Origin of the sequence: Rhizobium sp. PP-F2F-G48 (assembly GCF_004342335.1) — a bacterium.
Taxonomy (GTDB): domain Bacteria; phylum Pseudomonadota; class Alphaproteobacteria; order Rhizobiales; family Rhizobiaceae; genus Ferranicluibacter.
Genome location: NZ_SLVH01000006.1, coordinates 171,246 through 227,410, shown reverse-complemented (window position 1 = coordinate 227,410; position 56,165 = coordinate 171,246). Strand labels below are relative to the sequence as shown.

The following is a 56,165-nucleotide window of genomic DNA, read 5'->3' as shown; positions in this document are numbered from 1 at the left end:
GCCGTCCGGGCGATCGGCGACGCCCATGTAATTTTCGTGCCGACGAAGGGTGAGGACAAGGCCGAGCTTGCCGACGTTCGCCGCAGCATGATCGCGCAGCATGGCGCGCCCGATGCGCGGCTCGTGGACTTCGCCGTGCCGCGGCGGCAGACGGATGGCGTCGGCTATCGTCAGGGCGTCGATCGCTGGCATGCCGCCATCGCAGACATCCATGAGCAGCTTTTTCTCGATCATCTGGCCGACGGGGAAACGGGCGCTTTCCTCGTCTGGGGCGATCCCATGCTCTACGACAGCACATTGCGCATTCTGGATCGGGTGCGCGATGGCGGGCGCGTGGCATTCGAGGTTTCCGTGCTGCCGGGGATCACCAGCATCCAGCTGCTTGCCGCCCGCCATCGCATCCCGATCAACGATATCGGCCAGCCGGTCACCATCACGCCCGCCCGGCGTCTGTCCGACATCTTCCCTGAGACGGCCCAGGCTGCCGTGGTGATGCTGGATGGCGAAGAGGCTTTCCTGGCGGTGGAAGACGAGGAGACCGAGATCTTCTGGGGCGCCTATCTCGGTCTGCCGCAGGAGATCACGATCGCCGGACGGCTCGGCGCGGTGCGCGCGACGATCGTCGCCGCGCGTGCGGAGGCGCGGGCACGGCACGGCTGGATCATGGATATCTATCTGCTGCGCGCGCCTGCACGGGAATTGACGGCACAGCGTTGAGACAGGCTGCAGCGAGAGCCGCGGCGGCCCGGATTTGCACGGCCCTTGCCGCATGCTGTATGACGGCTGATCGAAGGGCGCTGACATGACGATGGCCGGAACAGCAATGCGCAGCAAGGGTGAGACGACAGTGGCGCAAGGCGCGCCGCCGGCGCTGCGGCGGGGTGCCTGCCCGACGCTCGCGAGCCCCATGCAGACCGGCGACGGACTGCTCGCACGGCTGCGTCCTGCGTCCGGCGTCTTCACGGCGGAGGCGTTCCTGGCGCTTCTGGATGCGGCCGACGCGTTCGGCACCGGCAGGCTCGATATCACCGCGCGGGGCAATTTGCAGATCCGCGGGCTCCGGGGGGAAACGGTTGCGCCCCTGTCCGCGGCCATCGCGCGCGCAGGCATCGTGTCCTGCGAAGGCATCGCTGTGGAAACGCCGCCGCTCGCGGGGCTCGACCCGACGGAAATCGCCGATGCGCGCCCGGTCGCCGGCACGCTTTCCGCACGCGTTCGCGACAGCGGTTTTGATCTTGCACCGAAGCTGGCGATCGTCGTGGATGGCGGCGGGCGGCTGCATCTCGATGGTGTCGCGGCCGACATCCGGCTCAAGGCCACCGCCATTGAAGGCGGGGCTTCATGGCATCTGCTCGTTGCCGGACGACAGACGGGTCTCTCGGGGTCGGCAGACGCGATGATCGAGGCGGCGATGGCGGTCGTTGCGGAGATCGCCGCGTGCGGGCCCGCCGCTCGGGCGCGCGACCTTCCGGCATATGGTGCATCGGCGCCGGTTTCATCGCTTGCAGGGCGTAAAGCTTCGCCGTCGCCGGTGGCTATGTTCGATCTTGGCGCGCATGTCGTGCGGGGCGTGGCGCCAGCGTTCGGGCAGGCGGAGGCACAGGTCCTTCGCCGTCTGGTGGTTGCCGCCCTGTCCTATGGTTTCTCGCAGGTGCGACTGGCGCCCGGTCGGGCGCTGCTGCTGGTCGGTCCTGCCGGAAGTGACAGTGCGGCCCTCGTGCCGATCGCCCGGTCGCTCGGTTTTGCCGTCGATGCCGGCGATCCTGTCCTGCGGATCGATGCCTGCGCCGGGGCGGCTGGCTGTGCCTCGGGGCGCATCGACACCCACGCCACCGCGACGCGCCTGATCGCACAGGCGCCGGTGCTGATGGATGGGTCGCTCGACCTGCATGTATCCGGCTGCGCCAAGGGCTGCGCCAGGCCTCGTGCCGCGGATGTCACGCTGGTGGCCGCCGTCTCGGACGGTCAGCCGGGGCTCGGCATCGTCCTTGGCGGACGCGCCGGAGACCTTCTCCTGGCGACAAACCGGCTGGAAGACGTCCCTTGCGCCATCACAGCGCTTGGCCAATGGGTTGCGGAGACGCTAGAGAAGGGCGAATCGGCTGCCGCCTGCCTTCAACGGCTGGGGCCGGCGCGGATCGCTGCCGCCTTCTCCGGGGCTCGCTTCAACGGGATTGACCATGCCGTCTTATGACTACATCCGCGATGGCGATGCCATCTACGAGCGTTCCTTCGCCATCATCCGGGCGGAAACCGACCTTTCGCGGTTCTCGCCCGAGGAGGCGGACGTCGCCGTGCGCATGGTGCACGCCTGCGGACTGGTGGAGGCGGCTCGGGATTTCGTCTTTTCGCCCGATTTCGTCACCGCGGCACGCACGGCACTTGGCCGTGGCGCACCCATTCTTTGCGATGCGTTCATGGTGGTGAACGGGGTGACGCGCGCGCGGCTGACGGCCGGAAACGAGGTGATCTGCACACTGCGCGAACCGGAGACGCCGGCGCTCGCCCGCGAGATCGGCAATACGCGGTCGGCGGCGGCATTACGGTTGTGGGGGGAGCGGATGGGCGGTGCCGTCGTCGCCGTCGGCAATGCGCCGACGGCGCTGTTCTATCTTCTCGAAATGCTGCGCGACGGCGCGCCGAAGCCGGCGGCGATCCTCGGCATGCCGGTCGGCTTCGTCGGCGCGGCGGAGTCCAAGGATGCGCTCGCCGAGCACGCCTACGGCGTGCCTTTCGCCATCGTTCGCGGCCGCCTCGGCGGCAGCGCCATCACGGCGGCCGCCATCAATGCGCTTGCGAGGCCGGGTCTGTGAGAGCGTCGGGCACGGGAGAGATCGACACGGCCGAGATCAGCGTCGGCGGGGTGGCGCTTGCTGGCGTCAAGGCCGGGCGGCTGATCGGCGTCGGCACGGGGCCGGGCGATCCCGAACTCCTGACGCTGAAGGCCGTGCGGGCGCTCGCCGAGGCCGATGTTCTCACCTATTTCGCAAAGGCGGGGCGGCGCGGCAATGGACGGACCATTCTCGACGGACTCGGCAAGGCCGACGGCATTGCCAGCCTGTTTGCGCCGGGGCAGATGGAGGGCATCCTGAAGCCCGGCCGTATCGAGCTGCCGCTCTATTATCCCGTGACCGTCGAAATCGACAAGGAGCACGACGACTACAAGGGCCAGATCACCGGCTTCTACGATGCCTCGGCCGCAAGGGTCGCTGCACATCTGGATGCGGGACGGACGGTCGCCATTCTCAGCGAAGGCGATCCGATGTTCTACGGCTCCTACATGCATCTGCACGTGCGGCTGGCGGGGCGCTACGCGGCCGAGGTCGTGCCCGGGGTCACGGCGATGTCGGGCTGCTGGTCGCTCGCCGGCCTGCCTATCGTACAGGGCGACGATGTGCTGTCCGTCCTGCCCGGCACCATGGACGAGGCGGAGCTTTGCCGCAGGCTCGGCGATACGCAGGCGGCCGTGATCATGAAGGTCGGGCGCAATCTGCCAAAAATCCGCCGTGCGCTTGCCGCGTCCGGCAAGCTTGACGATGCCGTCTATGTCGAGCGGGGGACGATGGCGAATGCGGCGATGACGCCGCTGGCCGACAAACCGACCGATGACGCGCCGTATTTTTCGCTGGTGCTCGTGCCCGGCTGGAGCGGCCGCATGAAGGACCCCGCCGCATGAGCGGCCGTCTGACCATCGTCGGGACCGGGCCGGGCGATCCGCGGCAGACGACACCGGAAGCCCTCGAGGCCATCGCCGCCGCCAGCCATTTCTTCGGCTACGGACCCTATCTCGACCGTCTGTCGCTGCGCCCCGACCAGAAGCGGGTCGCCTCCGACAATCGCGAGGAGCTGGATCGTGCCAAGGCGGCGCTCGATCATGCCGCACAGGGCGCCGACGTCTGCGTGGTCTCGGGCGGCGATCCCGGCGTGTTCGCGATGGCGGCGGCCGTCTGCGAAGCGATCGACCATGGGCCGGCCCTCTGGCGCGACATCGATTTCCGCGTGACGCCCGGCGTGACGGCCATGCTGGCGGTCGCGGCCCGGATCGGCGCGCCGCTCGGGCACGACTTCTGCGCCATCTCGCTGTCGGACAATCTGAAACCCTGGGAGATCATCACGCGGCGGCTCGCCCTGGTGGCGCAAGCCGGGCTCGTGATTGCGCTCTACAATCCCATCAGCAAGGCGCGGCCCTGGCAGCTCGGTGCCGCCTTCGAGGTGTTGCGGCCGATCCTGCCGGCGCAAACGCCCGTCATTTTCGGCCGCGCCGCCGGGCGGGCCGACGAGCGGATGCGCGTCATGCCGCTCTGTGAAGCCGATGCGAGCGTGGCCGACATGGCGACCTGCGTCATCATCGGCTCGCCGGAAACGCGGATCATCGCCCGGCCCGGTCGCGACGATCTCGTCTACACGCCGCGCTTCCTGCCCGGAGCGGCCACGTGATCGATCCGGACAAGCGCCTCTTCTACCGTCGTGACCGTGGGCAGGCCGGCCTCGGCCGCGCGTTCGATCAGGATCACCGGGATCTGCAGCGCTCTGGCTGCGGCGATCTTGCCATAGGTGGCGCTGCCGCCGCTGTTTTTGGCGACGATGCAATCGATCCGGTGTTCGACGAGCAGGGCATGTTCCTCGGCCGCATCGAACGGTCCGGTCGCAAGGATGTAGCCGACATCGGGCAGGGCAAGGGGCGGCTCGACAGGATCGACGCTCCGAACGAGATAGGCGTGCTGCGGTGCGGCTTCGAACACCGCCGCTTCCTGCCGGCCGATCGCAAGCAGGACGCGTCGTGGCGACGCGCCCAGTGCTGCGACGGCGGCATGCACATGATCGATGCAGGTCCAGAGGTCGCCCGGCTGGCGCTGCCAGCTCGGACGACGAAAGGCGAAGGCGGGGATGCCGGTTTCAAGAGAGGCTTTCGCGGCATTGTCGGAAATACGCGTGGCGAAGGGATGCGTCGCGTCGATCAGGAGATCGAAGCCTTCGGTTCGCAGGGTGCGCGCCAGGCCGTCGGCGCCGCCGAAACCGCCGATGCGGGTCGGGACGGGCTGTGCCATCGGCGCGCGCGTGCGGCCGGCCAGCGACAGCACCACATCGTGCCGCGTGCCCGCAAGCGCGCCGGCCAGCGCGCGGGCTTCCGTGGTGCCACCGAGAATAAGGATATGAAGGCCCATGCGTGACGGCGAAAACGCTTCCCTGACGGCAAAACCCTGGCTGACGATCGTCGGCCTGGGAGAAGACGGTCTAGCGGGTCTCGGCGATGAGGCCAAGCAGGCGATCGCATCCGCGCGGCTCGTCTTCGGCGGCGCGCGGCATCTCGCGCTCGCAGCATCGCTGATCACGGGCGAAAGCTGCCCCTGGTCGAGCCCGTTCGAAACGGCCATCGATGTCGTGGTGGCGATGGCCGGCATGCCGGTCGTCGTGCTCGCCTCGGGCGATCCCTTCTTCCATGGTGTCGGCGTTACCCTGTCGCGGCGCATCGATCCGGCGCAGATGCGCGTCCTGCCCGCACCTTCGGCCTTCAGCCTTGCCGCGGCTCGGCTCGGCTGGGCGTTGCAGGATGTCGTCTGCCTCTCGCTGCACGGCCGGCCGCTCGATCTCCTCCGCCCGCATCTGCATGCGGGAACGCGCATTCTGGCGCTGACGTCCGACGGGGATGGGCCGGGAGCGGTCGCTTCCCTCTTGCGCGACAGCGGTTTTGGCGCCTCCGGCTTCATCGTGCTCGAAGCCATGGGCGGGCCGCAGGAGCGGGTGACGCGGCAGACGGCGGCCCGGTTCGATCTTGCCGACTGCCATTCGCTCAACGTCTGCGCCATCGAGGTGATCGCGGGTGCCGAGGCGCGCATTCTGGCTCTTTCGCCGGGGCTCGCCGACGATCTTTTCGAGCATGATGGGCAGATCACCAAGCGGGAGGTTCGGGCGCTGACGCTCTCGGCGCTGTCTCCCCGGCGCGGCGAATGGCTTTGGGATATCGGTGCGGGTGCCGGGTCGATCGCGATCGAGTGGATGCTGGCCGATCCCTCGCTTGAGGCCATTGCCATCGAGGCGCATCCGGAGCGGGCGACGCGGATTGGGCGCAATGCGCGCGCCTTAGGCGTACCAAGCCTGCGCGTCGTCGAGGGCAAGGCGCCGGAGGTGCTGGCGAGCCTTGCGGGCCAACGCAGGCCGGATGCGATCTTTGTCGGCGGCGGCGGGAGCGCGCCGGGCGTGATGGCAGCGGCGCTGGCAGCGTTGCGGCCGGGCGGGCGGCTGGTTGCCAATGCCGTGACGACGGAGATGGAGGCGGTTCTGCTCGCCTGCCATGCCGAGAGCGGGGGAAGCCTGACGCGGATCGACATTGCGCGTGCGGCGCCTGTGGGCACGATGACCGGCTGGCGGCCCGCCATGCCGGTGATGCAATGGGCTTTCACGAAACCGCTGGCGGATGCGCCGGATCGTGACGGCGAAGATCTTGGGAACATGCAAGGAGTGCCGGCGTGACGGTTCATTTCATCGGTGCCGGTCCGGGTGCTGCCGACCTCATCACCGTGCGCGGGCGCGATCTGATCGCAGCCTCCCCGGTCTGCCTGTTTGCCGGCTCCATCGTCTCGCGCGACCTGCTCGCCTATTGCCCACCCGGCGCCCGCATCGTGGACACGGCTCCCCTGTCGCTCGATGAGATCGAGGCGGAATACGTGCGGGCGGATGCCGAAGGCGAAGACGTTGCGCGGCTGCATTCCGGCGACCTCTCCGTCTGGAGCGCCGTCGCCGAGCAGGTGCGGCGGCTGGAGGCGCGCGGCATCGCCTATACGATGACACCGGGCGTGCCGGCCTTCGCGGCGGCGGCGGCGGCGCTCGGGCGCGAGCTGACCCTGCCGGCGCTGGCACAGAGTCTCGTGCTGACCCGCGTTTCCGGCCGGGCCTCGCCCATGCCGAATGCGGAGACGCTCGCCAATTTCGGCGCGACCGGGGCGACGCTGGCCATTCACCTCGCCATCCACGCTCTGCCGCAGATCGTTGCGGAGCTGACGCCGCTCTACGGCGCCGATTGCCCGGTCGCCATCGTCGTCAAGGCGTCCTGGCCGGACGAGCGTGTGGTGCGCGGCACGTTGCGCGATATCGAGGCGCGGGTGGCCGAAAGCCCGATCGAGCGGACGGCGCTGATCTTCGTCGGGCGGACGCTGACGGCGGACGGGTTCCGCGAGAGCGCACTCTACGATGCGGGCTATCAGCGCCGGTTCCGTGGCCGCGACGGACTTTAGATGTCGTTGCCGGAAATATCGATGCCCGGATCGGCCTTCGCGGTTTCCGTCTTGCGCGGGACGTCCGCGCTCTTTTCGGCGCGATCGCGGTAGAGCGCGGACTGGCCGAGCAGCATCAGCGTGACCGGCGTCGTGACGGTCATGAAGACCACGATCAGCACCTCGTGGACGATCCAGCGGTTCTGGAGCACGCCGAAGGCGATCATCGAGGACAGGGCGATCAGAAGCACGCCGCCGCTGGTGCAGAGCGTCGGCGCGTGCAGGCGCTCGTAGAAGCTCTGGAAACGGACGAGGCCGATGGCGCCGGCCAGCGTGAGCGCCGAGCCCGAGAGCAGGAGCAGGCAGACAGGAATGGCCGCCCAGACGGGCAGATCGACCAGGAACGTCATTCGATCACCTCGCCGCGCATCAGGAACTTGGCGAAAGCGATGGTCGAGACGAAGCCGAGCAAGGCGATCGTCAGTGCCGCTTCGAAATAGAGCACGTTGGCCGTGCGGATGCCGAAGGTCAGAAGCAGCAGCATGGCGGTGATGTAGACCGTATCGAGGCCGAGAATGCGATCCTGCGCCCGGGGGCCCTTGGCGACGCGGTAAAGCGCGCAAACCATGGCCAGAGCGATCATGATCTGCGAGACCAGCACGGACCAGATGATGAGAAGTTCGGTCATTCGAAGATCTCCTTGAGAAGCCGCTCGTAACGATGGGTCACGATGGACTGCCAGTCCTTGCCGTCGGCCGTATCGAGCACGTGAATGAGGAGCATGCGGGTCTGGCGATCATATTCGAGCCAGGCGGTGCCGGGCGTGGTCGTCAGGATGCAGGCGAGCAGCGCGATGGCATTGTCGTCCTGCAGCTGCAGTTCCACCATGACGAAGGCGGACTGCACGGGCGGCTTCCGGCGCGACAGAACGGCGCCGAGAACGGCGAGGTTGGATTGTGCGATGTCCTTGATGACGGATCCGGCGAGGCGAAAGGCAGCACCCGGCCGGCGCAGGCGCGGTTTGCTCGGTTCCAGATTGACCATCGCCCAGGAGAGCGAAACGGACAGGATCGTGCCGAGGAGGATCTGTCCCGGCGACACTGACTGGTTGACGAGCAGCCAGAATCCCAAAAGCAGGAGCGAGAGAACCGGGTAGGGAAACCAGTAGCGCATCACGATCCTCCGTGCGACACGACCGGCACCGCATCGCGCACGCTGCCGATATAGATCTGCGGCTGCGACAGGGCGGTTGCCGTATCCTGGAGATAGCGGAGCGCCGGGCCGGACTGGAGCGTCAGGAAACCGCAGGCGGCGAGAAGCGCGAGCACCGGCGTGATCTCGATCAGCCGGACGCGGGGAACGGTGCCTTCGATCGAATTCCAGAAGGTGCGGATGCCGACCCGGTTGAGCGCGATCAGCGCCGCAAGGCCGGACACGATCAGCAGCGCCACGAAGGTCCACTGCGCGCCGGTGACGGCTGAATTTTCGGCAAGGCCGGAAAAGAGCCCGTGAAGGATCGCGAACTTGGCGACGAAGCCCGACAAGGGCGGCAGGCCGGCCATCAGCATGGTGCAGGCGACGAAGCATGCGCCGAGCACGGCCATGGTGCCGGGTACGGCCGCGCCGACCTCTTTGGCGACCTCCTCGTCATCGCCGTCGCCATAGGCTTCCATGGTGACCGCGAGAACGTCGGCGCCCGCGTCCCGGGCGCGCTCCACGAGTTCGATGAGCAGGAAGAAGGCACAGATGCCGAGCGTGGACGAGATCAGGTAGAACAGCGTGCCGGGGATGACGCCCGTGATGCCGAGACCGATGGCGGCCATCAGCGATCCCGACGAGATCAGCACATAATAGCTCGCAAGCCGGCCCATCGCCTGCGATGCCATGACGCCGATGGTGCCGAAGAGGACGGTGAGGAGGCCGCCATAGAGCAGAATGCCCTGTCCGAAGCCCGTCGATGGTCCGGCACCGCTGCCGAACAGCAGAAGGGAGAGCCGGAGCAGGATATAGACGCCGACCTTGGTCAGGATGGCAAACATCGCCGCCACGGGCGGCGTCGCTGCGGAATAGGCCTGGGGCAGCCAGAAGCCGAGCGGCCACATGCCCGCCTTGACGAGGAAGGCGATGCCGAGCACGGCCGCGCCGGCCTCCAGCAGCATGCGGTTTTCGGCACTCAGATCCGGGATGCGCAGCGCGAGATCGGCCATGTTGAGCGTCCCGGTCGAACCGTAGATCAGGCTGACGCCGATCAGAAACAGCGATGACGCGGCAAGGTTGATGGCGATGTAATGCAGACCCGCCTTGACCCGCACTGGCCCCGAACCGTGCAGCATGAGGCCATAGGATGCGGCCAGCATGATCTCGAAGAAAACGAACAGGTTGAACAGGTCGCCGGTCAGAAAGGCGCCGTTGATTCCGACCAGCATGAACTGGAACAGCGTGTGGAAATGCGGGCCGGCCTTGTGCCACCGCGCCATGGAGAACATCTGGGCACAAAGCGCCATCAGCGTCGAGAGCGTGATCATCATCGCCGACAGGCGATCGACCACCAGGACGATGCCGTAGGGGGCAGCCCAGTTGCCGAGCTGGTAGACGAGCGAGGCGTTATCCTGCGCATTCGCGGAGGCGATCATCAGGGCGCCGCCCGTCAGGAGCATAAGGAGCGTCGCACCGAAGCTCAGGGCGCCCTTGAGCGATCTGCGCCGCTCGTCGAGCGGGATCAGCGCCGCCGCCGTCACGAAGGGCAGGAGGATCGGCAGGATGATCAGGTGACCGACCCAGTTCATCGTCCCTCTCTCCCGTCCACATGGTCGTTGCCGGTAAAGCCGCGCGAGGCGAGCAGCACCACGAGAAACAGCGCCGTCATGGCGAAGCCGATGACGATGGCGGTGAGGACGAGGGCTTGCGGCAGCGGATCGGTATGGGTGAGGAAGCCGCCGGCGACGCCTTTTTCCAGCACCGGCGGCGCATTGAGGCGCAGGCGGCCCATGCCGAAGATGAACAGGTTGACCGCATAGGACAACAGCGCCAGCCCGACGACGACCTGATAGGTGCGCGGCCGGAAAAGGAGCCAGATGCCCGACCCTGCGAACACGCCGATGCCGACGGACAGAACGAGTTCCATCAGCTCTTCTCCTTTGTCGACAGGCGGACGCTGCGCATATGGGCGCGCGGCGAGCGGACGGACTGGTGGGCGAGCGCAATGAGGATCAGCACCGTGGCGCCGGTCACCAGCGAGAAGACGCCGAGATCGAAGAGGATGGCGCTTGCGAGCGGTATCTCGCCGATCAGCGGCAGATCGGCATAGCGCGAATGGGTGGTGAGGAAGGGATAACCGAAGATCCAGGAGCCCAATCCGGTGGCGGTGGCGACGAGGATGCCGATGCTCATCCAGCGTAGCGGATGGATGCGCAGGCGCTCCTCGACCCATCGCGTGCCGCTGCTCATATATTGCAGGATGAAGGCGATGGAGAGCGCGATGCCCGCTGCAAAGCCGCCGCCCGGCAGGTCATGGCCGCGGAAGAACAGGAAGGCTGCGAACATGCCGATGACGGGGAAAAGCCAGCGCATGATCACCGAGGGGATGTGGAGATATTCCGCCACGCTCTCGCCGGACTCGCGCTCCGGATGGCGCGCGTCGAACGCGTTCTGGACGCGCTGCTGCTCGGGTCGCTCCAGGCTCTCGGCCGCCGGACGGAAGCGCAGGAGCAGGGAGAACACGGTGAGCGCGACGATGGCGAGAACGGCGATTTCGCCGAACGTATCGAAGCCGCGGAAATCGACGAGGATCACGTTGACGACATTGGTGCCGCCGCCTTCGGAATAGGCGCGCTCCAGGAAATAGCTGGAGATCGTCTCCGGCATCGGCCGGGTCATCACCGTGTAGGAGATCAGCATCAGGCCGACGCCGGCGGTGACCGCAATGACGAGGTCGCGGAGACGGCGGATACGCACGCCGATGGACATGGCTTCGGCATCGGGCTTCTCGAAGCGCTTGGGAAGCCAGCGCAGCCCGAGCAGAATGAGAACCGTGGTGACGATCTCGACGAGAAGCTGGGTCAAGGCAAGATCTGGTGCCGACAGCCAGACGAAGGTAATGCAGGTGACGAGGCCGGCACCGCCGAGAAGGACGAGCGCGGCAAGACGGTGGAACTTCGCCTGATAGGCGGCGCCGATCGCGCAGGCCATGCCGATCAGCCACAGGATGGCAAAGACCGGATCGATGCCGCGGAAGACGATGTCGGCCGGCTGGAAGCGACCCCAGAGAAGCGGCGTCGCCGCAGCGGCGATGGCCGCAAAGACGAGCAGGCGCATCTGGGGCTGAAGCCGCCGCGTGCCGGCCTTCATCTCCACCATGCGGGCCCATTTCCAGGAAAGGGTGACGAGAATGCGCTCGAAGATGCGCTGGCCCTGCAGCCGGCGGAAATAAGGCGGCCCCTCGACGCTGGTGGCGAGGTAGGGGCGCATGACGACGTAGAGCAGAATGCCAGCCACGAGCGCGAAAAGGCTCATGAAGAAGGGCAGGTTCCACCCATGCCAGACGGCAAGGCTGTAGACCGGCGTCGCATCGCGCAGAACGGAGACCACGGCCGTGTGCAGCAACGGCCCGATGGTGAGGCTCGGCACGATGCCGATCACCAGACAGGCCAGCACGAGGAAACCGATCGGCGCGATCATCCAGTGCGGCGGCTCGTGCGGTTCGCTCGGCAGATCGTGCGGCTTTGGGCCGAAGAAGACGGCGTAGATGAAGCGCAAGGAATAGGTGACCGCAAAGAGGCTCGCCAGCGTGGCGACATAGGGCGTCAGCGTGTCGAGCAGGTTGATGCGATGGGTTTCGATGGCCTCCGCAAAGAACATTTCTTTGGAGAGAAAGCCGTTGAGCAAGGGCACGCCCGCCATGGACGCGCTCGCGACCATGGCAAGCGTGGCGGTTATCGGCATGTATTTGAACAGCCCGCTCAAACGCCGCATGTCGCGGGTCCCGGTCTCGTGGTCGATGATGCCGGCGGCCATGAAGAGCGACGCCTTGAAGATCGCGTGGTTCATGGTGTGGAAGATCGCAGCCACGGCGGCCAGCGGACTGCCGAGGCTCAAAAGAACCGTGATAAGGCCGAGATGGCTGATCGTGGAATAGGCCAGCAGACCTTTGAGATCCTGCTGGAAGATGGCGAAATAGGCGCTGAGGAGCAAGGTCGAGAGGCCCGCGAGGCCGACCAGCCAGAACCAGGCATCGGTGCCTGCCATGACCGGCCAGAAGCGGGTGAGGAGGAAGACGCCGGCCTTGACCAGCGTTGCCGAATGCAGAAAGGCCGAAACGGGCGTCGGGGCCGCCATGGCATGCGGCAACCAGAAGTGGAAGGGGAACTGTGCGCTCTTGGTCAGCGCCCCCATCAGCACCAGCACGAGGATCGGCAGGTAGAGGGGGTGGTTGCGGATCGTGTCGCCGGAGGCGAGCACCACATCGAGATCGTAACTGCCGACGACATGGCCGACCAGCAGCAGGCCGACGAACAGGCTGAGACCGCCCGTACCGGTCACGGTCAGGGCCATGCGGGCGCCGTCGCGTGCATTGGCGTTGTGATACCAGTAGCCGATCAGCAGGAAGGAGATGATGCTCGTCAATTCCCAGAAGATCGAGAGCAGGATGAGATTGCCCGAGAGCACGAGGCCGAGCATCGCGCCCATGAAGGCCAGGAACAGGGAGAAGAAGCGCGGGACCGGATCTTCTGCCGACATGTAGTAGCGCGCATAGACCACGACCATGAGCGCGATCGCGCTGATCAGGGCCGAGAAAAGCCAGGAGAAACCGTCCATGCGCAGCGTGAAGTTCAGCCCGTATTGCGGGATCCAGGCGACATCGTAGCGCAGCACCCGGCCTTCGATCACGAAGACGTAGAGCGATGTGGTGATCGCCAGGCAGAGGAAGGCGACGGAGCCCGAGAGCCAAGCCGCCAGCGAGCTTCGATCGCTCGGCAGGCTGATTGCGATAAGGCTTCCCACGAACGGTGTGAGCACGAGCAAGAGCAGCAGGTTTTGCGCGATCTCTATGGTCATTTCCCCAGTCTGATCGTTACGACGTCAGCTTTCCGCGACAGCCCCTTGCGAGGGCCTCACGACGTCTTCAGGGGCCGAGCGGCTTGAAGGGTCTGCGCGGACGAACACTGCGCGACATGCCGAAATTTATGCCGGTATTCCGCCGTGAAGCCAACCCGCGAAAGTGGCAAATAGACACCGCCTGTCGTTTTTCCAGTTTGTCTTATGAACATCATCGGTGTTTTCGGCGGATGGTCCGACTGCCCTAACGCCTCATGGACGGGAAGACCAAGAAAACATCCTGTTACCCGCTCGTGATCTCGGCGCATCTGGGCCGTGTCGATGGCGTGGATGACGATTCAGCCGGCGGCGATCTCGTTTCGCTTCCCCAAAACGCAAGACGCACCGGAGAGGGCTCTCCGGTGCGTCTCACCTTGTTCGTCTCGTGGTTGCTTACTTCGTTGCGACTTCGATGCCGGAGCCGCCGCCGAGGGCGACGTTGAGGGCAACGTAGTTGGAAGCAAGGCTGCGGATGGCGGCTGCCAGCTGGATGCGGCTGTCGGACAGCGTGCGTTCGGCGTCGAGCACGTCGAGCAGCGAGGTCGCACCACCGCGATAGCTTTCACGGGCGAGGCCGAGAGCCTGTTCCGAGGAGGCGACGACCCTGCGAAGTGCCGACACCGTCTCATAGTTCTTGCGCAGCGCGATCATCGCGTTCTCGACTTCTTCGATGCCGTTGAGAACGGTCTGCTTCCAGGCGAGATACTGTTCCTGCGCGGCGGAGCGCTGCGCCTCGACATTGGCGCGCAGGCGGCCGCCGTTGAAGATCGGAACATCGAGCGTCGGGCCGAAGGACCAGCTCGTCAGGTTGCCGGTCACGGCATTGCCGAACGTGCGGCCGGCATTGATCGAGCCGCTGAGCGACAGGCTCGGATAGAGCTGCGCCTCGGCAACGCCGATATCGGCGGTCGCGGCGGCCAGCTGCCGCTCGGCGACGCGGATGTCGGGACGATTGCGCACGAGATCGGCGGGAACGCCGACCTTGGTGTTGAACTTCGGCCAGGGCTGCGCCTTGCCGCGCGTCAGCTCGGCAGTGACGGAGGTCGCGGGAAGACCGAGAAGCGTGGCGATATGGTTGGCTGCCTGATGGAAGCCGGTCTCGTAGGCCGGGAGCTCGGCGAGCGTGGAATTTACGAGGCCCTCGGCCTGCACGACATCGAGGCTCGATGCGGCGCCGGCGCTGCGGATGTCGTTGGTCAGCTTCAACGTCTCGCGCCGCGAGGACAGGCTCAACCGGGCCAGCGCCAAGGCTTCCTGGTTGTAGCGGGCGTCGATGTAGGACGTCACGAGATCGGAGAGATAAGCGAGACGGGCTACGTTGACGTTGTTGTAGGCGGCGTCGAGCGAAGCGGTGGCGCTTTCGCGCGCCCGGCGATACTGGCCGAAGAGGTCGAGCAGCCAGGACGCGCCGAGACCGCTGTCGAGCGACTTGGTTTCGGTGTGGCTGATGCCAGACGTCCGACGCAGGTAGGAACCGTCCGAGCCCTGCACATTGCCGGATGCGCTGCCGTTCAGCGCGGGAAGCGCATCGGCGCCGGCGATCACGACATTGGCGCGCGCCTGGATGATGCGCTCGATCGACTGCTGGACGTCAAGGTTCTGGTTCATGCCCTGCGCGACGAGGCTGTCCAGCTTCTTATCGCGGAAGCTCTGCCACCAGGGGTTCAGGGTGACGTTCGCTGCAGGGGCATCGGCCTTGGAGAATTTGGCGGGCAGGTTGTCGGCGGGCGTCTTGTAATCCGGACCCACCACGCATCCGGACAGCAGGAGCATGCTCATGGGAAGGAGCGCTTGGGCAATCTTCATAAGGGTCCCCATCCGGCAGGTTATGCGCCGGTAACGAATGATTCACACGTGGTCTTTAGCATGTTCATCACTCTAAGCGAGGAAACAATCCCAAAGCTGAGGGCCTTCCGCATTATTGTGTGAAAGTGTTCCCCGCATGCCACGCTTCTCCAGCTTCGCGCAAGGTAGCACTGGCGGTGCGCTTTTAATGCGCTCTATCTAAGATATTGATTTATCTAATGATCTTGGACTTGTCCCAATCCGCGACAGAGATCGCCCATTCGTTTTCCGTATTCACGCACTAACCGTTTTGATGATGGTCGTTCCGACCATTTCAAGCGGGTATCGGCCGTAAGTATCGCGTCCTGCCCGAATTGTGTTGTCTTTCAAGACGGCTTATGGGGCGCTGTCCGGCAGGGTGAGATCGCCGGTGCGAGCGGACGCGCCAGGGACATCGTTCCGGGCAAACCACGGTCGATCTCGCGCCGGACGTGAAGACGGCGGCAAATATTCTGCACGAGGGGAACAATTTCCCGACAGGGTCTGCGCGAAAAATGCGGTTGCATTGCCGCACTCGGTCTCACATCTCGTCGCTCACCGGAGCGCCTGCGTCGATCATCGAGACCAGTGTCTCCAGCCGGTCGGCATCCCGCGGCAGCTTGTCGGTGCGCAGTCGCGAGATGCGGGGAAACCGCATGGCGACGCCCGATTTGTGGCGGGAGGAGAAGGCGATGCCCTCGAAGGCCACTTCGACCACGAAGCCCTGGTCGGGTTCGGCCCGAACCGAGCGCACCGGGCCGAACCGCTCGATGGTATTGTTGCGGACATAGCGATCGAGCACTTCGAGTTCGGCATCGGTGAAACCGAAATAGGCCTTGCCCACGGGTACGAGGATGTCGCCCTTGTCGCTGGGGGTCCAGACGCCGAAGGTGAAGTCGGAATAATAGCTCGATCGTTTGCCGTGACCGCGCTGGGCATACATCAGCACAGCATCGATGTTGTAGGGCTCGCGCTTCCACTTGAACCACGGCCCCTTCATCCGTCCCGGCGTATAGAGCGAATCGCGGCGTTTCAGCATGATCCCCTCGATGACAGGATCGGGCGGCGCTGTCCTCAGTTGGTCGAGTTCCTCCCAGGACGAGAAGGGAACGAGCGGGGACAGGTCGAAATGGAGTGGCGGGGTGGTGGCGATCAGCCTTGCCAGCGCTTCGCGCCTGACGTCGAAGGGTTCCGGGCGCATGTCGCGGGGGCCGTCGAACAGGAGATCGTAGCCGCGCAGGAAGGCCGGGTATTCCTCGATGGTCTTGCGCGTAACCGTCTTGCGGTTCAGGCGCTGCTGCAGGTCGGAAAAGCTGCGCGTCGCCTGATTGGAGCGCAGCGTGCCCCCGACCAGCAGCTCGCCATCGATGACGCCCTCGAAATCCACGGCTTCGAGGATGTCGGGAAAGGCGCCGGAGATATCGTCGCCGCTGCGGGAATAGAGCCGGCGCGTGCCCGAGAGGTTGGCGAGCTGGACGCGGATGCCGTCCCACTTCCATTCCGCCACGAAATCGGCAGGGTCGAGATTGTCGAGGTCCTTGTCGCCCACCGGCGTTGCCAGCATGACGGAGTGGAATACGGCCGGCATGGTCAGTTCGGGACGACCGGAATGGCCGTCGAGCCAGGCGAAAAGCTCGACATAAGGCGGCAGCAGGCCGTGCCAGAGGGTTTCGATCTCGGTGACATCGACCGTGCCCATCTCGCCCAGCGCCTGCTTGACGAGCCGCGACGAAACGCCGATGCGCATGGAGCCGGTGATGAGCTTGAGGAAGGCGAAGCGGCTGGAGCCGTCGAGCCGGTCGAGCAGGCTGCGCACGAGGCTGCGGACATCCGCGCGACCGACCGACTGCAGCTTCTCGACGATCGATCCGAGCGAAAGATCGCCGACCTCGGCCTCATCCGGCTCGGTGCCTTCCCAGACGAGCGAGATGGTCTCGGCGAGGTCTCCCACGTAATCGTAGGAATACTGGAAGAGGATCGGGTCCATCCGCTCCAGCATCAGCTGGCGCAGCACGTTCGGCTTCACCGTCGAGAGCGTCAGCGTGCCTGCCAGGGCCGCAAGCGCATAACCGCGATCGGGATCGGGTGCCGTGCGGAAATAGTCGGTCAGCAGCCGGATCTTCGCGTTGCGCGAGGGGGTGAGGACGAGGCGGTCCAAGAGTTCGGCAAAATCCCGCATCATTCGCCCTCGTCGTCATAGCCCACCAGATGCAGCGGTCGGGCCTTGATGCCTTCCAGCTCGCACCAGCGGACCAGCGCTTCCTCGCGCCCATGGGTCACCCACACCTGTCCCGGGCGGATTTCGCGAATGGTGTCGGTCAGTTCCGCCCAATCGCAATGGTCCGAGATGATGATCGGCAGTTCGACGCCGCGCTGCTTGGCCCGCTGGCGCACGAGCATCCAGCCGGAGGCGAAGATCGGAATCGGGTCTGGGAAACGGCGGGCCCATTTGTCGGCAAAGGCCGAGGGCGGGCCGATGACGACGGCGCCCGCAAAGGCCGGCTTCTCCTTCGCGGTCACGGTTGCCGGGCGGAGTTCGCCGAGCGGAATGCCCTTGGAGAGATAGTAGTCGCAGAGCTTGACGAGCGCGCCATGAATATAGATCGGCTCGTGATAGCCGGCTTCGCGCAGCAGCATGATCACGCGCTGGGCCTTGCCGAGCGCATAGGCGCCGACCAGATGGGCGCGCTCGGGAAACTGGCGCAGGGAGGTGAGCAGTTTGCCGACTTCGTCCGCATCCGGCGGATGATGGAAGACGGGCAGGCCGAAGGTCGCCTCCGTGATGAAGACGTCGCAGGGGACCGGCTCGAAAGGGAGGCATGTCGGGTCGCGGCGGCGTTTATAGTCGCCGGAGACGACGATCTTCGTTCCGCCGCGGCTGACCGCGATCTGCGCGGAGCCGAGAACATGGCCGGCCGGATGGAAGCTGACGGTCACATCGCCGATCGTCATCGTCTCGCCGAGCGCTGCCTCCTGCGACTGGCGGCAGAAATCGGCGCCGTAGCGGATCGCCATGATTTCCAGCGTCTCCCGCGTCGCCAGCACCTCGCCATGGCCGGAGCGGGCGTGGTCTGCATGGCCATGGGTGATCAGCGCCTTGTCGACCGGATGTACCGGATCGATGTAAAAGCCGCCCGCTTCGCAAAACAGGCCCTTGGGCGTGGGATAGAGCAGCGTTTCCGGTTTCATCTTCCTCTAGATAGCCGGACCGAAGCCGGCCGCCAGAGAGACGGCCGGGATTCTTTGCTGTCTGCGCGTCAGGCGCGCGACAGCGTTTCCGTGATCACCGCCATGACGGCGTCGGCATCGATATCCGTGCAGACGGTCTGGCTCGGCAGGCCGTCCCAGGGGCTTGGCGGGAAAGAGCGGCCATCGGCCTTCTGGATGGTCTGGCCGTCGGCAATGCCGCCGCAGACGACGCGGATCGCACCGGTGCGCGTGGTGAAGAGCTCGGGCGCGACGACATAGACGCAGGCGCAGCTGTCGTGCACCACCATGCCGTCCTCGACGATATGGGCGTAGAAATCGATGTAGAAATCCGAGATTTCGGCGAGTAGCTTTGCGCGCGGTCCCGAGGCGGCGGCGATTTCGGCCAGGGCCGGACGGGTCATGACCGTCTTCATCGTCACGTCGAGGCCGATGACGGTCACGGGCCAGGCCGCACCCATCACGATGTCGGCGGCTTCCGGGTCGCCATGGATATTGGCCTCGGCGGCCGGCGTGATGTTGCCGGCGACATCGAAGGCGCCGCCCATAATGACCACGGCCTTGACCAGAGAGACGATCTCGGGCTCCTCGGCCAGCGCCCGGGCAAGATTGGTCATGCGTCCGACGGCGACCAGCGTGACCTCGCCGGGATGGGCGCGCACCGTGTCGATGATGAAGCGATGGGCGGGACGCGCGTCGGGCTCGCCGTCTACCGTGTCGGGCACACCGATATTGCCGAGCCCGTCATGGCCGTGGATCATCACCGGCCAGCCGACATGGGCGCGGGCGGGGTCGATCGTCTCCGCCACGCCCTTGGCGACCGGTGCCGGAATGTCCCATGCGCTTTTCAGGAACAGGGCGTTGCGGGTCGTCGTCTCGATCGAGGCATTGCCGAAGATGGTGGTGATGCCGAGAAGGTCGATGTCGGGGTGCTGGTGCAGGAAGAGCAGCGCCATGGCGTCGTCCACGCCGGGATCGGTATCGAAAATGACTTTGTGCATGATGCTTCCTCAGGTCTTCTGGCCGCGCTGGAAGCGGCGGATGCTGAATGGCGCGAGCGCCGGCTGCTCGCCCTGGTCGAAGAGATCCGCGACGAGCCGGCCGGTGGTGGCCGAAAGCGTCAGGCCGAGATGGCCGTGGCCAAAGGCCAGCGCAATGCGCGGATCGTTCGGGCTGAGGCCGATCACCGGCAGGCTGTCGGGCGTCGAGGGACGTCGGCCCATCCACTCCGTGCCGCCTGTTTCGGGCAAAGCCGGCACGTAGCGGCGCATCTTCGTGCGCATCGCCTTGGCGCGGGCGAAATTTGCCGGCGCATCCGGCCGTGCCAGTTCCACCGCCCCGCCGACCCGCAGCGCATTGTCGAAGGGCGTGGCGCAGAAGCCGTGCTCGGAAAAGAAGATCGGCATGGGCAGCGTCACCTTGGGATCGGCGAAGGTCGTGTTGTAGCCGCGCTCGGTTTCCAGCGAGACGCGCAGCCCGAGGCCGCGCACGAGGTCGCGCGACCAGACGCCGGCGGCGATCACGGCCTTGTCGAAGGTATGGCGCACGCCCGAAGACGTGATGAGGGTGATGCCGTCCGCACCCGGTCGCACCGCGGCGATGCCCGCCTCGGTGAAGGTCGCCCGGTCGCGCAGCTGCGCCTGGAGCGCGCGCAAAAAGGTCTCGGGATGGCGGAAGGTGTGGTAGCCGGCGGAAAAGATGCCGCCCGCCAGCGAACCTTCGAGGGCGGGAATGCGCGTGCGCACCTCCGTGGGGCTCAGGCGCTCGACGGCAAAGCCGAGGAGTTTTGCCGTTTCGCTTTCATGGCGGAAGGCCGCGTCGAGCGATGTCTGCGCATCGAAGATCGTCATGGCGCCGGTGTGCTGCACGGGGTCCACGAGGCAGGCCATCTCGGCAAGGTGCCTGTGATCATAGAGCACCGTGCGCATCAGGCCGAGCAGGGCGGTGCGGGTGCGGGCGGCCTGTGCCGGGCGGGCCGAGCGCAGGAAGGCAAGCAGCCAGGGGGTGAGGGCAGGGAGGTCGCTCCAGCGCAGTGTCAGCGGACCGAGCGGATCAGCAAGCCAGCGCGGTGCGGACATCAGCATGTCCGGTCGGGCGATCGGGTCGATTTCCGGAATGGCCATGATGCCGGCATTGCCGACGGAGGCGGGAAGGCCGGCCGCATCCTGTTCGAAGACCGTAACGTCATGGCCCCGCGCGATCAGATGGATCGCCGTTGCGCAACCGATGATGCCGCCGCCCACTATCCCGATCCGTGCCATGCCGTCCTGTCCGATGCTCTTGGATTCCGTTCGAAAACCCGGAGGGGCCGCGTTGCCGGTGTGCGGCAGACGTCCCCGTCGCTGCCCACGGTCATGCGCCATCCGGCCATCGGCAATCAAGGGCAAAGACGCGGCGGCGCGGTTTTTCGCATCGCGTCGCCGGGCACGCGACCGGTTCGGATTAAAGCTTCCTCAACCCCGTTCGTTTACGGTCCGGGCAGGATGTCTGCCGCTGGCAGGCCGTTGGAGCACGTGATCGGGTATGGAGCGGCTGAGGTGAAAGGCATTTCCCTGAAAGTCCGGCTGTCGAAGAAGCGTCTCATCGGCGCGGCCGCCTGTCTCCTCGTGGCGGGCGGTGGTGGCGCCTACGCGCTGCAGAGCGGTCTCCTTTCGGATGCGGTTGCGGAGGTGAAGGCCTCCCCGCCTTCGGGCGTCGCCTGCACCACGACCGATTTCATCAAGCTCAATCGCGGTGGTCAGCGCTGGCTGCGCAAATATGTCCGGACCGACAGCGTCGACGGCATCGAGCGGGTGCGCACCGCGCTTCGCGTCGCCGGCGTGCTGGCAAAGGCGGAGAAGGCGGATCTCTATCAGGTCGTCGTGCTCGACCGCGCGGGGCCCGAGGGACGGGCCAATCTTCGCGGCGCGGCCATTGGCGCCGAGGTGCTGTTTGCGCCGGACCCGACGAAGCTGCCGGACATGGACCAACCCTTTATCGCGCGCTACGCCGATGGCAGGGCCAATCCCGTGGGGCTGTTCTATGGCGAGCGCAAGACGCTCTCACCCGAGGATATCCGCACGGCTTTGACCGAAATGACCGACCGCACCGATTGCGAGACGCTGGTGGCCGATTCGTCCGCCCCCGTCGAGGGCGATACGGGCGGAGCACATGGCAAGCCCGCCAGCGGACATGGCGAGAGCGCGGCCGAAGGGAAGGCTGCGCCCGCCGAAGGCCACGGAGAGGCCGCGGACGCGAAGGGCGAAGCTGCCGAAGGACATGGTGAAGCCGCCGAAGCCGATGCCAAGCCTTCGGACGGGCATGAACCAGCCGCTGCCGCCGACGCGTCCGGCCATGAGGTCTCCCCGGAAGGGGAAGAGGAGCCTGCGGCAAAGGGCGGATGGTTTGCAACCGTGACTGCGATGATCCCGGGCATGGGCGGGGACACCTCCGCACCGCCTGCGGCAACAACCGAGCATGCACCCGCCGAGCAGGCCGTGACGGTCCCCGAGGCAGGTCACGATGCCGGCCAGGAGGCAGGCCACGAGGCCGGCCAAGAGGCAGGCTCGAAGACGGAAAATGCGAAGGCGGAGGCGCATGGTCCGGCTGCCGAAGACGCGTCACAGGTGACGAAGGCATCTCCGCTAGGCGCCGCCGAACACGCGCCCGAGGCTCCCGAGCCCGCCCATGAAGCGGCCGTGCCGCATGAGGTGACGACCGAGGAGACCGGCGCCACGCATTGATGGCGCCGGTGATTGCGAGGTGAAGTCTTCAGTCTGCCTTGCGGCGGGCCGGAAAGAGGATGACGTCGCGGATCGACGGAGCGTTGGTCAGGAGCATCACGAGACGATCGACGCCAATGCCGAGACCGCCTGCGGGCGGCATGCCCTGGTCGATCGCATCGAGAAAATCGTCATCCAGCTGCTTTTCCTTCTCGCCGCGGGCATGGGCCTGCTCCAGCTGTTCCACCATGCGGCGACGCTGTTCTTCCGGATCGTTCAGCTCTGAAAACGCGTTGCCGACTTCCCAGGCGTTGCAATAGGTCTCGAAACGTTCGACCAGACGCGGCTCGCCCGGTACTTCCTTGGCAAAAGGCGAAATGTCCTTCGGGAAATGCGTGACGTGACTCGGCTGCACCAGCGTTCCCTCCACCTTTTCCTCGAAGATGAAGGCGAGGCATTCGCCCCAGGTCCAGTCCTTCTCGACCTCGAAGCCGGCTGCCTTGGCGGCGGCGCGGGCGTCCTCGTCCGTCTTGATGGCGAGGAAATCGATGCCGGTCACCTCTTTCACCGCATCCGGCATGGGGACGCGCTTGAACGGGCCTGCAAACGAGAGGGTCTTGTCGCCGAAGGTCACGTCCGTCGTGCCGTGGATGGCCATGGCGAGCGAGGAGAACAGGCGCTCCACGAGATCCATGATGTCCTCGTAGTCGGCATAGGCCCAGTAGCACTCCATCATCGTGAATTCCGGATTGTGCCGGGTGGAGACGCCTTCATTGCGGAAGTTGCGATTGACCTCGAAAACCTTGTCGGCAAGACCCGAGACCAGCGTGCGCTTGAGGAACAGCTCCGGCGCGATGCGCAGGTACATGTCGAGCTTGAGCGTGTTGTGGTGTGTCTTGAAGGGCTCGGCGGTCGCCCCGCCATAGACGGAGTGCAGCATGGGGGTTTCGACCTCCATGAAGCCGTCTTCCTCCATGAAGCGGCGGATGCCGGAGATGATGCGGGCGCGCTGCTGGAAGCGGAGCTTCGAATCCTCGTTGGTGAGAATGTCGAGGTGCCGCTTGCGATAGCGCAGCTCGATATCGGAAAGGCCGTGCCACTTCTCCGGCATGGGCAGGAGCGCCTTGGTCAGCATGGTGATCTCTTGGGCGTTGATCGTCAGCTCGCCGCGCTTGGTGCGGCGCACGACGCCGGTGACGCCGATGATGTCGCCGATATCGACCATCGGCAGCAGAGCGCGCGCTGCCTCGGGCGTCGTGTCCTTGTGCGAGAAGATCTGGATCTTAGCCCCGGCATCGCGGATATCCATGAACATGCCGGAATTGCGCGACGAGAAGACGCGGCCGGCAACGGTGACCACATCCTCGGTCACGGCATCCGGCTCCAGCCCTTCGTATTTCTCCGCAAGGTCGCCGTTGGTGATGGTCCGGTGGAAATGCGCGGGATAGACATCGCCGATCTGCTCGCGCAGCAGCTTCAGCTTCTGCGCGCGGACTTCGGTGACGTCGGAGGAGAGGGCGGTGTCGAGCTTTTCGGTCATGGTTGCCTGTCCTGTGGCGGCAAGGCCGCGATAATGATGATCGGTAGCGTCGCCCCTTACCCTAGGCCCTCCCCGCTCGCGGGGAGAGGGACGTGCCTCTATTGGGGCCTCATGGGTGCCGCTTGTCTCTTCGCCCTTGCCAAGCGGGGAGAAGGTGCCGGCAGGCGGATGAGGGGGCTGCCTTTACTTGGGCTACTTCCCGGCCCTTGGGTTACTTCCCGGCGTTGGCCGCCATCGCCGCAACCACCTGACCCGCGACTTTCAGGCGCTGGCGCACGACGGAGCGGCCGAGGATGGCCATGCTGTCGAACAGGGGCAGAGAGCGCGACGAACCGGAGATGGCGATGAAGAGCGGCGCGAGCACCACTTTCAGCTTCTTGCCCATCCGGTCCGAGCTGGCGCGCAATTCGGCTTCCACCGATTCCGCGTTCCACTCGACGATGGTTTCGAGATCCGGCTGCACCGTCTTGAAGATCTCGACCAGTTCCTCCGGCGAGGTCTTCACCTTGGCGAAGGAGGAAGCGTCGAGCCCGAGATCGGCCTTCAGCAGGAAGCCCGCGAGGTCGGGCAGGTCGCCCAGCTTGGAAATGCGGGACTGGGAGAGGCGCAGGCCTTCCTTGATCCGGCCGTTCTCCATGGCCCAGGCCAACACGCGGCCGACGAAGTCTTCTTCCGAAATCCCCTCGCGCAGCCAGCGACCGTTCAGCCAGTCGAGCTTCTGCACGTCGAAGATCGCGCCGGCCTTCGACAGGTTCTCCGGATCGAAATGCTCGGTCAGCTGCGCCATGGTCAGCATCTCCTCGCCTTCGGCGATCTGGATGAAGAACAGGCCGAGGAAGTTCATCAGCGCTTCCGGCAGATAGCCAAGCGCGGAATAGTAGGAGATCGATGTCGGGTTCTTGCGCTTGGAGAGCTTCGACTTGTCGGCATTGCGCATCAGCGAGAGATGCATGAACACCGGCGGCTCGAGGCCGAGATAGCGATAGAGCAGGATGTGCTTGGGGACAGAGGACAGCCATTCCTCGCCGCGCGCCACATGGGTGATGCGCATCAGATGGTCGTCAACCACGTTTGCCATATGGTAGGTCGGCATGCCGTCGGCCTTGAGCAGGACCTGCATGTCGACGGCATCCCACGGAATTTCCACGGGCCCGTAGACGCCATCGACGAAGGAACAGACGCCTTCGGTCGGGATCTTCATGCGCACCACATGGGGCTCGCCGCCATCCACGCGGCGGGTCACTTCCTCGGCGCTCAGATGCAGGCAGAGGCCGTCATATTTCGGCGGCTTGCCGGCAGCGCGCTGCGCCTCGCGCATTTCCGCAAGACGCTCGGAGGTGCAGAAGCAGCGGAAACCGTGGCCGGCATCGACGATCTTCTCGACATAGGGCTTGTAGATGTCCTTGCGGTCGGACTGGCGGTAGGGGCCGTAGGGGCCGCCGATATCCGGGCCTTCGGACCATTCGAGCCCGCACCATTTCAGCGCATCGAGCACCTTGGCTTCGAACTCCGGCGTCGAGCGCGTGGCGTCCGTGTCCTCGATCCGCAGGATGAAGGTGCCGTTGTTCTTCTTGGCGAAGAGATAGTTGAACAGCGCGATATAGGCCGTGCCGACATGCGGTTCGCCGGTGGGGGAGGGAGCGATGCGCACCCGGACTGGTGTGTCTGTCATGATCTCGGCCTGTTGGCGTGCTGCTGGCGTTTCCGGGCAAGCGCCGCCGCACTGGCCCCGGCCTTCGAAGGCTAAGACACGCGACCAAGCGCCTCGAGGGCGCGGCCGGCTGTCTTCAATCGCGGGCGTGAGACCATATTCCCCGCCGCACGTCAAGGCGGAGGCCGTGCGCGGCGGACCTGAGGCGAGGAAAGGGCCCGGCAGATTCTGCCAGGCCCTCTTCGTCAGGTCATCCATGCCATCCGAGCGATCAGTGGCGCGTCGGGACCACGCCGGCCTTGGCGGCGCGTTCCCGCTCCCGCTTGCGGCGCGAGAACATGTTCAGCGCCTCGACGCCGGCCGAGAAGGCCATGGCCGCGTAGATGTAGCCCTTGGGCACGTGAACGCCGAAGCCTTCGACGATCAGCGTACCGCCGATCATCAGCAGGAAGGCGAGCGCCAGCATGACGATGGTCGGGTTCTTCTCGATGAAGTTGGCGAGCGGCGTGGCGGCCAGAAGCATGACCGTCACGGCGGTGATGACGGCAATGAACATGATCGGCACGTGCGGCGTCATGCCGACGGCCGTGATGATGCTGTCGATCGAGAAGACGAGGTCGAGGATGAGGATCTGGCCGATCGCCGCACCGAAGGTCATCTGCACGACGTTCTTGCCGGCACCGACGAGATCTTCCTTGTGATCCTCGGTGTCTACCGAATGGTGGATTTCCTTCGTGGCCTTCCAGACGAGGAAGATACCGCCGGCGATGAGGATCAGATCCTTGCCGGAGAAGCCCATGCCGAAGATCGTGAAGAGGTCGGAGTCGAGCTTGACGATCCAGGCGATGGCGAAGAGCAGGCCGAGGCGCATGATGAGAGCCAGGCCGATGCCGATCTTGCGGGCCTTGTCGCGGTTCTCGGGCGGCAGCTTGTTCGTCAGAATGGAGATGAAGATCAGGTTGTCGATGCCGAGCACGACTTCCATGACGACAAGCGTGATGAGCGCGATCCAGGCGGCTGGGTCTTGCATGAGCAGCAGGAAATCCTGCATCGGGACGGGTCCTTCCTCGATAGGGGTGGCCTCGTTGAGAGGCTGGTGCGGGGTGCCTGCGCAAGGCGGCAGACGTCAACGCTACCCATGTAACGGGAAATCGGCACGCGGCAAGTCGCCCGCAGCACGCCGAACCGGTCTCGACATCACGTTACATCACTTTTTCGCGATATAAAATTTCAGGAACATCGCAATTGCCGATCGGACGGTCCGGTCGATCTCTTCCGCATCCGGTGGAACGGGCAGCCAGCCGAACAGCCGGCGCTTGAAGAGGCCGGGCATGCAGAGCTCGATGAACTGGCGTGCGGCGAGATCGGTGTCTTCGATATCGAACAGACCCTCGGCGATCTTGCTTTCCAGATAGGTGCGCAGGATCGTATAGCCGTTTTCCGGCGAGGCCGAGAAGAAGCGATGGCTGAGATCCGGCATGCGCTCGCTGACGCTCAGCACCATCTTCATGCCGCGGACGGTCGTGTCCGAGCAGAGATGCGTGACGAACGTGACGCCGAAATCATAGAGAACGGCATCCACAGGCCCGTGATTGCTGTGCATCACATGCTTCATGCTGGCGACCAACTTGGCGCGCTCGCGCTCGATCATGGCCGCGAACAGGTCCTCCTTGCCGCCGAAATAGACGTAGATCGTGCCCTTGGAGACGCCGGCTTCACGGGTAATGTCGTTCATGCTGGCGGCATCGAAGCCGACGGCCATGAAGACGCGCTTGGCGCCATCGATGATCTGGTCGCGCTTGACGGGATCCTCGCCCGCCGCCCGTCGTCCGCCTGTCGCAATCTCGCAAGCGTCGCAACCGTCTGGCGACGGGGAGCCGGCGATGCCGCTCGGGCGCGATATTTCGGCGACCGGAGCCTCGGCTTCGACGGGGGTCGTTCGGGCATCGGCTCGCTGCAGCGCAGGCATCGCATTCTCCCTTCATTAACTTTTCGAACCGAGCGGTTCGATTTCACTTGATATGCGGGATCAACTTGCCTATGTCAAATCGAACTGAACGGTTCAGTTTGCTTTTCTTACTATTTTCCGGGGACGTCGACCATGGCAGGTTCCAGCAAGACAGCGGCAGCGCATGTGCGGCCGGTGGGTGAGGATTTCGACACGACGGATGGTGTCGTGACGGCAAAGGCGGCGGATGCGCCGGCCTCTGTCGCGCCCATTGCCGCGCCCGCGCCCGCCGCGCCTGAAAAGCAGCCGAAGCGCCGCCGCCTGGTGGTCCCGATCATTGGCCTTGCCGTCCTCGGCGCGGCCGGCTGGTTCGGCTATGAGTGGTGGACCAATGGCCGCTTCATGATCTCGACCGACGATGCCTATATCGAAGGCGATCTGACCTCGATCGCGCCGAAGGTTTCCGGCTATGTGGAGACGGTGAACGTCGTTGCCAACCAGCGGGTCAAGGCGGGCGATCCGCTCGTGACGCTCGACAATGGCGACTACCGGATCGCCGCAGATCAGGCGCAGGCCCAGATCGATACCGAAAAACTGTCTCTCGCGCGGTTCGATGCGCAGATCGCCGGTGCCCAGGCGAGCCTGCAGCAGGCCCGGGCGCAGAAGACCGCGTTGGAAGCGACCGTGCGCGGGGCCGACATCACGCAGAAGCGTGCCAGCGACCTCCAGTCGAAGGCCGTCGGTTCGGTCGCTTCCCTCGACAGCGCCAATGTGGCGCTCGACCAGGCGCGGGCCAACGTTCTCGCCGCGGATGCGACGATCGCAGCGGCCGCCGCCAACGTCTCGGTGCTGGAAGCCCAGCGCGCCGAGGCCGAGAGCACGATCCGCTCGTTGGAACTGTCGCGCGACAAGGCGCAACGCGATCTCGCCTTCACCGTTCTCAAGGCCCCCTATGATGGCGTGGTCGGCAATCTTGCGGTTCAGGATGGCGATCTCGTTTCGGCCGGCCAGCGTCTGGCCGCCCTCGTGCCGGTCAACAAGCTCTACATCGACGCCAACTTCAAGGAGACGCAGATCGCCGGCCTGGTGCCGGGCTCCAAGGTGAAGGTGCATGTGGATGCCTATGACGACAAGCCGATCGAGGCGACCGTCGAATCCATCGCACCGGCCTCCGGCTCGGTCTTCTCGCTGCTGCCGCCTGAGAACGCGACCGGCAACTTCACCAAGGTGATCCAGCGCGTGCCGGTGCGCATTGCTCTGCCGCAGGACGTGCTCGACAGCGGGCGCCTGCAGGCCGGCCTCAGCGTCGTGGTGGATGTCGATACGCGTACCGCGCCGACGACGACGGATACCGTCGCCGCGCGCTGATCCGTCTGCATCTTCTGTCGTCCGGGCGACAGCGGCTCCGCCCCGCCGCCCGGACTGACCTTCTTCTGACCATATCGAGCGCTCCGAGGCCCTTTGAGAGGCCTTGGCGCTCGCACGGGAGCAAGCCTATGGCTGCGAGTGCAACTGCAACCGCCGGCGGACGGCCCAGTGCGATGGCGGCGGGTTCAGGCTCCGGATCGGGGGCCAAGACGGGCGCGGACGAGAAGATGGATCCGCGCCGGCTGATCGCCTTCTTCGCGATGGTCGTCGGCATGTTCATGTCGATCCTCGACATCCAGATCGTTTCCGCATCGCTCGCCGAGATCCAGGCCGGCATCTCTGCCGGCTCCGACGAGATCGGCTGGGTGCAGACGGCCTATCTGATCGCCGAAGTCATCATGATCCCGCTTTCGGGCACGCTGGCCCGCATCGTGTCCACGCGCGTGCTGTTTGCCTGCTCGGCCGCAGGCTTCACCGTCGCCAGCGCCCTTGCGGCGACCGCGACCAATATCGACCAGATGATCATCTACCGCGCGCTGCAGGGGTTCATCGGCGGCGGCATGATCCCGTCCGTCTTTGCGGCGGCCTTCACCATCTTCCCGCCCTCCAAGCGCAACATCGTCTCGCCCATCATCGGCCTCATCGCGACGCTGGCGCCGACCATCGGGCCTACGGTCGGCGGCTATCTCAGCCATGCCTTTTCCTGGCACTGGCTGTTCCTCGTCAACATTCCCCCGGGGATCGTGGTGGCCATCGTCACCTGGAACTATATCGATTTCGACAAGCCGGAGCTCAGCCTCGTCAAGAAGTTCGACTGGTGGGGGCTGCTTTCCATGGGCGTCTTCCTCGGTTGCCTCGAATATGTGCTGGAGGAAGGCAATACCAACGACTGGTTCAGCGACGGGCATATCGTGATCGGCGCCGTTGCCTGCGTCGTCGCGGCCGTCGTGTTCTTCTACCGGGTGTTCACGGTCGATTTCCCCGTGGTGGATCTGCGCGCCTTCACCAACCGCAACTTCGCCTTCGGCTCGCTCTTCTCGTTCATCATGGGCATCGGGCTTTACGGGCTGACCTATCTCTACCCGCTCTATCTCGGGCAGATCCGCCATTACGACTCGCTGATGATCGGGGAGACCATGTTCGTCTCGGGCATCGCCATGTTCTGCACGGCGCCGATCGCCGGCATTCTTTCGGGCAAGTTCGACCCGCGCGTGCTGATGGTGATCGGCTTCGCCTCGTTTTCGGGCGGCACCTACATCATGACGAACATCACCACCGACTGGGATTTCTACGAGCTCCTGGTACCGCAGATCCTGCGCGGCTTCGGCATGATGATGTGCATGGTGCCGATCAACAATGTGGCGCTCGGCACGCTGTCCCCGGACAGGGTCCGGGGCGCATCCGGCGTCTTCAACCTCACCCGAAACCTCGGCGGCGCCGTGGGTCTAGCGGCGATCAACACGATTCTGACGCGGCGGCAGGACGTGCATTACGCCCAGCTTTCCGAGCATGTGACGTGGAGCAACCCGGAAGCCATGGCGCAGCTGAACCAGATCGCCGGCAACTACAACGCCCATGGCATGGACGGCACGACCATCGCCATGAAGCAGCTGGCCGGCATCGTCCAGCGGCAGGCTTCCATCCTGTCATTCGCGGATATTTTCGTGCTGCTGACATTCCTGTTCGGCGCTCTCATCTTCTGCGTCCTCGTCATCCAGAAGCCGAAGCCGGTTGCGCCCAGTGCCGGCGGCGGGCACTGAAAACCGTCCTTTCTCTCTGATCGACGCCGGCCCTCGTGCCGGCGTTTTTCGTTTTCGGAGTCGGGGCTGGAATTTCTGATTTACGTACATCAAGATTTCCTCTAGATCTCGTTTTCGGAGGAAACATGCGACCGACCGTTCACGATATCGCTGCACAAGCGGGCGTCAGCCTTGCGACGGTCGACCGGGTTCTCAACCGGCGGCCGGGCGTCAAGGCCGCGACACGCCTGCGCGTCGAGGCGGCGATCGCGGCGATCGGGTTCGTTCGCGACATGGCGGCGGCGAACCTTGCCAAGAGCCGGGTCTATCCCTTCACCTTCATTCTTCCGGGCGGCGACAACTCGTTCATGCGGGGTCTGGAGCGGCATGTGCGCGAGGCCATGGTACGGCCCGCGTCCGATCGCGTTGCGATTTCGCTCGTCGTCGTTCCCCCGTTCGACGGTGCCGCCGTTGCCCGGGCGCTGGATGCAGCGATTGCGCAGGAGCCGGCGGGCATCGCGGTGGCGGCGGTGGACGCGCCCGACGTGATGGATGCCGCGCTGCGCGTGCAGGCCTCCGGCATTCCGCTGGTCACGCTGGTGTCCGATCTCGGGCCCGCTTGCCGGGATCATTTTGCCGGCATCGACAACCATGCCGCCGGGCGCACCGCCGGCAGCCTGATGCGGCGCTTCGTCGGCCGAGAGGCCTCCGAGACAGCAAAGGTCGCGGTCCTCGCAGGCTCCATGCTGGTGCGCGATCATCGCGACCGGCTCGACGGCTTCAGGTCCGCCCTGTCCGAAACCTGCACCCTGCTGCCCGTGCTCGAAGGGCAGGACGATCCCGCCGCGACCGAACGGCTGATCGCGGATCTTCTGGCGCAACATTCCGATCTCGCCGGCATCTACAGCCTCGGCGCGGGCAATCGCGGCCTGATCGCGGCCCTGCGGCGGCATTCGGGCCCACGGCCGCGCGCGATCATCGCCCACGAGCTGACGCCGCATACGCGTGCGGCGCTCGAAGCCGATCTGATCGACGCCGTGCTCAACCAGGATGCCGGCCACGAGGTGCGCAGCGCCATCCGGGTTCTCAAGGCCAAGGCGGACGGCATACCCGCGGTCGACGCGCAGGAGCGCATCCGCATCGATATCTTTCTGAAAGACAACCTGCCGTTCGCAGACGAGGCGGACGGCGACGCGCTTCGCCCATTCGGTTTGGCAAGCGGCGAAAACTAGGAGCATTTCATGTATCTCGGCATCGATCTCGGCACATCGGGCGTCAAGGCGCTACTTATCGACGGCGAACAGCGCATCGTCGGTTCGGCGACCGGCGCCTGCGACGTGCTGCGCCCCCATTCCGGCTGGTCCGAGCAGGACCCCGCCGACTGGATCCGCGCGACGCAGGAAGCGATCGCGGGGCTGAAGGCATCGCATTCGATGGAGCTTGCCGCCGTGCGCGGTATCGGACTTTCCGGCCATATGCATGGCGCAACGCTGCTCGACGACAGCGACAGCGTGCTGCGCCCCTGCATTCTCTGGAACGACACGCGCTCGCATGCCGAGGCCGCGGCGCTCGATGCCGATCCGCAGTTCCGCGCCATCACCGGCAATATCGTCTTCCCCGGCTTCACCGCGCCGAAACTTGCCTGGGTGGCCAAGCACGAGCCGGAGGTGTTTGCGAAGGTCCGCTGGGTGCTGCTGCCGAAGGACTATCTGCGCCTCTGGCTGACCGGAGAGCATATGTCGGACATGTCGGATTCGGCCGGCACGTCCTGGCTCGATACGGGCAAGCGGGCCTGGTCGGAGAGCCTCTTGGCGGCAACCGGCCTGAGCGAGCGACAGATGCCGTCGCTGGTCGAGGGCACGGCGCCCGCGGGCACGCTGAAGTCGGACCTTGCGTCCGGCTGGGGCATGGGCGCCGGTGTCGTCGTCGCGGGCGGTGCTGGCGACAATGCGGCGTCCGCCTGCGGCATGGGCACGATCGGCGAGGGCCAGGCCTTCGTCTCGCTCGGCACCTCGGGCGTGCTGTTTGCGGCCAATGCGCGCTACCTGCCCAATCCGGAAAGTGCGGTCCACGCCTTCTGCCATGCCCTGCCGGACACCTGGCACCAGATGGGTGTGATCCTGTCGGCGACCGATGCGCTCAACTGGCATGCCGGCATCACCGGCCGCAGCGCCTCGGAGCTGACGCGGGAACTGGGGGACACGCTGCAGGCCCCGACGGGCGTCACCTTCCTTCCCTATCTCTCGGGTGAGCGCACGCCGCACAACGACGCCACCATCCGCGGCGCCTTCATCGGGCTGGGCCATGAAAGCAGCCGGGCCGTGCTGACGCAGGCGGTTCTCGAAGGTGTGTCCTTCGCCATCCGCGACAGCCTCGAAGCCTTGCGACGTGCGGGCACCCAGCTGCACCGGGTCACGGCGATCGGCGGCGGCTCGCGCTCGACCCTTTGGCTGGCATCGATCGCGACCGCGCTCGACCTGCCCGTCGATGTGCCGGCCGATGGCGATTTCGGCGCGGCCTTCGGTGCTGCCCGTCTCGGCCTGGTCGCGGCCACCGCTGCCGATCCCCTTTCCGTCTTCACGCCGCCGAAGACCGCCCACACGGTCGCGCCGGTCGCTTCGCTGCGCGAGGCTTACGACGATGCCTATCAGCGCTATGGCCGGCTCTACCCCGCCATCCGCGCCGCCTACTGATCCCGAACATCGACCTATTGGAGGAAACATCATGAGCACGGGTTATTTCAAGGATATCCAGAAGATCCGCTTCGAAGGCCCTGACAGCACGAACCCGCTGGCCTTCCGCCATTACGACCCGAACGAAGTGGTCATGGGCAAGCGGATGGAAGAGCATCTGCGCTTTGCCGTTGCCTACTGGCACACCTTCGTCTGGCCGGGCGGCGACCCTTTCGGCGGGCAGACGTTTGAGCGTCCCTGGTTCGAGGACAGCATGAAGGCGGCCAAGCTGAAGGCCGACGTGGCGTTCGAATTCTTCGATCTGCTCGGCGTTCCCTATTACTGCTTCCATGATGCCGACGTGCGTCCCGAGGGCAAGACCTTTGCGGAAAACACCAGAAACCTGAACGAGATCGTCGATTACTTCGCCGGCAAACAGCAGGAAACCGGCGTCAAGCTGCTCTGGGGCACGGCGAACCTCTTCTCCCACCGCCGCTACATGTCGGGTGCGGCGACCAATCCGGATCCGGATGTGTTTGCTTTCGCGGCTGCAACGGTCAAGACCTGCATGGACGCGACCGTGAAGCTCGGCGGCGAAAATTATGTGCTCTGGGGCGGGCGCGAAGGCTACGAGACGCTGCTCAACACCAATCTGAAGCAGGAACTCGACCAGCTCGGCCGCTTCGTCAACATGGTTGTGGAATACAAGCACAAGATCGGCTTCAAGGGCGCGATCCTGATCGAGCCGAAGCCGCAGGAACCGACCAAGCATCAGTACGACTACGACGTCGCGACGGTCTACGGCTTCCTCAAGTCCTACGGGCTCGAAAACGAGGTCAAGCTGAACATCGAGCAGGGACATGCCATCCTCGCCGGCCACTCCTTCGAGCATGAGCTGTCGCTCGCCAACGCGCTCGGCCTGTTCGGCTCGATCGACATGAACCGCAACGACTATCAGTCCGGCTGGGATACCGACCAGTTCCCCAACAATGTGCCGGAAATGGCGCTGGCCTATTATCAGGTTCTGGCAGGCGGCGGCTTCACCACGGGCGGCACCAATTTCGACGCCAAGCTGCGCCGTCAGTCTCTGGATGCCGAAGACCTGCTGATCGGTCATATCGGCGGGATGGATTGCTGCGCACGCGGTCTGAAGGCTGCTGCAAAGATGATCGAGGACAAGGCGCTGTCCGGTCCGCTCGACGAGCGTTATGCGGGCTGGAGCACGGAGGAGGGTCGCAAGCGACTGACATCCATGTCGCTCGAAGATCTCGCAGCCCATGTGGAAGCGACCGATCTCAATCCGACCCCACGTTCGGGTCGGCAGGAATACCTTGAGAACGTCGTCAACCGCTACGTCTAAGGCCGGTTTGGCCCCTCTTCTGGCATCGGAAGATCGGCGCGTTCGTGAAAGCGGACGCGCCGATCGCGTTTCCACGTGCCGACACCATCAGAATTCCGGTAAATCGTAATTTAACAATATCTTAGGGAGGGTGAACACCTCTCCGTGATCGGGCCCACAAAGCTGCTTTACGTACCTCATCAATTGCGCTAGCTTCGATCCCGGAGGAGATTGAGCGTGATTTCGACAGCACCATTGCGCGCTTGCGGGGGAGATCCGTCCGTAAGTCAGCCCGTACTCATTGTCTTGTCCGATCGATGCTGCGGGGCCCTGGGCTGCACGGCGCGGAGCGCCGCATGAGCGCTGCTCCCCTGTCGGCTTCGCCGGTGCTGCAGACGAACGGGCTCTCCAAGACGTTCGGGATCGTCGAGGTTTTGAAGGGGATCGATCTCACGATCGAGGCCGGCAAGGTGCATGCGATCATCGGCGAGAACGGGGCCGGCAAATCGACGCTGATGAAGCTGATCGCGGGCAATCTTCCGCCGACGCGGGGAGAGATCCTGATCGATGGCCAGCCGGTGACGCTTTCGGGACCCGTCGATGCGGAAGGCCGCGGCATCGTGCTGGTGCACCAGGAGATTCTGCTCGCGCCCGATCTCACCGTTGCCCAGAACATCTATCTCGGCCGCGAGGTCGTCCGCGGGCTGACGCTCGACGACAAGACGATGAACGAGGGTGCGCGTGCGGCGGTCCGCGCGTTGGGCGCCGACATCGATCCGAAAACGATCGTTTCCCGGCTGTCGATCGCCCAGCGACAACTCGTGCAGATCGCCCGCGTGCTGCTGGTGCCGCATCGTGTCGTCATCTTCGACGAACCCACCGCGTCGCTGACGCCGCACGAGACGGCGGCACTGCTGCAGGTGATCCGGCACATTCGCGCCCGCGGCATTGCAGTCCTTTATATTTCGCACCGCCTGCCGGAGGTGAAGGATATCGCCGACACGGTCACCGTGCTGCGCGATGGCCGCACCGTCGCGACGCATGCGGCGTCCACGCTTCAGCCCGCCGATATGGCGCGGCTCATGGTCGGCCGCGATGTCGCCAAGCTTTATCCCGACCGCGTGTCCGTCGCATCGCGCGAGACGGTGCTGGAGGTTTCCGGTCTGTCCGTTCCCGGTTACGCAACCAATGCCGCCTTCAGGCTCGGCAAGGGCGAAATCCTCGGGTTCGCCGGTCTCGTCGGGGCAGGGCGTACGGAGCTGATGGAGGGGATGGTCGGCCTTCGCCCGGCGCATGGCACGGTCATGCTGCATGGCCGCCCGGCACAGTTTCGCGACGTCCATGCCAGTCTCAAGGCCGGCATCGTCTATCTCTCGGAAGATCGCAAAGGCAAGGGGCTTCTCCTTGCCAAGGATCTGCGGGTCAATCTGACGCTCGCCTCGCTCGGTCGCTTCGTGCGCGGCCTGCAGGTGGATCGCAGGAAAGAAGAGACGGCGCTCGATACGGCGATCCGGGATTTCGATATCCGCACCGGCCGCAAGGACCTGCTCGCGGGCCAGCTCTCCGGCGGCAACCAGCAGAAGCTGCTGATCGCCAAGATGATGCTGCTCGATCCGCAGATCGTCATCATCGACGAGCCGACGCGCGGCATCGATATCGGCACGAAAGAACAGATCTACGCCTTCATCGCCCGTCTGGCCGAGGAGGGCCGGTCCATCATCGTGGTCTCCTCGGAAATGCCGGAACTGATCGGCATCTGCGACCGGATCGTCGTCATGCGGTCGGGGCACATCGTCGGCGAGGTCGCTGGCGAGCGGATGACGGAAGACGATATCGTCGTGCTGGCGACGGGGGTTTCCGGCGGCGTTTCTGGGGAGGCCGCGTGACGCGGGGGACAATGACCAATATGACGGCAAACGGCGCAAAGCCGGCGCGATCCATTCGCAACATCGATCTGGGGGCCGTCGCGCCGTTCATCGCGCTGGCGCTTCTCCTGGTGCTCGGTGCCTTCGCGCACCCGAACTTTCTCAGCATCGACAACCTGACCAACGTGCTTGCGCGCAGCGCCTTCATCGCGGTCATCGCCGTCGGCGCGACCTTCGTCATCTCGTCGGGCGGGCTCGATCTCTCCGTCGGCGCCATGGTTGCCTTCGTCGCGAGCGTCATGATCCTGTTCCTCAACAGCGGGGCGGGGGGCGATCCCACGATGACGCTGCTTGCGGGCGTCGGTATCGCGGTGCTCGTGGGCGCCGTCTGCGGCCTTGCCAACGGTCTCGTTACTACCGTCGGAAGGATCGAGCCCTTCATCGCGACGCTCGGGGCGATGGGCATCTATCGTGGCCTCACGACATGGCTGTCGCAGGGCGGCGCCATCACGCTTCGCGATGCCGCCGTGCAGTCGCTCTATCGTCCGGCCTATTTCGGCACCATTCTCGGCGTTCCCGTGCCGATCGTCGTCATCTTCGTCACCGCCGCCATTGGGGCCTTCGTGCTCTATCGCACGCGCTACGGCCGGCATGTCGTGGCCGTCGGCTCCAACGAGGATGTCGCGCGCTATTCCGGCATCAAGGTCAACCGCGTCCGCACCATTGCCTATATCATCCAGGGTCTCTGCGTCGCCATCGCGGTCCTCATCTACGTGCCCCGGCTCGGCTCGACCTCTGCCACCACCGGCATTCTCTGGGAACTGCAGGCGATCACCGCGGTCGTGGTCGGCGGCACGGCGCTGCGTGGCGGCGTCGGGCGCATCTGGGGGACGATCTGCGGCGCGTTCATTCTGGAGATCGTCGGCAATATCATGCTCCTGTCGAACGTGGTCAGCGAATACCTGCTGAGCGCGATCCAGGGCGCCATCATCATCATCGCCATGCTGGTCCAGAGGTTCCTGATCCGCCGGCAATAGACAGGATAAGGGTTTGCGGGCGCCCGGGCCAATGCCCAGAAGCCCGCATCATTGGGAGGAGAACACCATGAAGAAACGTATACTGGGACTGGCATTCGCAATGGCGCTGGCAGGCACGGCCTTGTCCGGCGGGGCCTTCGCGCAGGAGACGAAGACGATCGGCGTCTCGATTCCGGCCGCCGACCACGGCTGGACCTCCGGCGTGGTCTTCCATGCCGAGCGCGTCGCGAAGCTCTTGATGGCCGAGCATCCCGGCCTCAACGTCATCGTCAAGACATCGCCGGACGCCGCCAACCAGGCCAATGCCGTGCAGGACCTGAACACGCAGGGCATCGACGCCCTCGTCATCCTGCCGTCCGATCCGGATCCGCTGGTCAACGCCATCAAGGAGGTCAAGGACAAGGGCAAGTTCGTCACCATCGTCGACCGTGCCCCGAGCGTCAATGACGACACGATCCGCGACCTTTACGTCGCCGGCAACAATCCGGCGCTCGGCGAAGTCGCCGGCAAATACATCGCCGGAAAGACGCCGGACGCTCAGGTCGTCGTCATTCGCGGCCTGCCGATCCCGATCGACCAGCAGCGCCAGGACGGTTTCGACAAGGGTATTGCCGGCTCCAACGTCAAGGTGCTCGACCGCCAGTTCGGCAACTGGAACCGCGACGATGCCTTCAAGGTCATGCAGGACTTCCTGACCAAGTACCAGAAGATCGACGTGGTGTGGTGCCAGGACGACGACATGGCTGTCGGCGTGCTGCAGGCCATCGAGCAGTCCGGCCGCAAGGACATCCAGTATGTCGTCGCCGGTGCCGGTTCCAAGGACATGATCAAGAAGGTCATGGACGGCGACACGATGATCCCGGTCGATGTTCTCTATCCCCCGGCCATGGTCGGCACGGCGATGGAACTGACGGCGTCCGCGCTCTACGATCAGGTCCCCGTTAGCGGCACCTACACGCTCGACGCGACGCTCGTGACCAAGGAAAATGCCGAGAAGTTCTACTTCCCGGATTCCCCGTTCTGATCATCGATCAAAAGCCGCCTGCGGACATTCGCAGGCGGCTTTTTCATGCCCCTCAGCGGACGCCACGTCGCGATGCCCGTGGCCGGAATGGCTTGCGCCTACAGAGCAGAGTGATACCGTAGGGCTCGGCTGCAACGTTGCAGCCGAGCGGAATTTGCTCAATAAACGGCAGGCGAAGGTGTCTGCGCGAGAGATCGCTGCGCTGTGGCCGATCGACAGGATGGAGGAATTGCAAGATGAAGACGATCAAGGGGCCGGGTCTGTTCCTGGCACAGTTTGCGGGCGACGAGGCCCCGTTCAATTCCTTCGATGCCATCACGAAATGGGCAGCCGATATCGGCTACAAGGGCGTGCAGGTGCCCACCTGGGACGCACGTCTGATCGACCTCAGAAAAGCGGCGGAATCCAAAGGCTATTGCGACGATCTGGCAGGGCAGGCGCGCGACAATGGCGTCGTCATCACCGAGCTGTCGACGCATCTTCAGGGTCAGCTGGTCGCTGTCCACCCGGCCTATGACGAAGGATTCGACGGGTTTGCGGCACCGGAGGTGCGTGGCAACCCGAAGGCCCGGCAGGAATGGGCCGTCGATCAGGTGAAGCTTGCGCTGACCGCGTCGAAGCATCTCGGTCTCAACGCAATGGCGAGCTTTTCCGGCGCGCTCGCCTGGCCCTATCTCTACCCCTGGCCGCAGCGCCCCGCGGGGCTGGTGGAAACCGCCTTCGATGAACTGGCGAAGCGCTGGACGCCGATCCTCGACCATGCCGAGGACTGCGGCGTCGATATCTGCTACGAGATCCATCCGGGCGAAGACCTGCATGACGGCATCACCTATGAGATGTTTCTGGAGCGCACCGGCAACCACGCGCGCGCCTGCATGCTCTACGATCCCTCGCACTATATCCTGCAGTGCCTGGACTATCTCGACAATATCGACATCTACAAGGACCGGATCCGGATGTTCCACGTCAAGGACGCGGAGTTCAACCCGACCGGTCGGCAGGGCGTTTATGGCGGCTTCCAGAGCTGGGTGAACCGGGCTGGTCGCTTCCGGTCGCTCGGCGACGGGCAGGTGGACTTCGGTGCAGTGTTTTCCAAGATGACGGCGAACGATTTCGACGGCTGGGCCGTGGTCGAGTGGGAATGCGCCTTGAAGCATCCGGAGGACGGTGCCCGCGAGGGGGCCGAGTTCGTCAAGCACCACATCATCCGCGTGACGGAAAAGGCGTTCGACGATTTTGCGACCGGCGGCACCGACGAGGCCGCCAACCGGCGCATGCTCGGCATCTGAGACGACACCGCATTCGCGCGACAGGAAGAATGGAGAACAGACATGGCCATCGAAGGTAAGGCAGCGGAGGCGCGCCAGCCGCGCATCCGGCTCGGAATGGTGGGCGGCGGGCAGGGCGCCTTCATCGGCGCGGTGCACCGCATGGCGGCGCGTCTCGACGACCAGTTCACGCTGGTCGCGGGCGCTTTGTCCTCGACGCCGGAAAAGGCGCAGGCCTCGGGCGCCGAGCTCGGTCTCGACCCGGCCCGCACCTATGCCGATTACAGGCAGATGGCGATCCGCGAGGCCAAGCTGAAGGACGGCATCGAGGCCGTGGCGATCGTAACGCCGAACCACGTGCACTACGAAGTCGCGCGCGAATTCCTCAAGCGCGGCATCCACGTCATCTGCGACAAGCCGCTGACCTCGACGCTGGGCGACGCGCGGAAGCTGAAGGCGCTCGCCGACGAGAGCGAGGCGCTGTTCATTCTCACCCACAATTACACCGGCTATCCCATGGTGCGGCAGGCGCGCGCGATGGTCGCGCGCGGCGATATCGGCAGCGTGCGGCTGGTGCAGGTGGAGTATCCGCAGGACTGGCTGACGGATGCGGTGGAGAAATCGGGCTCCAAGCAGGCGGAATGGCGCACGGACCCGGCACGCTCCGGCGCGGGCGGATCGACCGGCGATATCGGCACGCATGCCTACAATCTCGGCGCCTTCGTCTCCGGGCTGGAGCTTGACGAACTTGCGGCCGATCTCGACAGCTTCGTGGAAGGCCGTGCTCTCGACGACAACGCCCATGTCATGCTGCGTTTCAAGGAGAAGGACGGCGTGCGCGCCAAGGGCCTGCTCTGGTGCAGCCAGGTGGCGCCGGGCCACGAAAACGGGCTGCAGGTCCGCGTCTATGGCACGAAGGGCGGGCTCGAATGGACTCAGAAGGACCCGAACTATCTCTGGTACACGCCCTTCGGCCAGCCGAAACAGCTTCTGACGCGCATGGGGGCGGGCGCTCTGGACGAGGCCAACCGTGTGTCGCGTATTCCTTCCGGCCACCCGGAAGGCTATCTCGAAGGCTTCGCGACGATCTATGCCGAGGCCGCGCGTGCCATTCAGGCAAAACGTTCCGGCGGCAAGGTCGATCCGGCCGTCACCTATCCCACCATCGATGACGGCATGAAGGGCATGTTCTTCGTGGATGCCTGCGTGCGTTCCTCCAAGCGCAACGGTGCCTGGGTCTCGGTCTGACGTTCCACACCCTTGCCGTTTATCGCCACCGGATGTTCCGCATCCGGTGGCTTTTTCGTGGACGCGTGTCTTTTCGGTCATCCGGCGTTCATGTTCGCGTGGATAGTCTCCCGCGCTTGCCAAGGTCTGCGGCTCTGGTTTTCCCCCACGCGGTGGCGTTATGGCCGTTGCCTAAGACCATGATTGAAGAGGACACGAGTGATGACCGATCCGAAGACGCTCGCCGCGCGCTTTCCCGGCGATTTCCTGTTCGGGGTGGCCACGGCCGCCTTCCAGATCGAGGGTGCGTCGAAGGCGGACGGGCGCAAGCCGTCCATCTGGGATGCGTTCTCCAACATGCCGGGCCGCGTCTTCGGCCGGCACAATGGCGACGTCGCCTGCGATCACTACAATCGCCTCGAGGACGATCTCGACCTGATCGCGAGCCTCGGCGTGCAGGCCTATCGCTTCTCCATCGCCTGGCCGCGCATCATTCCCGATGGCACCGGGCCGGTGAACGAGGCGGGCCTCGATTTCTACGACCGGCTCGTGGACGGGTTGAAGGCGCGCGATATCAAGGCTTTCGCGACGCTCTATCATTGGGATCTGCCGCTGACGCTTGCCGGGGACGGCGGCTGGACGGCGCGCTCGACGGCCTTTGCGTTCCAGCGCTATGCCCGTACCGTCATCGCCCGCCTCGGCGACCGGCTCGATGCGGTCGCGACGTTCAACGAGCCTTGGTGCTCGGTGTGGCTAAGCCACCTCTACGGCATTCACGCGCCGGGCGAGACGAACATGGAGGCGGCGCTGCATGCCATGCACGTGACCAACCTCGCCCATGGTCTCGGCGTTGCCGCGGTGCGCGAGGAACGGCCGAACCTGCCGGTCGGCATCGTCATCAATCCCATGCATGTCTATCCCGGTACAGACAGCGAAGCCGACAAGGCCGCTGCCGAACGGGCGTTCGACTTCCACAATGGCGTGTTCTTCGGTCCGATCTTCAAGGGCGCCTACCCCGACAGCGTGCTTGAGGCGCTGGGGTCGCGCATGCCGGAGGTCGAGGCCGGCGACATGGCCGTGATCAGCCAAAAGCTCGACTGGTGGGGCGTGAATTACTACACGCCGATGCGTGTCAGCGACGATCCGGCCGAAGGTGCCGAGTTTCCGGCCACCAAGCCGGCGCCCTTCGTCAACGAGGCGAAGACCGATATCGGCTGGGAGATCTTCCCGCAGGCGCTCGGCGATCTCATCCGCACCGTCAACGCGCGCTACGACCTGCCGGACTGCTACATCACGGAGAACGGTGCCTGCTACAATATGGGCGTCGAGAACGGCGCGGTGAACGACCAGCCGCGGCTCGACTATATCGCCGAACATCTCGCCGTCACGGCCGATCTGATTTCCGAGGGCTATCCGATGAAGGGCTATTTCGCCTGGAGCCTGATGGACAATTTCGAATGGGCGGAAGGCTACAGGATGCGTTTCGGCATCGTCCATGTCGATTACGAGACACAGGTTCGCACCATCAAGAAGAGCGGCCTCTGGTACAGGCAACTCGCGAGTGCCTTCCCGAAGGGCAACCACGCGGAAACGACGGCGGCTTGAGTTTAGCCGGCGAGGCGGCGGCGAAAGATGTTGACGCCGCCGACATCGGTTTCGAGCCTCTTCCAGCCGCGGCGCTCGTAAAAAGGCGTATTTTCGGGCGTGCAGTAGAGATGGATCTCGGGGGCCAGTCCCGCGACCTTGGCGAGCGCCGTGTCGATCAGGTGTTCGCCGACGCCCTGGCGGCGCGAATGGTCCTCGACCCAGAGCGCGGCAAGCCAGGGGCGGTATTGCGGGCGCGCCGGCAGGTCGTCCTCGATGACGGAAACGGTACCGCAGAAGACATCGCCGCGATGCGCGATCAGGCCGAGCGGAATGCCGGAGGAGGTGAGATTGTCCTCGATCTTCCGCGCGAGCTGCTCCCGCGTGATCAGGCCTTCGTCGCGCCACCAGGCGGTCCAGAGGCGCTCCGTCATGATCTCGCGAAAGTGCGGCACCTCGCGGAGATCCGAAACGAGGATGTCGTCCGGCATCGGCTCAGCTTCCCAGATGTTTCGAGCCGCGCGTCTTCGCGAGCGCGATCTGGCGCTGCCGCTGGCGGTAGCGTTCCCGGTCCTCGTCCGTGCGCGTGTCGTGGCAGTGGACGCAGGCGACGCCCTCTTCATGCACGGGTGAGGCGCGTTCTTCCAGCGTCAGCGGCTGGCGGCAGGCATGGCAGAGCGTGTGCTCGCCTTCGCCCAGCCCGTGCGTCACCGAGACGCGATCGTCGAATACGAAGCAGGCGCCCTCCCACAGGCTTTCCTGCGGCGGCGTTTCCTCCAGATATTTCAGGATGCCGCCCTTGAGGTGGTAGACCTCGTCGAAGCCTTGGCTCTTCATGAAGGCGGTCGCCTTCTCGCAGCGGATGCCGCCGGTGCAGTACATCGCGATCTTCGGCTTGTTGTGCAGGCCGGTCTGGTTCTTCACCCAGTCCGGAAACTCCCGGAAGGTCTTGGTCTGCGGGTCGAGCGCACCGCGGAAGGTGCCGATCGCGGTCTCGTAATCGTTGCGCGTGTCGATCACCAGCGTTTCCGGGTCCGATATCAGCGCGTTCCAGTCCTTCGGCTCGACATAGGTGCCGACGATCGTCAGGGGGTCGATATCCTCGACGCCCATGGTGACGATCTCCTTCTTGATCCGCACCTTCATGCGCAGGAACGGCATGGCCGCTGCCCGGCTCTCCTTGTGTTCCAGATCCCGGAATTCGGGCTGCGCACGCAGAAAGGCGAGCACGGCGGCGATGCCGCCCTCCGTGCCGGCGATCGTGCCGTTGACGCCCTCCTGCGCGAGAAGCAGCGTACCCTTCACGCCGTGGTCGTCGCAGACCGCCTGCAACGGATCGCGCAGATCCGCGAACCGGTGGAGCCGGGCGAAGTGGTAAAGAGCCGCGACCAGAAACGAGCCTTGGGCTTCCGGGGGCAGTGTCGTTGCGCTGTTCGTCATGGGCGGTGAAATACCGCGTTCGGCGCGCGCGCGCAATCACCCCGGATGCGTCGGGGAGGGGTCGTCAGCCCCGCTCTGCCGGGTGAAAGGCGCGCAGGCGGTGGCCGTCCGGATCAGCGGCCGTGAAGGTGTAGCCGAAATCCATCTCGACCGGCGCCTGGAGGATCGGCAGGCCCTGCGCCTTCCATCTGTCATGGCATGCGTCCACGGCCTTGCGGCCTTCCAGCACGAAGGTGACTTCGGTGCTGCCGGCGGCCGCGGAGACGGGCGGCTCGATGGTGTGCTTCGACCAGAGGCCGAGCATGGTCGCAGCGTTCATGCGGAAGAGCGCGAAGGTCGCCTGCGCTTCCAGAGGCGGTTTGCCGAGAAGGGTCTCGTAGAAGGCGGCGCTTGCGAGCGGATTGTCGACGGCGAGAATGATGTAGGTCGGTTCCATGGGGATCTCCTGATGCGCCGGATCGTCCGGCAGATCGGGTTTAGACCGTGACCCTGTCAGTTTCTGTCAGCATGGGGCGCCGCTGTCAAAGGTCGTGCACGATACCGTTCTCGCGGCGCCATTCCGCCAGAAGGACCTCGCTGCGGCGCGGACAGGTCTCCTGCGTTTGCGTCACCTCGATCATGCGGTCGATCCGGAAATGGCGAAAGCCTTTGCGCAGTTCGCACCACGCGACGAGAATGCGCAGGCCCTCGAAATAGCCGAGTGCGACGGGCCAGATGCGGCGTGTCGTCTCCTGCGCCCGCTCGTCGCGATAGGCGATGTCGAGCTTGATGCCGGCCCTGATCGCGTCTCGCAGCGCGCCGATGTCCCGTTCCGGATGCTGCCCACGGCGGGTGTTGGGGACGAGGAGAGCGGATGTTTCGAGGTCCCGCCGCAGATCGTCCGGGAGAACCGCGGCGATCTTGGCGAGCGCGTGGGCTGCCGATTGCTGCAGGCGGTCGTCGGTATTGGCGCGGACCCAGCGGGCGCCCAGCACCAGCGCCTCGATCTCCTCGCTCGACAGCATGATCGGCGGCAGGAGGAAGCCCGGATGAAGAATGTAGCCGAGACCCGGCTCGCCGGTGATATCGGCACCCTGCGCCTGCAGCGTCGCGATATCGCGATAGAGCGTGCGCAGGCTGACGCCGGTCGCCTCTGCAAGGGTCGCGCCGCTGACCGGCCGGCGATGGGTGCGCAGGATCTGCACGAGGTCGAGAAGACGGGCGGAGCGGGACATGCCAAAGCAATAGCCGTCCAGCACGTCCAGCTCAACCGGAACGCCGGCTCGACCGGAACGCCAGCTCGACCGGAACGCCAGACGCCCTTGGCCTCAGGCGGCCGCGAGCCAGAGGATGGCGATGCGTTCCGCCTCCTTGCCGGCAACATCGGCGAAAAGGGCGTCGGCCTCGCCGAGGGCCTGCCGTTCTTCGGCGCGCAGTTCGAGGCCGATCGCGTGGCGCAGGATGGCGATGTCCTGCGGTGGCAGGAGCTCGGGCTCGCGGGCGAGCGTATCGGCCAGAACGGCAAGATCGTGGATGAGACCCAGGCGGTCGATCAGCGCCTTGACCTGTCGCTCGCGCGCCAGGATCACGCCGGGCCATACCGCCTGCAGCAGAAGATGGTAGAAGCGATAGTCCTGCGTTCGCTTGCGCAGGGTGTGGAAGTGCTCGGGCGTCGGATGTTCGTGGCTGGAAGCCAGTGCAACCTGCGCCCGCTCAACCGCCTTGCGCCACGCCGCAGCCAGCATGTAGGCCGTTGGGCGCACGCCGTTGACAAAGGTGCGTTTTCCCACGGCAAGCTTGGCGTCGCGCAGTTCTGTGATCATCGCGTCGATCGTTTCGTCGAGATCGCCTTCGGCGGTCACCACCCAGCCCTTGCGGACCCGCAGCGCTTCGACCGCGCGTTCCGCTGCCGCCCGATCGTCGCCGGCCAGGCGCTCCAGCAGGATCGTCGCCGTATCGATCAGCGCCGTTGCATCGCGCAGGTCGGCGACGCTGCGGGCCGCGGAGCGCAGGCGCGCGTTTTCGCGCTTGTAGAACCTGCCTGCTTCGGGGGCTGCGAGCCGATAGAGCGCACGCGTCCGCTTCAGGCACCGGCGGGCGACATGGATCGCCCGGGAGGTGCCGTCAGGCCGCAGCTCGAGTGCCGCGATGGCCTTGTCGAGTTCCCGACCTGCAACGCGCCGGAAGTCATCGGTGAAGCGTTTTGCAGGTTTCAGTCTATAGGCCATGATCATTTCCTATGGGGCTTTTCGCGTGCTCGGGCTCGCGGCAGAAGGGGGATGGAGGTCCGGGCGCTGCTTGTCGCTCTGCGTCGCCAGGGCAAAATTCGAATAGCGCCGGTCGTCCGTCACTTCGTCGCCGATCCAATCGGGCATGGCGAGATCGTCGGTTTCCGTGCGCATTTCGACTTCGGCAACGATCAATCCGGCATAGGGTTCCTCGAACACATCGACCTCCCAGACATGTGTCCCGCCGCGAACGCGGTAGCGCGTCTTGGCGATCACGGTGCCGATGGCGGATGCGATCAACTCCTCGCCGTCGGCGAGCGGCACCTCATATTCGAACTCGTCGCGGGTCAGCATGCCGGTGCCGATCTTGATGGTCAGTCGCGCATTCTCGCCGTCGATCAGGCGAATGCGGACGGTGCGGTCGTTCATGGCGGCGAGATAGCCCTGGCGCATGGCCGCGCCCGGTCCCGCCTCGGCCCGCCAGCCTGCATGCTTCACGAGAAATTTCCGCTCGATCTCCTTGGCCATCCCGGTCCTTGTCCAGCTCTCGCAGCGCGCTTCTGCATCGGTCACAACGTAATTCAGAAAATGCGAAAGTCCACCACGTCGCTCTTCACCTTGCTGGCCGAGTGCTCTCCCAGATACTGGGGCATGCGTGCCGATGAGTCTCGACATTGACCGATGCGGACGGTATTGCGGAGGAAGATTCAATCGATTGAGGAGTGAAGCCGCATGATCGAGAAAACCGAACGCCTTCTGTCCGTCCTCAAGCTGCAGCCGGTCGTGCCGGTGCTCATCATCGAAGACCTGGCGACGGCCGTGCCGCTCGCCCGCGCGCTGGTGGCCGGCGGCCTGAAGGCGATCGAGATCACGCTGCGCACACCCGTCGCGCTCGAAGCGATCGAGGCCGTTGCAAAGGAAGTGGAGGGTGCCGTGACCGGTGCCGGGACCATTCTCAATCCCGATCATTATGCCGCAGCCGTGAAGGCCGGTGCGCAGTTCATCGTCAGCCCGGGCACCACGCCCGATCTGCTGGATGCTGCCGACGATCACGAGGCATCGTTCCTGCCGGGCGCTTCCACCGCCAGCGAGGCGATGATCCTGCGGGCCGAAGGCTACGAGGTCATGAAGTTCTTTCCCGCCGAACAGGCCGGCGGCGCAGCCTTCCTCAAGGCGCTGTCCTCGCCGCTCGCCGGCACGCTGTTCTGCCCGACGGGCGGCATCTCGCTGAAAAACGCGAAGGACTACCTGTCCTTGCCCAACGTTATCTGCATCGGCGGCTCCTGGGTTGCGCCCAAGGAACTGGTCGCGGCCGGCGACTGGGCGGGGATCACAAAGCTGGCATCGGAAGCCTTCGCGCTGACCGCCTGATCGGCTCCGGCCGATCCAAGTCACTCGAAAAGCCTCATCCGATCAATAGCTTGTCGGGTGGGTCGCGTTTCCGGGCTCTCGCGGGTGCATGCTCGGCCGATCCCAAGCCGCATTTGTTTTCCCCATGCGGCTTCCTATGTCTCCTCCGCAGACGACACAATCAGGAGGTTGACGACAGGATGTTCGACGCGAAAAAACTGCTGGATCAGTTTCTCGGTTCCCAGGGTCTTGGTGGCCAGGGCAACCAGGGCACGCAGGACCGTTCGGGATCACAGGGTTCGTCCCAGGGCGGCTTCCTCGGCAATGCCGGGGCAGGGGGGGTCGGCGGTGCGATCGGCGGTTTGCTCGGCGGCGGCTCGATGAAGGACAAGGCCGGCCAGATCGTGCAGATGGCCCGCAACAATCCGCTGAAGACCGGCGGTCTCGCCGCGGTTCTTCTGGGGACCGGAGCCGGTCGCGATATCGCGGGCACGGCCCTGAAGCTCGGCGGTCTCGCTGCGATCGCGGGCCTCGGATACACCGCCTACAAGAATTATCAGGCCGGCCAGGCGCCGCAGCGGGTCGATGCCCAGACGGCGCCGGAAATCCTTCCGCCGCCGGACAATTCCGGTTTCTCCATCTCGCCCTCCGCCGTCCGCAACGATTTCGTGCTGGTGCTCGTGCGCGCCATGATCGCGGCTGCGCGTGCCGACGGCCACATCGATGACAGCGAACGCGCCCGCATCATGGAACGCGTCGGTGCCAGCGGCCTCGACAGCGAGGCAGAAGCCTTCCTGCGCGACGAACTGGCGAGCCCGGTCGATATCGACGGTCTGGTGGCTGCCGCCCGCACCGAGGAAGAAAAGGTCGAACTCTACACGGCGTCTCGCCTGACGATCGAGCCGGACAGCCGCACCGAGCGCGGCTATCTCGATATGCTGGCGGGTCGCCTCGGCCTGCCGGATGCGCTGGTCGATCATATCGAGGCGACGGTCGCCTCCGCCAAGGTTCCCGCCGGCAGCAGCCCGTCCGTGGTCGATCCCTCGATCATCTGACGGTTGGCTTGCCTGTCCATGCGCGGCGGTGATGATCGCATCACCGGATTGCGTTTGCACCGCCGCGCGCCTTCGCCTATGCCGGAACGATAAGGTGTGCCGGCGGATGCTGGCAGACCCTGTCTCGATCTCGGCGAGGATGACATGACGAAACGCGATCTCACCCGTTGGTCCGGCTGTCCGGCGCCGAAGCCCGTGACGCTGGAGGGCGCCTATGTCGTTCTCGAACCTTACGACCGGGCGCGGCATCTCCAGGCGCTCTGGGACGCTTTCGGGGGGCTCGCAATCAACGAGCGCCTGCGCTATTTTCCGCAGGCAGCCTTTGCCGATGCGGACGCGTTCGGAGCATGGCTCGACGCGGCGCAGGCCAACTGGGTGACGCTGGTGTTTCGCGACAGAGCGAGCCGCGACGTGGTGGGCATGGCGAGCTATATGCGGCCGGACCCGACCTACGGCGTCGTTGAGGTGGGCTCAGTCGCGCATGGCGATGCCATGGCGCGCTCGCCGCTCGCCACCGAAGCCCACTATCTCATGGCCAGGCACGTCTTCGAGGATCTCGGCTATCGGCGCTATGAGTGGAAATGCCACAACGACAACACGCCGAGCAAGGTCGCGGCCGTGCGGCTCGGCTTCACCTTCGAAGGCATTTTTCGCCAGCATATGGTCGCCAAGGGCGCCAACCGCGATACGGCATGGTTCTCGATGATCGACGGAGAATGGCCGGTACTCGATGCCGCGTTCAAGGCCTGGCTCGCACCGGAGAATTTCGATGCGGACGGGCGCCAGCGCCGGCGCCTCGAAGACCTCAGGGCGGACATCGCCGCCGTCATGGGTGCCGCGTGAAGCCGCTCGATCCGCGGGACCGGTCGGCCGCCATTGCCGCCGCCGTCTTCCTGGTGATCTTCGGTGCGGGTTTTCTGTTGCTGCCGAGGGTCATGCTCTATCTCGGCGCGATTTCGCCCTATCTCGCCGCCGCGGTGGGCACGCTGTTCGTGCTCGCCTTCTTCTTCGTCTTCTGGCTTCGGGCCCGCTATCAGCGGCGTCGCTGACGGGCTGTCAGCCCTGCAGCGAAGCGCCGAGCAAGGCCAGACCGAGGCCGAGCACGAGAACGGCGCCGAAGATCTCGATACCGTTCGTCACCCGCATGGCCGTTCCGGCGCTTGATGCATAGCGCACGGCGAGATCCTTGGCCGTGACGGCGAGGGTGGCCAGAATCGAGACGGTGATCGCCGTGCCCATCGACATCGCCAGAACCGACAGCACGCCGCCGAGGTAAAGCCCGTTCAGCAGCGCGAAGGACAGCACGATGAGCGCGCCCGAGCAGGGGCGCAGACCGACGGCCAGCACGGCCGACCAGGCCTCGCGCAGCTGGAAGCGATCGCCCTTGAGCATGGACGGATCGGGCGCATGGGCGTGGCCGCAACTTGAGCAGACCTCGCCCGGACCATGGGCGTGCGCCGCGTGCGCATGGGCATGATGGGCATGAGCATGGTGGGCATGGGCGTGATGGTCATGTCCATGCGCGTGCCGGTGATGATGATCGTCGGCAGACCCTGTCTCATGGCCGAAATCGAGGCCTCCGGCGAGCGCCAGTCTCGGCTCGGATGACGGCGTCGCGCGGGCGAGCGCGCGCATCTTGCGGAACAGCAGCCAGGCGCCGAAGGCGGCCACCAGGGCATAGCTGACGCGTTCGAGGAAGGTGGTGGCCTGCGTCATCGAGATCGAGCTTCCGCGCAGCACGAGATAGGCCGCGCCGACGAGCAGGATGGCAACGCCACCCTGCAGGAAGGACGACAGGAAGGAGAGGGTGACGCCGCGCTTCAATTCGGTTTCGTTGGCAATCATGTAGGACGAGATGACCGCCTTGCCGTGGCCGGGGCCCGCCGCATGAAAGACGCCATAGGCAAAGGAGAGGCCGACGAGCGACCAGAGATGCCACGGGTCGTCGCGCATGCCTTTCAGGGCGTCGGTCAGGGTTCGGTAGAAGCCCTGCTGCTCCATGTTCACCCAGGAGAGAAAGCCGCCGAGGAAACCGGACGTGTTGAAGGCCGGCTCGGCGGTGCCGATGCCGAGCGGGGACTGGGCATGCGCCCCGGCCGCGGCAAGGACGAGGAGTGCGCCGACGATCAGCGGCAGGCGAAGGGCGCGGGTCAGCATGTGAATTCTATCCTCGTCGCAAAGAGCTTCGACATGTCGGTGCCGGTCGGATCCGTGAAGAAGGCATCCGTCAGCGTCGACTGGTTCTGAGAGATTACCTCGTCCGGGTCCGGTCGCACGACCTTGTGCTGGCAGGCCGAGAGCTTGTCGCCGACGACGGCGAGATCTCCGTCGTTCGGGAAGTCGATCGCCGTATAGAGCGTCGGATCGTAGATGCCGAAGGACAGGGTCCCCTTCAGCGGAATGGTCTCGGCCGGCTTGACGGCGAAGATCAGCAGGAGCTGGTTGTCCTTGAAATCGGCATGGATCGCGTCCGGCTTGGAGACCTTCACCAGTTTCCCGTTGTCGTAGATCGTCGTGTAATAATTATACTCGGCGAGCGAATCCAGAACGGTCTGCCCGACCTCCGCCAGTTCGTCCGGATCGAGCGTCGCATTGGAGTTCTTGTCGAAATCGAGAAGGACGCTTGCGGAAAAAAGTTCGTCGAAGCGCCAGACGTTCCGCAACTCGCTGATATGACCGGCATCGTCCGAGACGACCTCGAGGCGCGCCTCCGCGAAGATGTGGGGATGGGCGAAGGCCTGCGCCGGAAGCACGGTGGCTGCGGCAAGCCCGGCAAGCAGGCCTCGCGACAATCGTTGACGTGTCATGAAAACAGGGTCCTTGCCTTGTGGGCCATCCGGCGCGCCGGTCTTGCATCCGACGCGCGACGCGGAGCGGGGTGGCCTGTCATCCAGCCGAAAGTAGACGGAATTGGGACAGGACGTCCCGCGCTTCTCTCAGGGTCCTCATGCATCCGCTCTTTTGCGAAACCAGGCGTGCAGGAAGTCGACGAGGGTACGGACCTTCGTCGGCAGATAGCGCCGGTGGGGATAGATGGCATAGATCCCGCGATCGTGCGGCAGGAAGTCGTCGAGCACAGCCACGAGGCTTCCATTCTCCAGTTTCTGCCGGGCGATGAAATCGGGAACGCCGGCGACGCCAAGGCCGGATTCGGCGGCGCGAAGGCTGGCGAGCGGGCTGTTGACCTCCATCGGCCCGCTGACAGGCACCGAGAAATTCGTCCCGTCGCGATCCACGAACCGCCAATTGCTGTAGGAGCGACCGTTGGTGTCGATCACGCAGGGCCGGTGGGCCAGATCCGAGGGATGGGTAATCGCCCCGTATTTCTCGAGGAAGGCGGGCGACGCGCACATCTTGATGTGGAAGTCGTCCAGCTTGCGGGCGATCAGGGTCGAGTCTTCCAGCCGGGTGATGCGGATGGCGACGTCGAAGCCTTCCTCCACCAGATCGACGAAGCGATCGTCGGAGACGATTTCCAGAGAAAGCTCGGGATGGGCAAGGCCGAAATCGATCAGCGACTGGCCGATATCGGCATCGATGAAGGTTCGCGGTGCGGAAATGCGCAGGCGGCCCTTCAGATCCGAGTTTCCCGCGCGCACGAGATCGGCGAGATTGTCGATCTCCTTCAGGATCTCGGAGGCCGTGCGATAATAGATATGCCCCGCCTCCGTCAGCGAAAACTGCCGGGTGGTGCGGTTGAGAAGGAGGGCGCCGAGTTCGTCCTCCAGTTCGCGCACATATTTCGAGAGCAGCGCCTTGGAGCGCCCGACGCGGCGGCCGGCGGCGGAAAAACCCTCGGCATCGACGACGTCGATGAAGGCGCGAATACGGGTCAGTGTGTCCATCTCGGCTCCCCTGCGCGGCTCCGGTCTGGAGCTTCAGGCGTCTGGGCCGGGATCGTCTCCGGGAACCATTGTCGCGCGGCGTCATTCAAAACATAGGCTTGGCAATGTCTGCAACCCTCTTGATGATCCGGCGGGAAAGCAAAGCCGATCCTGACGGAGCCGCAAGCTGGTGCGAGGCTTGCGGCGCAGCGTAAAAAAATCGGGCGTGGGTCAAATAACGCTTGATTACGACAGGGATATTTCTTATTTCCGCTCTGCCCAAAGTCGCACGTGCCTGTGGGTGTCCGCCGATCCCTCGTTTGGTGAGGAAATCGGTAAGGTACCTGGATCTAACCGCTCCAGTCGTTTTTCCGGCCAACCGGAATTGCGAGGACATCTTGAAGCAACGACGGTGCGGGCCTTTTTGTTCTCTGCCGGCTTTCCATCAGCCGGGGTTACTGAAGAGGCACACCTTCATTGCCGGACGTGCGGTAGGTTCCAACCTCCAATCCATGGCAGACAAAGCCGGATGAACGCCTCGGCGGGCTTCATCCACAAATCGCGCTGTACGAGCGCATGTGAGGATTCCGGGGTCTCCACCGGCTGGTATCCGAACGCGCACCCGTACGCCCTTTGTCCTTCATCGCTCGGCGAGGTCTCCTCGCTGATCGGGAAGCCTAACGTATTGGGATTGAAACCATGACGACTGCTCGCATCATCGACTTCCTGAACACCCGTCGCCCGGAAGGCCCGTGCCTTGTCGTGGATCTCGATGTCGTGCAGGACAATTTCAAGGCTTTCCGCCACGCGATGCCGGACAGCTCGATCTATTACGCCGTGAAGGCAAATCCGTCGCCGGAAATCCTTCGCCTGCTCGCCGGTCTCGGCTCCAACTTCGATTGCGCCGGCGTGGCTGAAATCGAAATGGCGCTGGAAGCCGGTGCGACCGCCTCGCGCATCTCCTATGGCAACACGATCAAGAAGGAACGCGACATCGCCCGTGCGCATGCGCTCGGCGTTTCGCTCTTCGCCGTCGACAGCCATGAGGAAGTCGAGAAGGTCTCGCGCGCCGCTCCGGGTGCCCGCGTATTCTGCCGCGTCCTGACGGATGGCGAGGGTGCCGAATGGCCGCTGTCGCGCAAGTTCGGCTGCGTGCCGCAGATGGCCGTCGACGTTCTCGTCTACGCCCACCAGCTCGGTCTCGTCTCCCACGGCGTCTCGTTCCATGTCGGTTCGCAGATGACGAAGGTCGATGCATGGGACGTGGCTCTTGCCGATGCCAAGCGCGTTTTCGTGCAGCTGGCCAAGCAGGGCATCGAGCTGAAGATGGTCAACATGGGCGGTGGTTTCCCGACCAAGTACCTGCGCGACGTGCCCTCGGCCGAAGCCTATGGCAAGGCCATCTATGGTGCGCTGCGCAAGCACTTCGGCAACCAGCTTCCCGAGACGATCATCGAGCCGGGCCGCGGCATGGTTGGCAATGCGGGTGTGATCAAGGCGGAAGTCATCCTGATTTCGAAGAAGTCGGACAATGACAACCATCGCTGGGTCTTCCTCGACATCGGCAAGTTCGGCGGTCTCGCCGAGACGATGGACGAGGCGATCCGTTACCCGATCCGCACCGCGCATGATGCGGACGAGATGGAGCCCTGCGTGCTCGCCGGCCCGACCTGCGATTCGGCCGACGTGCTCTACGAGAAGAACATGTACCCGCTGCCCGTGTCTCTCACGATCGGCGACGAGGTTCTGATCGAAGGCACCGGCGCCTACACGACGACCTACTCGGCCGTCGCCTTCAACGGTTTCGACCCGCTGAAGTCCTACGTCATCTGACGTTTCCGGCTTCCGGCAACGGACACCAGCGGTTCCCGAACACGGGAACCGCACCTTCACAATGATCCTTCGATACCGTTTGAAACGGTTTTGAGTACGGGAGGCCTCGCCATGGCCGCTGTTCTTGATTCTGTCCGCGCCTTCTTTGCGCAGAATGCCTTCACCATCGACGCCGAAAATCCCGGCGACGTCGTTGCGCGCGAGCGACTGCTCGATCGCGCCATGGGCCCGAACCGCCGGCGCAAGTCGTCGGAGCAGCTGCGGCGTGGCCGCGTGCCGGCCGAAGGGCTGGCGCTCGTTGCCCGTGACGGCGACGGCCACGTGATCGGCACCGTGCGTCTGTGGAACGTCGATGCCGGCGTGGATGGCGAAGGTCGCACCATTCCGGCGCTGCTGCTCGGCCCGCTTGCGGTCGATGCCGCGCAGGAAGGCAAGGGTGTCGGCGGCGCGTTGATGCGTGCGGCGATCGGCGAAGCCACCTTGCGGAGGCACGGCGCGATCCTGCTCGTCGGTGATGCGCCTTACTACGAACGTTTCGGCTTCCAGGCGCATCACGCCCAGCACCTCGTCATGCCCGGCCCGTTCGAGCGCCATCGGTTCCTGGGCCTCGAGCTCAAGGATGGCTGGCTGAAGGGCGCGGCGGGCATGCTGACTGCCAGCGGCCGCAAGCTCTCGCAGGCGCTGCCGATGCGGCGGGTCGCCTGACGCGATCCCGATGGCCGGCCGACCCGCGTCGGTCGGCCGCTCAATCGGGCATTTGACTCGGGTGCCGGCCTGTCTTAGTCTTCAAGACACGGGTGAGAGCCCCGGCCGTTCGCAAGCCCCCCCCGGGCTTCGGTGAAGCCTCTCTTTTCAATGCGTTTCGGTCATCCCTCCCGGCATGTCCCCGATGGCAATGCGAACACCACGGATATCACGGCATGCCCTTGCTGGAGAGATCCCTATGCGATCATCGACGTCATCATCCCCGTTACCCTGCCTCGACGCGCTCAAGGCGCAGGCCAAGCGACTACGGTTGTCACTTGCTGCTCGTGGCACGGAGATGTCCCATTCCCGCGCTCTGGAAGCCATCGCCGAGCAATATGGCTTTCGGGACTGGAACACGCTTCATGCCGCCGTCGGCAACCGGCCGGCACTCGACCCCTATCAACTCGGCGCCCGCGTTCGCGGTTACTATCTCGGTCAACCGTTCGAGGCAAAGCTTCTCGGCGTGCAGGCGCTGACGGCGCGCGAGGGGCACTATCGGTTGACGCTCGATCTCGACGAGCCCGTCGATGTCGTGACTTTCGAGAGCTTCTCGGCCTTTCGCAAGCGTGTCCACTGCACGATCGACGGCTCCGGGCGGACGGCAGCGAAAACATCGGACGGCAGACCGCATGTCGAATTGCTCTGGTAAAGCGTCACGTTGACGTGAAGGCGGCACGTCGGACGTGCCGCCACCTTGCGACCCCGCCGAAAACACCTACCTCGGCCGGATGACACCGTTTTCTCCGACATCCGTCACCGTCACCATTCTGGCGCTTGCCTTTTGCGGCTCTCCTGTCCCATCTGCGGTAGCAGCCGAAATCAAGGGCGCCGCTCTCATCCAAGGCCCGGCCGTTCCCGGGACGGATGCGCAGGCTCCGGCGCTGGATACGACCGAACTGTCGATTGTCCTGAACGACGCTGCCCGACTGTCCCCGTTGGAAACGGTCATCGTCGCACGCAACGGCCGGATCATTGCCGAGCGCGGCTACCGGTCGAACAAGACGACCGACAGCACCAATATCAAGTCGGCCTCCAAGACCATCATCTCCGCCCTGGTGGGGATCGCGATCGAGAAGGGACTGCTGAAAGGCGTCGATCAGCCGATCGCGCCGATTCTTGCGCGCGACCTGCCGGCCAATCCCGATCCACGTCTTGCGAAGATCACCATCGGCAACCTTCTTTCCATGCAGGCAGGGCTCGACCGGATGTCGGGGCCGAATTACGGACGCTGGGTTTCGAGCGGCAACTGGGTCCGGTTCGCGCTTGCGGCGGATTTCGTGGACGAGCCCGGCGGGCAGATGCTCTATTCCACCGGCTCGACGCATCTGCTTTCGGCGATCCTGACGAAAGTCGGCGGCAAATCCACTCTGGCGCTTGCGCGCGACTGGTTTGCACCTGTCGATGGTTTTCG

52 protein-coding genes (2 of these 52 cut by a window edge) are annotated in these 56,165 nt (G+C 65.0%); 27 read left to right on the top strand and 25 right to left on the bottom strand.

All coding sequences use genetic code 11. From position 1 onward, the window contains the following. The 5 genes from cobF to C8J36_RS15655 all read left to right on the top strand — a co-directional run. Window positions 1-717 carry the 3' portion of a precorrin-6A synthase (deacetylating) gene (gene cobF / locus C8J36_RS15675; protein WP_132536193.1) on the top strand. Its footprint begins 60 nt before the window's first position, so the window shows 717 of its 777 coding nt (coding positions 61-777); the start codon falls outside the window, past its left edge; the stop codon is at window positions 715-717. Between the two features lie 91 nt (window positions 718-808). Next, window positions 809-2,194, top strand: a complete 1,386-nt coding sequence (gene cobG, locus C8J36_RS15670; RefSeq protein ID WP_207897515.1) for a precorrin-3B synthase — start codon at window positions 809-811, stop codon at window positions 2,192-2,194. Then, window positions 2,181-2,813: a precorrin-8X methylmutase gene (locus C8J36_RS15665; protein ID WP_132536189.1), complete on the top strand. Its 633-nt coding sequence runs from the start codon at window positions 2,181-2,183 to the stop codon at window positions 2,811-2,813. Before cobG ends, C8J36_RS15665 begins: the two co-directional genes overlap by 14 nt. A gap of 50 nt (window positions 2,814-2,863) precedes the next feature. Beyond that, window positions 2,864-3,676: a precorrin-2 C(20)-methyltransferase gene (locus C8J36_RS15660; RefSeq protein ID WP_132536334.1), complete on the top strand. Its 813-nt coding sequence runs from the start codon at window positions 2,864-2,866 to the stop codon at window positions 3,674-3,676. Further along, window positions 3,673-4,437 carry a precorrin-3B C(17)-methyltransferase gene (locus C8J36_RS15655; protein ID WP_132536187.1) on the top strand — a complete coding sequence of 255 codons (765 nt, stop codon included), beginning with the start codon at window positions 3,673-3,675 and terminating at the stop codon, window positions 4,435-4,437. The genes C8J36_RS15660 and C8J36_RS15655 overlap by 4 nt, the downstream gene beginning before the upstream one ends. Here the strand turns inward: C8J36_RS15655 and C8J36_RS15650 are convergent. Further along, window positions 4,401-5,165 (bottom strand): cobalt-precorrin-6A reductase, encoded by a 765-nt coding sequence (locus tag C8J36_RS15650; protein ID WP_132536185.1) that lies wholly within the window; start codon window positions 5,163-5,165, stop codon window positions 4,401-4,403. The genes C8J36_RS15655 and C8J36_RS15650 overlap by 37 nt on opposite strands. Between C8J36_RS15650 and cbiE the strand changes: the two genes are divergently transcribed. Next, entirely contained in the window at window positions 5,164-6,471 is a 1,308-nt protein-coding gene (cbiE, locus tag C8J36_RS15645) for a precorrin-6y C5,15-methyltransferase (decarboxylating) subunit CbiE (protein WP_132536183.1), read from the top strand. The genes C8J36_RS15650 and cbiE overlap by 2 nt on opposite strands. Then, window positions 6,468-7,232: a precorrin-4 C(11)-methyltransferase gene (gene cobM / locus C8J36_RS15640; protein ID WP_132536181.1), complete on the top strand. Its 765-nt coding sequence runs from the start codon at window positions 6,468-6,470 to the stop codon at window positions 7,230-7,232. The genes cbiE and cobM overlap by 4 nt, the downstream gene beginning before the upstream one ends. On the opposite strand, the gene mnhG is transcribed toward cobM, so the two are convergent. From mnhG to C8J36_RS15585, 11 genes are all read right to left on the bottom strand, one after another. Continuing rightward, window positions 7,229-7,621 carry a monovalent cation/H(+) antiporter subunit G gene (gene mnhG / locus C8J36_RS15635; RefSeq protein WP_132536179.1) on the bottom strand — a complete coding sequence of 131 codons (393 nt, stop codon included), beginning with the start codon at window positions 7,619-7,621 and terminating at the stop codon, window positions 7,229-7,231. The two genes, cobM and mnhG, sit on opposite strands and share 4 nt — an antisense overlap. Continuing rightward, on the bottom strand, window positions 7,618-7,899 hold the full coding sequence (locus C8J36_RS15630; protein WP_062595927.1) for a K+/H+ antiporter subunit F: 282 nt from the start codon (window positions 7,897-7,899) through the stop codon (window positions 7,618-7,620). Before C8J36_RS15630 ends, mnhG begins: the two co-directional genes overlap by 4 nt. Further along, complete coding sequence (locus tag C8J36_RS15625; RefSeq protein ID WP_062595926.1) at window positions 7,896-8,384, bottom strand: Na+/H+ antiporter subunit E; 489 nt, start codon at window positions 8,382-8,384, stop codon at window positions 7,896-7,898. Before C8J36_RS15625 ends, C8J36_RS15630 begins: the two co-directional genes overlap by 4 nt. Continuing rightward, window positions 8,384-9,997 carry a monovalent cation/H+ antiporter subunit D gene (locus C8J36_RS15620; protein WP_132536177.1) on the bottom strand — a complete coding sequence of 538 codons (1,614 nt, stop codon included), beginning with the start codon at window positions 9,995-9,997 and terminating at the stop codon, window positions 8,384-8,386. The genes C8J36_RS15625 and C8J36_RS15620 overlap by 1 nt, the downstream gene beginning before the upstream one ends. Continuing rightward, entirely contained in the window at window positions 9,994-10,335 is a 342-nt protein-coding gene (locus C8J36_RS15615; protein ID WP_062595924.1) for a Na+/H+ antiporter subunit C, read from the bottom strand. Before C8J36_RS15615 ends, C8J36_RS15620 begins: the two co-directional genes overlap by 4 nt. Further along, window positions 10,335-13,265, bottom strand: coding sequence for a monovalent cation/H+ antiporter subunit A (locus C8J36_RS15610; protein ID WP_132536175.1), 2,931 nt, complete (start codon window positions 13,263-13,265; stop codon window positions 10,335-10,337). The genes C8J36_RS15615 and C8J36_RS15610 overlap by 1 nt, the downstream gene beginning before the upstream one ends. A gap of 432 nt (window positions 13,266-13,697) precedes the next feature. Beyond that, window positions 13,698-15,110, bottom strand: coding sequence for an efflux transporter outer membrane subunit (locus C8J36_RS15605; RefSeq protein ID WP_062595923.1), 1,413 nt, complete (start codon window positions 15,108-15,110; stop codon window positions 13,698-13,700). Between the two features lie 559 nt (window positions 15,111-15,669). Continuing rightward, window positions 15,670-17,307: a cisplatin damage response ATP-dependent DNA ligase gene (locus C8J36_RS15600; protein WP_132536333.1), complete on the bottom strand. Its 1,638-nt coding sequence runs from the start codon at window positions 17,305-17,307 to the stop codon at window positions 15,670-15,672. Next, window positions 17,307-18,317: a ligase-associated DNA damage response exonuclease gene (locus C8J36_RS15595; protein WP_062595922.1), complete on the bottom strand. Its 1,011-nt coding sequence runs from the start codon at window positions 18,315-18,317 to the stop codon at window positions 17,307-17,309. Before C8J36_RS15595 ends, C8J36_RS15600 begins: the two co-directional genes overlap by 1 nt. Before the next feature lie 68 nt (window positions 18,318-18,385). Continuing rightward, on the bottom strand, window positions 18,386-19,336 hold the full coding sequence (locus tag C8J36_RS15590; RefSeq protein WP_132536171.1) for a nucleoside hydrolase: 951 nt from the start codon (window positions 19,334-19,336) through the stop codon (window positions 18,386-18,388). A gap of 9 nt (window positions 19,337-19,345) precedes the next feature. Beyond that, entirely contained in the window at window positions 19,346-20,596 is a 1,251-nt protein-coding gene (locus tag C8J36_RS15585; RefSeq protein WP_132536169.1) for an FAD-binding oxidoreductase, read from the bottom strand. 276 nt (window positions 20,597-20,872) lie between these two features. Here C8J36_RS15585 and C8J36_RS25145 point away from each other — a divergent pair, with 276 nt between their 5' ends. After that, window positions 20,873-22,057, top strand: a complete 1,185-nt coding sequence (locus C8J36_RS25145; RefSeq protein WP_207897513.1) for a hypothetical protein — start codon at window positions 20,873-20,875, stop codon at window positions 22,055-22,057. A gap of 28 nt (window positions 22,058-22,085) precedes the next feature. Here C8J36_RS25145 and lysS read toward each other — a convergent pair whose 3' ends face one another. The 4 genes from lysS to C8J36_RS15560 all read right to left on the bottom strand — a co-directional run bounded on the left by lysS (window position 22,086) and on the right by C8J36_RS15560 (window position 27,196). Further along, the gene (gene lysS, locus C8J36_RS15575) at window positions 22,086-23,576 is read right to left on the bottom strand and encodes a lysine--tRNA ligase (RefSeq protein ID WP_062595919.1); all 1,491 of its coding nucleotides are present in this window, start codon (window positions 23,574-23,576) and stop codon (window positions 22,086-22,088) included. A gap of 211 nt (window positions 23,577-23,787) precedes the next feature. Continuing rightward, on the bottom strand, window positions 23,788-25,248 hold the full coding sequence (gltX, locus tag C8J36_RS15570; RefSeq protein WP_062595918.1) for a glutamate--tRNA ligase: 1,461 nt from the start codon (window positions 25,246-25,248) through the stop codon (window positions 23,788-23,790). Between the two features lie 250 nt (window positions 25,249-25,498). Then, complete coding sequence (locus C8J36_RS15565) at window positions 25,499-26,278, bottom strand: TerC family protein (protein WP_132536167.1); 780 nt, start codon at window positions 26,276-26,278, stop codon at window positions 25,499-25,501. A 156-nt stretch (window positions 26,279-26,434) separates the two neighbouring features. Then, window positions 26,435-27,196, bottom strand: a complete 762-nt coding sequence (locus C8J36_RS15560) for a TetR/AcrR family transcriptional regulator (protein WP_132536165.1) — start codon at window positions 27,194-27,196, stop codon at window positions 26,435-26,437. A gap of 132 nt (window positions 27,197-27,328) precedes the next feature. On the opposite strand from C8J36_RS15560, the gene C8J36_RS15555 reads away from it, so the two are divergent. The 11 genes from C8J36_RS15555 (at window position 27,329) to C8J36_RS15505 (ending at window position 42,319) form a co-directional block, all read left to right on the top strand. Next, a complete protein-coding gene (locus tag C8J36_RS15555; RefSeq protein ID WP_132536163.1) occupies window positions 27,329-28,543 on the top strand; it encodes an HlyD family secretion protein in 1,215 nt (404 codons plus the stop codon). Between the two features lie 128 nt (window positions 28,544-28,671). Further along, complete coding sequence (locus tag C8J36_RS15550; RefSeq protein WP_062595915.1) at window positions 28,672-30,303, top strand: DHA2 family efflux MFS transporter permease subunit; 1,632 nt, start codon at window positions 28,672-28,674, stop codon at window positions 30,301-30,303. Window positions 30,304-30,428: 125 nt separating this feature from the next. Then, window positions 30,429-31,514, top strand: coding sequence for a LacI family DNA-binding transcriptional regulator (locus tag C8J36_RS15545; RefSeq protein ID WP_132536159.1), 1,086 nt, complete (start codon window positions 30,429-30,431; stop codon window positions 31,512-31,514). Between the two features lie 9 nt (window positions 31,515-31,523). Next, on the top strand, window positions 31,524-32,975 hold the full coding sequence (gene xylB / locus C8J36_RS15540) for a xylulokinase (protein ID WP_132536157.1): 1,452 nt from the start codon (window positions 31,524-31,526) through the stop codon (window positions 32,973-32,975). Window positions 32,976-33,006: 31 nt separating this feature from the next. Beyond that, window positions 33,007-34,314, top strand: coding sequence for a xylose isomerase (gene xylA / locus C8J36_RS15535; protein WP_062595912.1), 1,308 nt, complete (start codon window positions 33,007-33,009; stop codon window positions 34,312-34,314). Between the two features lie 335 nt (window positions 34,315-34,649). Then, window positions 34,650-36,179, top strand: a complete 1,530-nt coding sequence (locus C8J36_RS15530; protein WP_132536155.1) for a sugar ABC transporter ATP-binding protein — start codon at window positions 34,650-34,652, stop codon at window positions 36,177-36,179. 11 nt (window positions 36,180-36,190) lie between these two features. Next, window positions 36,191-37,195, top strand: coding sequence for an ABC transporter permease (locus C8J36_RS15525; protein WP_132536331.1), 1,005 nt, complete (start codon window positions 36,191-36,193; stop codon window positions 37,193-37,195). 67 nt (window positions 37,196-37,262) lie between these two features. Next, a complete protein-coding gene (locus C8J36_RS15520; protein WP_062595909.1) occupies window positions 37,263-38,219 on the top strand; it encodes a substrate-binding domain-containing protein in 957 nt (318 codons plus the stop codon). 236 nt (window positions 38,220-38,455) lie between these two features. Continuing rightward, window positions 38,456-39,508, top strand: coding sequence for a sugar phosphate isomerase/epimerase (locus C8J36_RS15515; protein WP_132536153.1), 1,053 nt, complete (start codon window positions 38,456-38,458; stop codon window positions 39,506-39,508). Window positions 39,509-39,550: 42 nt separating this feature from the next. Continuing rightward, window positions 39,551-40,735: a Gfo/Idh/MocA family oxidoreductase gene (locus C8J36_RS15510; protein ID WP_132536151.1), complete on the top strand. Its 1,185-nt coding sequence runs from the start codon at window positions 39,551-39,553 to the stop codon at window positions 40,733-40,735. Window positions 40,736-40,936: 201 nt separating this feature from the next. Then, on the top strand, window positions 40,937-42,319 hold the full coding sequence (locus tag C8J36_RS15505; RefSeq protein ID WP_132536149.1) for a GH1 family beta-glucosidase: 1,383 nt from the start codon (window positions 40,937-40,939) through the stop codon (window positions 42,317-42,319). A gap of 2 nt (window positions 42,320-42,321) precedes the next feature. On the opposite strand, the gene C8J36_RS15500 is transcribed toward C8J36_RS15505, so the two are convergent. The 6 genes from C8J36_RS15500 to C8J36_RS15475 form a co-directional block, all read right to left on the bottom strand. Continuing rightward, window positions 42,322-42,789: a GNAT family N-acetyltransferase gene (locus C8J36_RS15500; protein WP_132536147.1), complete on the bottom strand. Its 468-nt coding sequence runs from the start codon at window positions 42,787-42,789 to the stop codon at window positions 42,322-42,324. A 4-nt stretch (window positions 42,790-42,793) separates the two neighbouring features. Continuing rightward, complete coding sequence (locus tag C8J36_RS15495; RefSeq protein ID WP_132536145.1) at window positions 42,794-43,738, bottom strand: rhodanese-related sulfurtransferase; 945 nt, start codon at window positions 43,736-43,738, stop codon at window positions 42,794-42,796. Between the two features lie 64 nt (window positions 43,739-43,802). Beyond that, window positions 43,803-44,174 (bottom strand): VOC family protein, encoded by a 372-nt coding sequence (locus C8J36_RS15490; RefSeq protein WP_132536143.1) that lies wholly within the window; start codon window positions 44,172-44,174, stop codon window positions 43,803-43,805. 85 nt (window positions 44,175-44,259) lie between these two features. Continuing rightward, window positions 44,260-44,952 carry a YafY family protein gene (locus C8J36_RS15485; RefSeq protein ID WP_132536329.1) on the bottom strand — a complete coding sequence of 231 codons (693 nt, stop codon included), beginning with the start codon at window positions 44,950-44,952 and terminating at the stop codon, window positions 44,260-44,262. A gap of 93 nt (window positions 44,953-45,045) precedes the next feature. After that, window positions 45,046-45,945 (bottom strand): CHAD domain-containing protein, encoded by a 900-nt coding sequence (locus C8J36_RS15480; RefSeq protein WP_165915069.1) that lies wholly within the window; start codon window positions 45,943-45,945, stop codon window positions 45,046-45,048. A 9-nt stretch (window positions 45,946-45,954) separates the two neighbouring features. Continuing rightward, window positions 45,955-46,473 carry a CYTH domain-containing protein gene (locus C8J36_RS15475; RefSeq protein ID WP_132536140.1) on the bottom strand — a complete coding sequence of 173 codons (519 nt, stop codon included), beginning with the start codon at window positions 46,471-46,473 and terminating at the stop codon, window positions 45,955-45,957. 204 nt (window positions 46,474-46,677) lie between these two features. Between C8J36_RS15475 and C8J36_RS15470 the strand changes: the two genes are divergently transcribed. The 4 genes from C8J36_RS15470 (at window position 46,678) to C8J36_RS15455 (ending at window position 49,399) form a co-directional block, all read left to right on the top strand. After that, window positions 46,678-47,316 (top strand): 2-dehydro-3-deoxy-phosphogluconate aldolase, encoded by a 639-nt coding sequence (locus tag C8J36_RS15470; protein ID WP_132536138.1) that lies wholly within the window; start codon window positions 46,678-46,680, stop codon window positions 47,314-47,316. Between the two features lie 179 nt (window positions 47,317-47,495). Beyond that, window positions 47,496-48,350, top strand: a complete 855-nt coding sequence (locus tag C8J36_RS15465) for a tellurite resistance TerB family protein (protein WP_082477284.1) — start codon at window positions 47,496-47,498, stop codon at window positions 48,348-48,350. Between the two features lie 144 nt (window positions 48,351-48,494). Beyond that, window positions 48,495-49,193, top strand: coding sequence for a GNAT family protein (locus C8J36_RS15460; RefSeq protein WP_062595900.1), 699 nt, complete (start codon window positions 48,495-48,497; stop codon window positions 49,191-49,193). Continuing rightward, a complete protein-coding gene (locus C8J36_RS15455) occupies window positions 49,190-49,399 on the top strand; it encodes a hypothetical protein (RefSeq protein ID WP_062595899.1) in 210 nt (69 codons plus the stop codon). The genes C8J36_RS15460 and C8J36_RS15455 overlap by 4 nt, the downstream gene beginning before the upstream one ends. Window positions 49,400-49,406: 7 nt before the next feature. Here C8J36_RS15455 and C8J36_RS15450 read toward each other — a convergent pair whose 3' ends face one another. The 3 genes from C8J36_RS15450 to C8J36_RS15440 all read right to left on the bottom strand — a co-directional run bounded on the left by C8J36_RS15450 (window position 49,407) and on the right by C8J36_RS15440 (window position 52,195). Next, window positions 49,407-50,507: a nickel/cobalt transporter gene (locus C8J36_RS15450; RefSeq protein ID WP_132536136.1), complete on the bottom strand. Its 1,101-nt coding sequence runs from the start codon at window positions 50,505-50,507 to the stop codon at window positions 49,407-49,409. Then, window positions 50,501-51,157, bottom strand: a complete 657-nt coding sequence (locus tag C8J36_RS15445) for a DUF1007 family protein (protein WP_062595897.1) — start codon at window positions 51,155-51,157, stop codon at window positions 50,501-50,503. Before C8J36_RS15445 ends, C8J36_RS15450 begins: the two co-directional genes overlap by 7 nt. A gap of 138 nt (window positions 51,158-51,295) precedes the next feature. After that, entirely contained in the window at window positions 51,296-52,195 is a 900-nt protein-coding gene (locus tag C8J36_RS15440) for a LysR family transcriptional regulator (protein ID WP_062595896.1), read from the bottom strand. Window positions 52,196-52,873: 678 nt separating this feature from the next. Here C8J36_RS15440 and odc2 point away from each other — a divergent pair. The 4 genes from odc2 to C8J36_RS15420 all read left to right on the top strand — a co-directional run. Next, window positions 52,874-54,007, top strand: a complete 1,134-nt coding sequence (odc2, locus tag C8J36_RS15435) for an ornithine/lysine decarboxylase (RefSeq protein ID WP_062595895.1) — start codon at window positions 52,874-52,876, stop codon at window positions 54,005-54,007. 111 nt (window positions 54,008-54,118) lie between these two features. Next, window positions 54,119-54,712, top strand: a complete 594-nt coding sequence (locus C8J36_RS15430) for an N-acetyltransferase (RefSeq protein ID WP_132536134.1) — start codon at window positions 54,119-54,121, stop codon at window positions 54,710-54,712. Between the two features lie 238 nt (window positions 54,713-54,950). Continuing rightward, a complete protein-coding gene (locus C8J36_RS15425; RefSeq protein ID WP_132536132.1) occupies window positions 54,951-55,403 on the top strand; it encodes a glyoxalase superfamily protein in 453 nt (150 codons plus the stop codon). A 79-nt stretch (window positions 55,404-55,482) separates the two neighbouring features. Beyond that, window positions 55,483-56,165 carry the 5' portion of a serine hydrolase gene (locus C8J36_RS15420; protein WP_132536327.1) on the top strand. 406 nt of this gene lie beyond the right edge of the window, so 683 of the gene's 1,089 nt are visible here — the first part of the coding sequence; its start codon is at window positions 55,483-55,485; the stop codon falls past the right edge of the window.

What these genes read in the sequence shown, in the direction of transcription:
- cobG (WP_207897515.1), top strand. Translation starts at nt 809, where the DNA reads ATGGCCGGAACAGCAATGCGCAGCAAGGGTGAGACGACAGTGGCGCAA.
- C8J36_RS15665 (WP_132536189.1), top strand. Translation starts at nt 2,181, where the DNA reads ATGCCGTCTTATGACTACATCCGCGATGGCGATGCCATCTACGAGCGT.
- C8J36_RS15655 (WP_132536187.1), top strand. Translation starts at nt 3,673, where the DNA reads ATGAGCGGCCGTCTGACCATCGTCGGGACCGGGCCGGGCGATCCGCGG.
- cbiE (WP_132536183.1), top strand. Translation starts at nt 5,164, where the DNA reads ATGCGTGACGGCGAAAACGCTTCCCTGACGGCAAAACCCTGGCTGACG.
- C8J36_RS15650 (WP_132536185.1), bottom strand. Translation starts at nt 5,165, where the DNA reads ATGGGCCTTCATATCCTTATTCTCGGTGGCACCACGGAAGCCCGCGCG.
- mnhG (WP_132536179.1), bottom strand. Translation starts at nt 7,621, where the DNA reads ATGACGTTCCTGGTCGATCTGCCCGTCTGGGCGGCCATTCCTGTCTGC.
- C8J36_RS15630 (WP_062595927.1), bottom strand. Translation starts at nt 7,899, where the DNA reads ATGACCGAACTTCTCATCATCTGGTCCGTGCTGGTCTCGCAGATCATG.
- C8J36_RS15625 (WP_062595926.1), bottom strand. Translation starts at nt 8,384, where the DNA reads ATGCGCTACTGGTTTCCCTACCCGGTTCTCTCGCTCCTGCTTTTGGGA.
- C8J36_RS15620 (WP_132536177.1), bottom strand. Translation starts at nt 9,997, where the DNA reads ATGAACTGGGTCGGTCACCTGATCATCCTGCCGATCCTCCTGCCCTTC.
- C8J36_RS15615 (WP_062595924.1), bottom strand. Translation starts at nt 10,335, where the DNA reads ATGGAACTCGTTCTGTCCGTCGGCATCGGCGTGTTCGCAGGGTCGGGC.
- C8J36_RS15610 (WP_132536175.1), bottom strand. Translation starts at nt 13,265, where the DNA reads ATGACCATAGAGATCGCGCAAAACCTGCTGCTCTTGCTCGTGCTCACA.
- C8J36_RS15605 (WP_062595923.1), bottom strand. Translation starts at nt 15,110, where the DNA reads ATGAAGATTGCCCAAGCGCTCCTTCCCATGAGCATGCTCCTGCTGTCC.
- C8J36_RS15600 (WP_132536333.1), bottom strand. Translation starts at nt 17,307, where the DNA reads ATGCGGGATTTTGCCGAACTCTTGGACCGCCTCGTCCTCACCCCCTCG.
- C8J36_RS15595 (WP_062595922.1), bottom strand. Translation starts at nt 18,317, where the DNA reads ATGAAACCGGAAACGCTGCTCTATCCCACGCCCAAGGGCCTGTTTTGC.
- C8J36_RS15590 (WP_132536171.1), bottom strand. Translation starts at nt 19,336, where the DNA reads ATGCACAAAGTCATTTTCGATACCGATCCCGGCGTGGACGACGCCATG.
- C8J36_RS15585 (WP_132536169.1), bottom strand. Translation starts at nt 20,596, where the DNA reads ATGGCACGGATCGGGATAGTGGGCGGCGGCATCATCGGTTGCGCAACG.
- lysS (WP_062595919.1), bottom strand. Translation starts at nt 23,576, where the DNA reads ATGACCGAAAAGCTCGACACCGCCCTCTCCTCCGACGTCACCGAAGTC.
- gltX (WP_062595918.1), bottom strand. Translation starts at nt 25,248, where the DNA reads ATGACAGACACACCAGTCCGGGTGCGCATCGCTCCCTCCCCCACCGGC.
- C8J36_RS15565 (WP_132536167.1), bottom strand. Translation starts at nt 26,278, where the DNA reads ATGCAGGATTTCCTGCTGCTCATGCAAGACCCAGCCGCCTGGATCGCG.
- C8J36_RS15560 (WP_132536165.1), bottom strand. Translation starts at nt 27,196, where the DNA reads ATGCCTGCGCTGCAGCGAGCCGATGCCCGAACGACCCCCGTCGAAGCC.
- C8J36_RS15555 (WP_132536163.1), top strand. Translation starts at nt 27,329, where the DNA reads ATGGCAGGTTCCAGCAAGACAGCGGCAGCGCATGTGCGGCCGGTGGGT.
- C8J36_RS15550 (WP_062595915.1), top strand. Translation starts at nt 28,672, where the DNA reads ATGGCTGCGAGTGCAACTGCAACCGCCGGCGGACGGCCCAGTGCGATG.
- C8J36_RS15545 (WP_132536159.1), top strand. Translation starts at nt 30,429, where the DNA reads ATGCGACCGACCGTTCACGATATCGCTGCACAAGCGGGCGTCAGCCTT.
- xylB (WP_132536157.1), top strand. Translation starts at nt 31,524, where the DNA reads ATGTATCTCGGCATCGATCTCGGCACATCGGGCGTCAAGGCGCTACTT.
- xylA (WP_062595912.1), top strand. Translation starts at nt 33,007, where the DNA reads ATGAGCACGGGTTATTTCAAGGATATCCAGAAGATCCGCTTCGAAGGC.
- C8J36_RS15530 (WP_132536155.1), top strand. Translation starts at nt 34,650, where the DNA reads ATGAGCGCTGCTCCCCTGTCGGCTTCGCCGGTGCTGCAGACGAACGGG.
- C8J36_RS15525 (WP_132536331.1), top strand. Translation starts at nt 36,191, where the DNA reads ATGACCAATATGACGGCAAACGGCGCAAAGCCGGCGCGATCCATTCGC.
- C8J36_RS15520 (WP_062595909.1), top strand. Translation starts at nt 37,263, where the DNA reads ATGAAGAAACGTATACTGGGACTGGCATTCGCAATGGCGCTGGCAGGC.
- C8J36_RS15515 (WP_132536153.1), top strand. Translation starts at nt 38,456, where the DNA reads ATGAAGACGATCAAGGGGCCGGGTCTGTTCCTGGCACAGTTTGCGGGC.
- C8J36_RS15510 (WP_132536151.1), top strand. Translation starts at nt 39,551, where the DNA reads ATGGCCATCGAAGGTAAGGCAGCGGAGGCGCGCCAGCCGCGCATCCGG.
- C8J36_RS15505 (WP_132536149.1), top strand. Translation starts at nt 40,937, where the DNA reads ATGACCGATCCGAAGACGCTCGCCGCGCGCTTTCCCGGCGATTTCCTG.
- C8J36_RS15500 (WP_132536147.1), bottom strand. Translation starts at nt 42,789, where the DNA reads ATGCCGGACGACATCCTCGTTTCGGATCTCCGCGAGGTGCCGCACTTT.
- C8J36_RS15495 (WP_132536145.1), bottom strand. Translation starts at nt 43,738, where the DNA reads ATGACGAACAGCGCAACGACACTGCCCCCGGAAGCCCAAGGCTCGTTT.
- C8J36_RS15490 (WP_132536143.1), bottom strand. Translation starts at nt 44,174, where the DNA reads ATGGAACCGACCTACATCATTCTCGCCGTCGACAATCCGCTCGCAAGC.
- C8J36_RS15485 (WP_132536329.1), bottom strand. Translation starts at nt 44,952, where the DNA reads ATGTCCCGCTCCGCCCGTCTTCTCGACCTCGTGCAGATCCTGCGCACC.
- C8J36_RS15480 (WP_165915069.1), bottom strand. Translation starts at nt 45,945, where the DNA reads ATGGCCTATAGACTGAAACCTGCAAAACGCTTCACCGATGACTTCCGG.
- C8J36_RS15475 (WP_132536140.1), bottom strand. Translation starts at nt 46,473, where the DNA reads ATGGCCAAGGAGATCGAGCGGAAATTTCTCGTGAAGCATGCAGGCTGG.
- C8J36_RS15470 (WP_132536138.1), top strand. Translation starts at nt 46,678, where the DNA reads ATGATCGAGAAAACCGAACGCCTTCTGTCCGTCCTCAAGCTGCAGCCG.
- C8J36_RS15465 (WP_082477284.1), top strand. Translation starts at nt 47,496, where the DNA reads ATGTTCGACGCGAAAAAACTGCTGGATCAGTTTCTCGGTTCCCAGGGT.
- C8J36_RS15460 (WP_062595900.1), top strand. Translation starts at nt 48,495, where the DNA reads ATGACGAAACGCGATCTCACCCGTTGGTCCGGCTGTCCGGCGCCGAAG.
- C8J36_RS15450 (WP_132536136.1), bottom strand. Translation starts at nt 50,507, where the DNA reads ATGCTGACCCGCGCCCTTCGCCTGCCGCTGATCGTCGGCGCACTCCTC.
- C8J36_RS15445 (WP_062595897.1), bottom strand. Translation starts at nt 51,157, where the DNA reads ATGACACGTCAACGATTGTCGCGAGGCCTGCTTGCCGGGCTTGCCGCA.
- C8J36_RS15440 (WP_062595896.1), bottom strand. Translation starts at nt 52,195, where the DNA reads ATGGACACACTGACCCGTATTCGCGCCTTCATCGACGTCGTCGATGCC.
- odc2 (WP_062595895.1), top strand. Translation starts at nt 52,874, where the DNA reads ATGACGACTGCTCGCATCATCGACTTCCTGAACACCCGTCGCCCGGAA.
- C8J36_RS15430 (WP_132536134.1), top strand. Translation starts at nt 54,119, where the DNA reads ATGGCCGCTGTTCTTGATTCTGTCCGCGCCTTCTTTGCGCAGAATGCC.
- C8J36_RS15425 (WP_132536132.1), top strand. Translation starts at nt 54,951, where the DNA reads ATGCGATCATCGACGTCATCATCCCCGTTACCCTGCCTCGACGCGCTC.